The 57,671-nt window shown below is 56.3% G+C and carries 53 protein-coding genes (2 of these 53 only partly in view); 25 read left to right on the top strand and 28 right to left on the bottom strand.

Translation table 11 applies throughout. The features are described 5' to 3' along the window. The 3 genes from gyrA to BXY66_RS06950 form a co-directional block, all read left to right on the top strand. Nucleotides 1-1,083: the end of a DNA gyrase subunit A gene (gene gyrA, locus BXY66_RS06960; RefSeq protein ID WP_132859418.1), read on the top strand. The gene continues 1,659 nt to the left of window position 1, outside the view; only the last 1,083 of its 2,742 coding nucleotides appear in the window; the start codon falls outside the window, past its left edge; its stop codon occupies nt 1,081-1,083. 223 nt (nt 1,084-1,306) lie between these two features. After that, nucleotides 1,307-2,269, top strand: coding sequence for a LysR family transcriptional regulator (locus tag BXY66_RS06955; protein WP_132859417.1), 963 nt, complete (start codon nt 1,307-1,309; stop codon nt 2,267-2,269). Nucleotides 2,270-2,505: 236 nt separating this feature from the next. Next, nucleotides 2,506-2,856: a hypothetical protein gene (locus BXY66_RS06950; protein ID WP_165929116.1), complete on the top strand. Its 351-nt coding sequence runs from the start codon at nt 2,506-2,508 to the stop codon at nt 2,854-2,856. A gap of 61 nt (nt 2,857-2,917) precedes the next feature. Here BXY66_RS06950 and BXY66_RS06945 read toward each other — a convergent pair whose 3' ends face one another. Genes BXY66_RS06945 through BXY66_RS06935 form a run of 4 tightly spaced genes read right to left on the bottom strand, consistent with a single transcriptional unit; the run spans nt 2,918 to nt 6,556 of the window. Then, nucleotides 2,918-4,390: a carboxypeptidase M32 gene (locus BXY66_RS06945; protein WP_132859415.1), complete on the bottom strand. Its 1,473-nt coding sequence runs from the start codon at nt 4,388-4,390 to the stop codon at nt 2,918-2,920. Between the two features lie 16 nt (nt 4,391-4,406). Next, nucleotides 4,407-5,558: a heme A synthase gene (gene ctaA / locus BXY66_RS06940; RefSeq protein WP_132859414.1), complete on the bottom strand. Its 1,152-nt coding sequence runs from the start codon at nt 5,556-5,558 to the stop codon at nt 4,407-4,409. 49 nt (nt 5,559-5,607) lie between these two features. Beyond that, nucleotides 5,608-5,802, bottom strand: a complete 195-nt coding sequence (locus BXY66_RS20420) for a hypothetical protein (RefSeq protein WP_165929115.1) — start codon at nt 5,800-5,802, stop codon at nt 5,608-5,610. 10 nt (nt 5,803-5,812) lie between these two features. Next, nucleotides 5,813-6,556 (bottom strand): RNA methyltransferase, encoded by a 744-nt coding sequence (locus BXY66_RS06935; RefSeq protein ID WP_132859413.1) that lies wholly within the window; start codon nt 6,554-6,556, stop codon nt 5,813-5,815. A 45-nt stretch (nt 6,557-6,601) separates the two neighbouring features. On the opposite strand from BXY66_RS06935, the gene BXY66_RS06930 reads away from it, so the two are divergent. The 5 genes from BXY66_RS06930 to BXY66_RS06910 all read left to right on the top strand — a co-directional run bounded on the left by BXY66_RS06930 (nt 6,602) and on the right by BXY66_RS06910 (nt 10,318). Next, nucleotides 6,602-7,015 (top strand): TfoX/Sxy family protein, encoded by a 414-nt coding sequence (locus tag BXY66_RS06930; RefSeq protein WP_243694316.1) that lies wholly within the window; start codon nt 6,602-6,604, stop codon nt 7,013-7,015. Nucleotides 7,016-7,093: 78 nt separating this feature from the next. After that, on the top strand, nt 7,094-7,717 hold the full coding sequence (locus BXY66_RS06925; RefSeq protein ID WP_132859411.1) for a thiamine phosphate synthase: 624 nt from the start codon (nt 7,094-7,096) through the stop codon (nt 7,715-7,717). Nucleotides 7,718-7,725: 8 nt separating this feature from the next. After that, nucleotides 7,726-8,619: a PfkB family carbohydrate kinase gene (locus BXY66_RS06920; RefSeq protein ID WP_132859410.1), complete on the top strand. Its 894-nt coding sequence runs from the start codon at nt 7,726-7,728 to the stop codon at nt 8,617-8,619. Next, the gene (locus BXY66_RS06915) at nt 8,616-9,536 is read left to right on the top strand and encodes a pseudouridine-5'-phosphate glycosidase (RefSeq protein WP_132859409.1); all 921 of its coding nucleotides are present in this window, start codon (nt 8,616-8,618) and stop codon (nt 9,534-9,536) included. The genes BXY66_RS06920 and BXY66_RS06915 overlap by 4 nt, the downstream gene beginning before the upstream one ends. A 95-nt stretch (nt 9,537-9,631) precedes the next feature. Further along, nucleotides 9,632-10,318: a DUF502 domain-containing protein gene (locus tag BXY66_RS06910; protein WP_132859408.1), complete on the top strand. Its 687-nt coding sequence runs from the start codon at nt 9,632-9,634 to the stop codon at nt 10,316-10,318. A 90-nt stretch (nt 10,319-10,408) separates the two neighbouring features. Here the strand turns inward: BXY66_RS06910 and BXY66_RS06905 are convergent, their stop codons facing one another. Then, entirely contained in the window at nt 10,409-11,434 is a 1,026-nt protein-coding gene (locus BXY66_RS06905; protein ID WP_132859407.1) for a patatin-like phospholipase family protein, read from the bottom strand. A 24-nt stretch (nt 11,435-11,458) separates the two neighbouring features. Next, on the bottom strand, nt 11,459-12,232 hold the full coding sequence (locus BXY66_RS06900) for a 3-hydroxybutyrate dehydrogenase (RefSeq protein ID WP_132859406.1): 774 nt from the start codon (nt 12,230-12,232) through the stop codon (nt 11,459-11,461). 309 nt (nt 12,233-12,541) lie between these two features. On the opposite strand from BXY66_RS06900, the gene BXY66_RS06895 reads away from it, so the two are divergent. Next, nucleotides 12,542-14,356, top strand: coding sequence for an extracellular solute-binding protein (locus BXY66_RS06895; protein WP_425057061.1), 1,815 nt, complete (start codon nt 12,542-12,544; stop codon nt 14,354-14,356). Between the two features lie 28 nt (nt 14,357-14,384). Here BXY66_RS06895 and BXY66_RS06890 read toward each other — a convergent pair whose 3' ends face one another. The 3 genes from BXY66_RS06890 to BXY66_RS06880 are packed head-to-tail and all read right to left on the bottom strand — an operon-like array spanning nt 14,385 to nt 17,774. Then, nucleotides 14,385-15,752 (bottom strand): cytochrome P450, encoded by a 1,368-nt coding sequence (locus tag BXY66_RS06890; RefSeq protein ID WP_132859405.1) that lies wholly within the window; start codon nt 15,750-15,752, stop codon nt 14,385-14,387. Further along, nucleotides 15,749-16,966: an alpha/beta fold hydrolase gene (locus BXY66_RS06885; RefSeq protein WP_132859404.1), complete on the bottom strand. Its 1,218-nt coding sequence runs from the start codon at nt 16,964-16,966 to the stop codon at nt 15,749-15,751. The genes BXY66_RS06890 and BXY66_RS06885 overlap by 4 nt, the downstream gene beginning before the upstream one ends. A 55-nt stretch (nt 16,967-17,021) precedes the next feature. Then, nucleotides 17,022-17,774 carry a cytochrome c biogenesis CcdA family protein gene (locus BXY66_RS06880; protein WP_132859403.1) on the bottom strand — a complete coding sequence of 251 codons (753 nt, stop codon included), beginning with the start codon at nt 17,772-17,774 and terminating at the stop codon, nt 17,022-17,024. A gap of 73 nt (nt 17,775-17,847) precedes the next feature. Here BXY66_RS06880 and BXY66_RS06875 point away from each other — a divergent pair, with 73 nt between their 5' ends. Continuing rightward, the gene (locus BXY66_RS06875) at nt 17,848-18,090 is read left to right on the top strand and encodes a sulfurtransferase TusA family protein (protein WP_243694315.1); all 243 of its coding nucleotides are present in this window, start codon (nt 17,848-17,850) and stop codon (nt 18,088-18,090) included. Nucleotides 18,091-18,137: 47 nt separating this feature from the next. Here BXY66_RS06875 and BXY66_RS06870 read toward each other — a convergent pair whose 3' ends face one another. The 8 genes from BXY66_RS06870 to purC form a co-directional block, all read right to left on the bottom strand. After that, nucleotides 18,138-21,215 (bottom strand): Rne/Rng family ribonuclease, encoded by a 3,078-nt coding sequence (locus tag BXY66_RS06870; RefSeq protein WP_132859402.1) that lies wholly within the window; start codon nt 21,213-21,215, stop codon nt 18,138-18,140. Between the two features lie 410 nt (nt 21,216-21,625). Next, nucleotides 21,626-22,309: an HAD family hydrolase gene (locus BXY66_RS06865; protein WP_132859401.1), complete on the bottom strand. Its 684-nt coding sequence runs from the start codon at nt 22,307-22,309 to the stop codon at nt 21,626-21,628. Nucleotides 22,310-22,470: 161 nt separating this feature from the next. After that, nucleotides 22,471-23,160 carry a hypothetical protein gene (locus BXY66_RS06860; RefSeq protein ID WP_132859400.1) on the bottom strand — a complete coding sequence of 230 codons (690 nt, stop codon included), beginning with the start codon at nt 23,158-23,160 and terminating at the stop codon, nt 22,471-22,473. A gap of 118 nt (nt 23,161-23,278) precedes the next feature. Further along, on the bottom strand, nt 23,279-24,613 hold the full coding sequence (locus BXY66_RS06855) for a sigma-54-dependent transcriptional regulator (RefSeq protein WP_132859399.1): 1,335 nt from the start codon (nt 24,611-24,613) through the stop codon (nt 23,279-23,281). A gap of 6 nt (nt 24,614-24,619) precedes the next feature. Continuing rightward, entirely contained in the window at nt 24,620-26,383 is a 1,764-nt protein-coding gene (locus BXY66_RS06850) for a sensor histidine kinase (RefSeq protein WP_132859398.1), read from the bottom strand. A gap of 36 nt (nt 26,384-26,419) precedes the next feature. Next, nucleotides 26,420-27,088 carry a phosphoribosylformylglycinamidine synthase subunit PurQ gene (purQ, locus tag BXY66_RS06845; protein WP_132859397.1) on the bottom strand — a complete coding sequence of 223 codons (669 nt, stop codon included), beginning with the start codon at nt 27,086-27,088 and terminating at the stop codon, nt 26,420-26,422. Continuing rightward, complete coding sequence (gene purS, locus BXY66_RS06840) at nt 27,088-27,318, bottom strand: phosphoribosylformylglycinamidine synthase subunit PurS (protein ID WP_132859396.1); 231 nt, start codon at nt 27,316-27,318, stop codon at nt 27,088-27,090. The genes purQ and purS overlap by 1 nt, the downstream gene beginning before the upstream one ends. A 90-nt stretch (nt 27,319-27,408) precedes the next feature. Continuing rightward, on the bottom strand, nt 27,409-28,164 hold the full coding sequence (purC, locus tag BXY66_RS06835; RefSeq protein WP_132859395.1) for a phosphoribosylaminoimidazolesuccinocarboxamide synthase: 756 nt from the start codon (nt 28,162-28,164) through the stop codon (nt 27,409-27,411). 154 nt (nt 28,165-28,318) lie between these two features. Here purC and BXY66_RS06830 point away from each other — a divergent pair, with 154 nt between their 5' ends. The 3 genes from BXY66_RS06830 (at nt 28,319) to bmt (ending at nt 31,844) form a co-directional block, all read left to right on the top strand. After that, nucleotides 28,319-28,633: an ATPase inhibitor subunit zeta gene (locus BXY66_RS06830; RefSeq protein WP_132859394.1), complete on the top strand. Its 315-nt coding sequence runs from the start codon at nt 28,319-28,321 to the stop codon at nt 28,631-28,633. A gap of 196 nt (nt 28,634-28,829) precedes the next feature. Beyond that, a complete protein-coding gene (locus BXY66_RS06825) occupies nt 28,830-30,716 on the top strand; it encodes a phosphatidylglycerol lysyltransferase domain-containing protein (protein WP_132859393.1) in 1,887 nt (628 codons plus the stop codon). 108 nt (nt 30,717-30,824) lie between these two features. Next, entirely contained in the window at nt 30,825-31,844 is a 1,020-nt protein-coding gene (gene bmt / locus BXY66_RS06820) for a betaine--homocysteine S-methyltransferase (RefSeq protein ID WP_132859392.1), read from the top strand. Nucleotides 31,845-31,900: 56 nt separating this feature from the next. On the opposite strand, the gene BXY66_RS06815 is transcribed toward bmt, so the two are convergent. Continuing rightward, nucleotides 31,901-32,986, bottom strand: a complete 1,086-nt coding sequence (locus BXY66_RS06815) for a PA0069 family radical SAM protein (RefSeq protein ID WP_132859391.1) — start codon at nt 32,984-32,986, stop codon at nt 31,901-31,903. Between the two features lie 217 nt (nt 32,987-33,203). On the opposite strand from BXY66_RS06815, the gene BXY66_RS06810 reads away from it, so the two are divergent. Both BXY66_RS06810 and BXY66_RS06805 read left to right on the top strand, forming a co-directional pair. Beyond that, entirely contained in the window at nt 33,204-33,905 is a 702-nt protein-coding gene (locus BXY66_RS06810) for a corrinoid protein (RefSeq protein WP_132859390.1), read from the top strand. Between the two features lie 87 nt (nt 33,906-33,992). Next, a complete protein-coding gene (locus BXY66_RS06805) occupies nt 33,993-34,631 on the top strand; it encodes a DUF1638 domain-containing protein (protein WP_132859389.1) in 639 nt (212 codons plus the stop codon). A 53-nt stretch (nt 34,632-34,684) separates the two neighbouring features. Here BXY66_RS06805 and BXY66_RS06800 read toward each other — a convergent pair whose 3' ends face one another. Next, nucleotides 34,685-35,713: a fatty acid desaturase gene (locus BXY66_RS06800; protein WP_132859388.1), complete on the bottom strand. Its 1,029-nt coding sequence runs from the start codon at nt 35,711-35,713 to the stop codon at nt 34,685-34,687. A gap of 185 nt (nt 35,714-35,898) precedes the next feature. On the opposite strand from BXY66_RS06800, the gene BXY66_RS06795 reads away from it, so the two are divergent. After that, entirely contained in the window at nt 35,899-36,177 is a 279-nt protein-coding gene (locus BXY66_RS06795) for a helix-turn-helix domain-containing protein (RefSeq protein ID WP_132859387.1), read from the top strand. An 85-nt stretch (nt 36,178-36,262) separates the two neighbouring features. On the opposite strand, the gene BXY66_RS06790 is transcribed toward BXY66_RS06795, so the two are convergent. Next, entirely contained in the window at nt 36,263-38,032 is a 1,770-nt protein-coding gene (locus BXY66_RS06790) for a sulfotransferase family protein (RefSeq protein WP_132859386.1), read from the bottom strand. Nucleotides 38,033-38,059: 27 nt separating this feature from the next. After that, a complete protein-coding gene (locus tag BXY66_RS06785; RefSeq protein WP_132860372.1) occupies nt 38,060-38,683 on the bottom strand; it encodes a helix-turn-helix domain-containing protein in 624 nt (207 codons plus the stop codon). A gap of 80 nt (nt 38,684-38,763) precedes the next feature. On the opposite strand from BXY66_RS06785, the gene BXY66_RS06780 reads away from it, so the two are divergent. The 3 genes from BXY66_RS06780 (at nt 38,764) to BXY66_RS06770 (ending at nt 42,319) form a co-directional block, all read left to right on the top strand. Further along, complete coding sequence (locus BXY66_RS06780; protein ID WP_132859385.1) at nt 38,764-40,284, top strand: class I adenylate-forming enzyme family protein; 1,521 nt, start codon at nt 38,764-38,766, stop codon at nt 40,282-40,284. Continuing rightward, entirely contained in the window at nt 40,281-40,919 is a 639-nt protein-coding gene (locus BXY66_RS06775; RefSeq protein ID WP_132859384.1) for a DsbA family oxidoreductase, read from the top strand. The genes BXY66_RS06780 and BXY66_RS06775 overlap by 4 nt, the downstream gene beginning before the upstream one ends. Before the next feature lie 188 nt (nt 40,920-41,107). Beyond that, on the top strand, nt 41,108-42,319 hold the full coding sequence (locus BXY66_RS06770; RefSeq protein ID WP_243694314.1) for a multidrug effflux MFS transporter: 1,212 nt from the start codon (nt 41,108-41,110) through the stop codon (nt 42,317-42,319). 45 nt (nt 42,320-42,364) lie between these two features. Here the strand turns inward: BXY66_RS06770 and mfd are convergent, their stop codons facing one another. Beyond that, nucleotides 42,365-45,838 carry a transcription-repair coupling factor gene (gene mfd, locus BXY66_RS06765; RefSeq protein WP_132859383.1) on the bottom strand — a complete coding sequence of 1,158 codons (3,474 nt, stop codon included), beginning with the start codon at nt 45,836-45,838 and terminating at the stop codon, nt 42,365-42,367. Between the two features lie 30 nt (nt 45,839-45,868). Next, complete coding sequence (locus tag BXY66_RS06760) at nt 45,869-46,393, bottom strand: component of SufBCD complex (RefSeq protein WP_132859382.1); 525 nt, start codon at nt 46,391-46,393, stop codon at nt 45,869-45,871. A 117-nt stretch (nt 46,394-46,510) separates the two neighbouring features. Between BXY66_RS06760 and hemB the strand changes: the two genes are divergently transcribed. The 3 genes from hemB to BXY66_RS06745 all read left to right on the top strand — a co-directional run bounded on the left by hemB (nt 46,511) and on the right by BXY66_RS06745 (nt 48,999). Then, nucleotides 46,511-47,512, top strand: coding sequence for a porphobilinogen synthase (hemB, locus tag BXY66_RS06755; RefSeq protein ID WP_132859381.1), 1,002 nt, complete (start codon nt 46,511-46,513; stop codon nt 47,510-47,512). A 115-nt stretch (nt 47,513-47,627) separates the two neighbouring features. Next, a complete protein-coding gene (locus BXY66_RS06750) occupies nt 47,628-48,188 on the top strand; it encodes a lipid-binding SYLF domain-containing protein (protein ID WP_132859380.1) in 561 nt (186 codons plus the stop codon). A 7-nt stretch (nt 48,189-48,195) separates the two neighbouring features. After that, on the top strand, nt 48,196-48,999 hold the full coding sequence (locus BXY66_RS06745; RefSeq protein ID WP_132859379.1) for an alpha/beta hydrolase fold domain-containing protein: 804 nt from the start codon (nt 48,196-48,198) through the stop codon (nt 48,997-48,999). On the opposite strand, the gene BXY66_RS06740 is transcribed toward BXY66_RS06745, so the two are convergent. Then, nucleotides 48,974-49,846, bottom strand: coding sequence for an NAD(P)-dependent oxidoreductase (locus BXY66_RS06740; protein ID WP_132859378.1), 873 nt, complete (start codon nt 49,844-49,846; stop codon nt 48,974-48,976). The two genes, BXY66_RS06745 and BXY66_RS06740, sit on opposite strands and share 26 nt — an antisense overlap. Nucleotides 49,847-49,928: 82 nt before the next feature. Between BXY66_RS06740 and BXY66_RS06735 the strand changes: the two genes are divergently transcribed. Continuing rightward, a complete protein-coding gene (locus BXY66_RS06735) occupies nt 49,929-52,397 on the top strand; it encodes a penicillin acylase family protein (protein WP_132859377.1) in 2,469 nt (822 codons plus the stop codon). 1 nt (nt 52,398) lies between these two features. Here BXY66_RS06735 and hflX read toward each other — a convergent pair whose 3' ends face one another. The 4 genes from hflX to trkA form a co-directional block, all read right to left on the bottom strand. Next, nucleotides 52,399-53,670 carry a GTPase HflX gene (gene hflX / locus BXY66_RS06730; RefSeq protein WP_132859376.1) on the bottom strand — a complete coding sequence of 424 codons (1,272 nt, stop codon included), beginning with the start codon at nt 53,668-53,670 and terminating at the stop codon, nt 52,399-52,401. Further along, nucleotides 53,670-53,909, bottom strand: a complete 240-nt coding sequence (gene hfq, locus BXY66_RS06725) for an RNA chaperone Hfq (protein ID WP_008204623.1) — start codon at nt 53,907-53,909, stop codon at nt 53,670-53,672. Before hfq ends, hflX begins: the two co-directional genes overlap by 1 nt. A 126-nt stretch (nt 53,910-54,035) precedes the next feature. Beyond that, on the bottom strand, nt 54,036-55,556 hold the full coding sequence (locus BXY66_RS06720) for a potassium transporter TrkG (protein ID WP_132859375.1): 1,521 nt from the start codon (nt 55,554-55,556) through the stop codon (nt 54,036-54,038). Between the two features lie 4 nt (nt 55,557-55,560). After that, nucleotides 55,561-56,937, bottom strand: coding sequence for a Trk system potassium transporter TrkA (trkA, locus tag BXY66_RS06715; RefSeq protein WP_132859374.1), 1,377 nt, complete (start codon nt 56,935-56,937; stop codon nt 55,561-55,563). Nucleotides 56,938-57,059: 122 nt separating this feature from the next. Here trkA and BXY66_RS06710 point away from each other — a divergent pair, with 122 nt between their 5' ends. Together BXY66_RS06710 and BXY66_RS06705 are read left to right on the top strand one after the other, a co-directional pair. Further along, complete coding sequence (locus BXY66_RS06710) at nt 57,060-57,527, top strand: hypothetical protein (protein WP_132859373.1); 468 nt, start codon at nt 57,060-57,062, stop codon at nt 57,525-57,527. Nucleotides 57,528-57,541: 14 nt separating this feature from the next. Next, nucleotides 57,542-57,671 carry the beginning of a hypothetical protein gene (locus BXY66_RS06705; RefSeq protein WP_132859372.1) on the top strand. 302 nt of this gene lie beyond the right edge of the window, so only the first 130 of its 432 coding nucleotides appear in the window; it begins with the start codon at nt 57,542-57,544; its stop codon lies off the right edge, out of view.

Raw genomic sequence — 57,671 nt, 5'->3', positions numbered from 1 at the left:
TACATCAAGCGGACACCGCTTGCTGACTTCCGCGCCCAGAAACGGGGTGGCAAGGGCCTGTCCGGTATGCAGACCAAAGAGGAGGATGTGGTCACCACACTCTTCGTGGCCAACACCCATACCCAGCTTCTGTTTTTCACCACAGACGGCATGGCCTACAAGCTCAAGACATGGCGCCTTCCACAAGGCGGCCGGACAGCCAAAGGCAAAGCCATCGTCAACATTCTTCCAATCCCGAACGGCGTATCTGTCGCGGCAATCATGCCGGTCGACCGTCCCGAGGAAGAGTGGAATGATCTACAGATCGTCTTCGCGACATCTGCGGGAACTGTGCGCCGTAACCGACTGTCAGACTTCACAAATGTGAAATCGAACGGCAAGATCGCAATGAAGTTCGAAGATGATCACGCTGAAACGAAGCTGATCAATGCACGCATTTGTACTGACGATGACGACGTGATGCTGGTGACCAACTCCGGTCGTGCCATCCGCTTCCCGACCACCGAAGTTCGCGTGTTCAACTCGCGTGCCTCCGTCGGTGTGCGGGGCATCAAGCTGAACGGCGACGACGAAGTTGTATCGATGTCGATCATCCGCCATTTCAAAGCCGAAAGCGATGAACGCGCAGCCTATCTCAAAATGCGCCGCGCCGTCGCCGGAGTGACCGATGGAGGTGAAGACGACGAAGACGTTCCGGCAGGAGAACTCAGCCAAGAACGCTATGCAGAAATGTCTGCCGCCGAAAACCTGATCCTGACCATCACCTCCGGTGGTGCCGGCAAGATCAGCTCGTCGCATGACTACCCGGTTCGCGGTCGAGGCGGTCTCGGCGTGGCCGCGATGGACAAGGCGATGCGCGGCGGTGCACTTGTGGCGTCTTTCCCGGTGGAAATGGGCGATCAAATCATGCTCGCAACCTCCAAAGGTCAATCGATCCGCGTTCCGGTCGATGGCATTTCCTTCCGCTCTCGCTCTGCCGGCGGTGTGCGCGTCTTCAACACCGGCAAAGGCGAAGAAGTTGTTTCCGTCGCCTGGATCGCCGAACAGAACGACGAAGACGACGGCGAAGCTACAGAAAGCTGACCACAAGAAACAGGGCACGGCTTCCACCAAGTGGCCGTGCTTTCTTTTGTCCAAAGCAGCTGCGCAAGTTACCACGTAACAAAAACAGTACCTTGATCCGGCGTTTGGCGCTTACTATGATATATTCAATTGTTGGATTGTGTGTGTAAAGTGCCAGAGTAGCGGCACGTGGCCTGCAAAGCTCCGATGCATCATTCTAGCTTCCAAGTCTAACGTTAAACGGTTGTTTTTTAACAGTTCTCTGCCTGATTCCTGGCTTATTTCAGACTTTCGCGAGAACATTTTAGTGGACTTTGCGCCAATGGACAGAATGGAAAAATTGAACTGGGATGATCTTCGCGTTCTATCAGCAGTTATAGAAAAACAAAGCCTTAACGGCGCAGCAAAACGCCTTCAAATCGATCCGGCAACAGTTTCAAGACGCATCAACCGGCTCTCAAAGTCTTTGGGTGTATCTGTTTACAGCAAGCGCGCGGATGGATGGCAGCCAAATCCTGAAATCGAAAAATTTCTAGATCTGGTCAACAAGTTTGAACACGATCTCGAAGTTGCGATAACTGAGATGCATTCAATACAGAATGCCCTGCCGCAGAAGATTGCGGTCGCGGCGCCGGCGGCTGTTTTGACCACTGTTCTCTTACCGAATTTCGAAAAGTTGAAAGAGCGCTCCCCCTCCATCAGGCTTTCATTACATCGTGCGGCAAAATTAAGCCATTTGGGCCAAAACGACCTGATTGTTACTGCACTTCAACCCGAACAGGGACGTCTGATGGTTCAGTCCATTGGCAAACTCACACTTGAGGCCTTCGCTCCACCGGACATGAAGCCTGAAAATGAGACTCAGTGGATTGGAGGCGACGGAGTCGAAGACCCTTTCTGTGTGGAGAACTTCGGCAAGGAGATTTTCGGCACAAAGCCCACGCACCGCGTCGATACATTTGCTGATGCCCTCCAACTGATGGTGTTGAACGGTTGCCCCAGCATCCTTCCAAGAGTTGTCGCCAGAAAGTTCAAAGACGACCTCGTACGTCTCGATTCCTCAAGAACAAAAGCTGTACCGCTCTATCTTTGCTATCACGAAAGCCGAAGGGACGACCGTTCCCTTCGCACAGTTATTGACTGGATACGTGAAACTTTCGTCCTCGAAGGCGCCCTCTGCAAAGCCAAATTCCCCGACCCAAAGTAAGGTAAACCTCACGCAACAGGCATTTTTGCAAGATCGCAAATGCACTCCTGAGTATTGTTGCAATCGCCTCAAGGTGGAAAAGTTTACCTAATAAAAAACTACGTAAACAAAATATTGAGGCACCGATGTATTATTCTCCCCAGGCTCAACGCCCGGTCATACGCGCCGTGTTAACGTTGTGCAGAGTCACAATTTCCGTACTCCTGATCGAGCAAGTCATATATTTCTCAAGCGGTATGAACCAGCAGTCCATCATCGGCTCTCTGGACAACATACTGGAATCCAGCTGGATCAAATATCTGGTTTGCGCCCAGGTGGTCTTCGCAGCTTTTATGCTCGCACTAGGAATGAGCAGTCGCCTGATCGTGCTCTGGGTGCTCTTACTCGTTGTGTCTTTGACGTCGTTCCACTTGCAGAACGGAGCCGTCCTTTCGGGCTTCATCGCCGCGCGGTTTATTGTGTTTCTCGCTGCGGCGGCGCCAATCCTCCTGTCAGGCGGAGGAAGTTTCAGCATCCGACCAACCGGTTGGCACATCAACCGCCATCCCCGCGTGGAGCCGTCTGACGGAGTCTCAACCTACTTCTAGCATTGCCGCAACCTGCCGGGCGCGTTCCATGCCTTCATGGACGCGCCCGTTTTTTTTTGTCTCAAAGCTTATAGATACCGCCGAACTTTTCTTCGAGATAATCCAACAGCGGCCCGCCGTTTGGCGCAGCACCGGTGGCATGCGCAATTGTCTCCGCCGGCGTACGCAACCCGCCAAATTGTTGAAGGTTTTCCCGCAGCCAGCCAGTCGCAGCCGTGGTGTTTCCTTCCGCCAATTGCGCATCCAGGTTTGGCACTGCCTTGCGCAGAGCTTGGTTCAGGCACCCTGCGTAAACATTGCCAAGGGAGTATGTCGGGAAATACCCGAACAAACCGACCGACCAATGTACATCCTGCAATACGCCGTTGGACGGCTTGTCGACCGCATAGCCGAAATCTGCGGCAAAACGATCGTTCCACGCCGCCTCAAGATCATCAACTGACAGGTCGCCCATCATCAAAGCGCGTTCCAGATCAAAGCGCAGCATGATGTGCAGATTATACTGCACCTCATCCGCCTCGGTGCGGATATAGCCGTCGTTCACCCGGTTCACCGTGCCATAGAAATCCTCAGCATTTTCAACGCCGAAATCCCCGAAAGTCGCCTTCATCTGCTCAAACAACCAGCCTGTGTAGGCGCGGCTGCGCCCCAACTGGTTTTCGTAGATCCGGCTCTGGCTTTCATGCACACCCATCGACACGCCGCGACCCAATGGTGTCAGCAGATAGTTGCGATCGATGCCCTGTTCATAGGCGGCGTGACCAACTTCATGAATGGTGGAATAAAAACAGTTGAACGGCTCATCAGACGTCCGCGTTGTGATCCGGACATCCAGACCGCTGCCTGAGCAGAACGGGTGCGTTACTTTGTCGATGCGCCCGTGATCGAAATCATACCCGAATGATGCAGCCAGTTTCGCGGTCAATTCCATTTGCTTGGCCGAAGGAAACGCGCCGGTCAACTGAGGCGGCGCCTTTGCGGCAAGCACCGCTTCACGGAGCGCGACAAGACGCGGACGCATCGCGTCAAACATTGCACCAAGTTCCGCGGCGGTCATATCCGGCTCGTAATCGTCAATCATGGCGTCATAGACATTGCCACCTGCCGCCAGCGCCTGACCTTCCAACTGCTTCAGTGAAACCACTTCTTTCAACGTTGGCAAAAACGCCGCCACATCCTCATCGGCCCGTGCCTGCGCCCAAATACCCTGCGCCCGACTCGTCACCTTGGCGATTTCCGCCGCCAGATCTGCTGGCACCTTGGACGTACGCTCAAAGGTTTTGCGAATGTGACGCACATGTGCCTTCTGCACTTCATCGAGCTGCGCTTCGTCAATCTCGGAAAGCCATGCACCCACCTGAGGATCTATCCGGCGCGCATGTAACACGCTTTCCATTGCCGCCATCTCCTCGGCGCGTTGGGGTGCTGCTCCGGCGGGCATGATCGCCTCCTGATCCCAACCCAAGCGACCGGCCACCTGACCGAGCGCCTGCGTCGTGTGCTCAAACGCCATCAACTGCTCAAATGCAGACATCTTGTTTTCCTTCTTTTTAGGCTGTGTCGCGAACCGATGTCGCAATTGGGTAATGGCTCAGGAAGCGCGCTCTCAGGATGAGGGCCCAAACAACAATTGCGACGCCCTGATGCACGATCGCAATATGAACTGGTGCAGCATAGAGCACTGTTGCGATACCCACGGCAATCTGCACTGCAATAGCGGCCACAGCCGCGTTGAACGCAAACCTCGTTGCGCCATGCGCAGACCCCTGCGCTTTGCGCCAGATCACAACCGCAAATATCACGAGCAGATAGCCCCAGATCCGGTGCACGAATTGCACCAAACCGGGGTTTTCAAAGAAATTCCGCCAAGCTGGCTCAAGCATCATGGGATCTGGCGGGATCACCTGCCCGCCCATCAACGGCCAATCCGTGTAACTGCGGCCGGCATCGATGCCGGCTACCAACGCGCCAAGCAGAATTTGCACAAAACTCATATGCAGAAGACCGGTCGACAAACCAAACAGCTTGGCCTCTTTGCCGCGCCTTGCCTGCATCAGGTCGCGCTCCGTTCGACCCAGCATGAGAATGTACCAGGCGATGAAACCGAGGATGATAAACGCCAGACCAAGGTGGGTGGCCAGCCTGTAACTCGCCACTGTCGTAACGCCTTCGCCAGAGGTAACGCCGCTGGCAACCATCCACCAGCCGACTGCGCCCTGCAGGCCACCAAGCGCACCGATCAGAACCAGCCGCCCCGTCCAGCCTGTCGGGATTTGCCGCGTCACAAGGAAGCCAAAGAAACCCAGTGCCCAGACAAGACCAACCACACGGCCGAGTTGACGGTGCCCCCATTCCCACCAATAGATGAACTTGAAGTCCGCCAGCGTCATCCACTGGTTTTCTATTTCCCACTGGTCGATCTGTTTGTATTTGTCGAACTCGGATTGCCAGTCCGCTTCGCTCATCGGAGGGATCGCTCCCGTCACGGGGCGCCATTCTGTGATCGACAATCCGCTGTCGGTCAGGCGTGTCAGCCCTCCGACAACGATCATCGCGACCACCAGCGCAAAAAGCACCATCAACCAAACGCGGATACCGCGCCGCGCGCCTTTTGCGCCACCATCGATCACACCGACCGCCTTTGGCGCCTCCTTCGGCGTTTCGTCCGACACATCTTCGAAAATGCTGCGTTTCTGGCTCATCGCTGCGCTCCTGATTTGGCTGCGAATTTATGGCTGTTACGGTCGGGCTTCAAGCGCGGATGAACGTCGGTTCAAGGTCATTTCGGCGCAGGAACCTATTGCGCTCGGAACACGTCATGGCGATCGATCGCCAGTTCACCAACTTCGGATCGGATATCAATTGAAAGTAGCTTGCCAATTCGGCTCCTTGGCGCGCAAACCCGAACAGTATTTTGCAATACCGGCGCACAAAGTCTTCATGCATTTGACGACGGCTATTCCCGCTCTTTCCAACGCACCATTTGCCGCATGACACCATGCAACATCTGCACATCCGCCCGCGTCAAACGCATGCGGCTCCACATATTGCGCAGATTGATTTTCATGCCCTCGGCTTTCTCTTCCGGATAGAAAAATCCTGCCTCTTCCAGCCGCTCTTCATAATGGCGTTCCAGCGCCTCCATCTCCGCATGGTTGGCCCATTCCGTTTTGGCCATATCCACACGTTCATGCACGATCTCTGCACTTTGTCGGCGCCACTCATAAGCGGTCAGCAACACACACTGCGCAAGGTTCAACGACGCATATTCGGGATTGACTGGTACGTTGATGATCGCATTGGCCCGCGCGATGTCCTCGTTCTCTAGTCCCGCCCGCTCTGGCCCAAAGAGAACCGCGACCTTCTCGCCTTTGGCAATCATCTCGGCGGCCTGCTTCATTGCGGTCTCCGGTGTCACCACCGGCTTCGTCAGTCCCCGCGCCCGCGCCGTTGTGGCAAAGACATAATGGCAATCCTCAAGGGCCGCTTCGGTGCTGTCGCAAAGAAACGCACCGTCCAGAACCCGTCCGGCACCTGATGCCATCGCCACAGCCCGTTCGTTTGGCCATCCGTCGCGCGGGGCAACGACCCGCATCTTGTCCAGACCGAAGTTCAGCATGGCCCGCGCCGCACCACCAATGTTTTCGCCCATCTGGGGCCGCACAAGAACAAAGGCGGGTTGGGGCTGATCGCTCGACATGGGGAACTCCTTGAAAATCCGCCCGCTGATACCCCTCCAAGCACCATGAAACAAGCCACACATGCGTCTTTTGGCTACAATTACGCGCAACGCGGGCATAGACTCTCCGAACCCAAGGGAGGACTGAAAATGGCCTATGATGAAGGGCACGCCATGTTGATGCGCGAAGAACTGCAGGAAATTGAAGGCATCACAGAGAAAAAGATGTTCGGCGGCCTCTGTTTCCTGCTGCATGGAAATATGGTGTGCGGAGTTCACAAAGGCGGCGGGATGGCGCGTGTCGGCAAGGATCGCGAAGCCGAGGCGCTTCAGATCGACGGCGTTGATCCACTGTCCTTCACGGGGCGCAAGATGGGCGGAATGGTCGACATCTCCGAAGACCTTCTGGCGGATGACGACAGGCGCGGGCATGTAATTGCGCTTGCTTTGACCAATGCACGCGGCCTGCCGCCAAAATAGCCATTCACACGTAGCCAATCCGGAATTTCCGCGTTATAGCGGCGCAACATTCACTACAGGTACTACAGGAGAGCCAAAATGGCCGACGCAGAGCTGCCCCAGATCTATCTGATTACGCCCCCGGACATCGAACTCTCCCGTTTCCCGGATCAGCTTGCAGCCGTGCTGGACAGCGCAGATGTAGCGTGCGTGCGCCTCTCTCTTGCCACCAAGGACGAGGACCGCATCTCCCGCGCGGCAGACGCCCTGCGAGAGGTCACCTACGCCCGCGATGTGGCGCTTGTGATCTCCGAGCATGTTCTCATGGCAGAACGTCTCGGTTTGGATGGAGTGCACTTGACGGACGCCTCCCGCTCTGTGCGCAAAGTGCGCAAAGATCTCGGAGATGACGCCATCGTAGGCGCCTTTTGCGGTGCCAGCAGTCATGACGGCATGACTGCCGGTGAAAATGGCGCTGACTACGTCAGCTTCGGTCCCGTGGGCGCGACCCCTTTGGGCGACGGCACATTGGCGGAAAAAGATCTCTTTCAATGGTGGTCCGAGATGATTGAGGTGCCTGTAGTGGCCGAGGGTGCGCTTGACTCGAATATCATCGCGCAACTCTCTCCCTTTACAGACTTTTTCGGAATTGGCGAGGAAATCTGGAAGACCGATGATCCGGTCGCCACACTGGCCGGTTTCCGCGCCGCTTTCACCGCCTGAGGTACTCCATGTCCCAGTCGCCAGACATTCTCTGCATCGGCTCGGTCCTCTGGGACATCATAGGACGCGCGCCAAGCCACATGCGTCAGGGCTCCGATGTTCCGGGGCGCATCACCCGGCTCCCCGGGGGCGTTGCCTGGAACATCGCCATGACGCTTGCGCGATTTGGTTTGCGACCGGCGACACTCACAGCAATCGGTCAGGACGCCGAGGGCGACGAACTCATGACCGCTTGCACCGAGATGGGCGCGATCATGGACTTCGTCTACCGGTCAGCCGATCTCCCCACAGACACCTATATGGCGGTCGAGGGCAAAAACGGCTTGATTGCAGCCATTGCAGACGCCCACAGCTTGGAAGCGGCCGGAGACAAAATTCTTGCACCGCTCGAAGACGGAACACTGGGGTCGGAAACCGCGCCGTATTCCGGCTTGATCGCGCTGGATGGCAACCTGACACAACGCCTTCTGGACCAGATCGCCCGCAGCCCATACTTCGAAGCAGCCGACCTGCGCGTCGCTCCTGCCTCACCGGGCAAAGCCGAACGGCTTATGCCGTTCCTGATGCACTCCCGTGCCGTTCTCTACGTCAATCTCGAGGAAGCCGGATACCTGTGCCAGCGGGAATTTGAAACGTCAAAAGACGCCGCACAGGGTTTGCTAGATCGCGGGGCGGCCCGCGCACTGGTTACCGACGGCGGCAACGATGCATCAGACGGCACCCAAGACGGCATCATCACACAACAACCGCCTTCCGTGCTTGTGACCCGCGTCACCGGAGCCGGCGACACTTTCATGGCCGCGCACATTGTGGCCGAATCCCAGAACGCCAGCCGCGAAGAGGCACTGTCTCGTGCCCTTACAGCTGCCGCCAAATACGTTTCCGGAGAACACGCCACATGATGACTCTCGTCCGCTCCCCCGAAGTGATCGAAGCCCAGAAAAACGGCACGCCGGTTGTCGCTTTGGAAAGCACGATCATCACCCACGGCATGCCGTATCCACAGAATCTGGAGGTCGCCCGTCAGGTCGAAGCAGACATTCGTGCTGCTGGTGCGACGCCGGCGACAATTGCGGTGATCCATGGCACTTTGCATGCTGGCTTGACCGATCAGCAACTCGAAGACCTCGCCCAGGCAAAGGACGTCGCAAAGGTGTCCCGAGCTGACATGCCAGTTATCATGGCAAAGGGCGGTATGGGCGCGACAACCGTGGCTGCCACGATGATTGCCGCACATCTCGCAAACATTGACGTTTTTGCGACCGGAGGCATTGGCGGCGTTCACAAAGGAGCCGAGCTGAGCTTTGACATTTCCGCCGATCTTCTGGAACTTGCCGCGACACCTGTGACGGTCGTTGCCGCGGGCGCCAAAGCGATCCTTGATATTCCAAAAACACTCGAGGTCCTCGAAACCCACGGGGTGCCAGTCATCGCATTCGGTCAGGACAGCTTCCCGGCTTTCTGGTCTGCAACCTCCGACCTCACAGCCCCCCTTCGCATGGACAGCGCCGCCGAGATGGCCCGCTCTGCCCTGATGCGTCAGGCCATGCGCCTTCCTGGTGGTCAACTCATCGCCAACCCGATCCCTGCGGACGCCGAAATTCCGGCCAGCGAGTTGGCACCTGTGATCGCTCAAGCCACACAGGAAGCCGAGGAGCAAGGGGTTACCGGCAAAGGCGTGACACCGTTCCTGCTTCAACGCATTTTCGAATTGACCGACGGAAAATCCCTGACGGCCAATATCGCTCTGGTGCGCAACAACGCGCGACTGGCGGCTGAAATTGCCACGGAAATGAGCAGCTTGCGCGCCAAAGCGTAATCCGCGCGCGTCACATCCGCCCGACCTAAGGTAAAGCCATTGCGTGGCCCTTCCAAAATGCCTAACTAAACGGCAACACCAGCGCAGGACAGGCAATGACGACTCCCTTTGACGAAGAAAAACATAAAGCCGGATTCTTTGGTCGCCTGCGCTCAAGCTTCCTGACCGGCATTGTGGTGATCCTGCCCATTGGCCTGACGATCTGGCTGATCTGGACCCTTGTTGGCTGGGTCGACGGCTTTGTGCTGCCCCTGATCCCCGACAACATCCAGCCCGAGAATTACATAGGCATCAACCTGCGCGGTGTTGGCCTGATCATTTTCCTGATTTTCACAGTTTTTGTCGGCTGGATTGCCAAAGGTCTCATTGGACGGTCCCTGATCAAATGGGGCGAAGGCGTCGTCGCACGGATGCCAGTGGTGCGATCGATCTATTCGGGCGCCAAGCAAATCGCCGAAACCGTCTTTGCACAGACTGAACGCAGCTTCGAAAAGGCCTGCCTGATCGAATATCCGCGCCGCGGCATCTGGGCCATCGGCTTCATCTCGACCAACGCCAAGGGCGAAGTCGCGGAAACGGCTGCGACCACAAGCGCTCTGATGAGTGTCTTTGTGCCCACCACGCCCAACCCGACCTCCGGGTTCCTGCTGTTTTTCCCGAAGGATGACATTATCGAACTCGATATGTCAGTCGAAGACGCCGCCAAGCTGGTGATCTCCGCAGGCCTGGTCTACCCAAACCCCAAAGACCCGACGATGCCGCCTGAAGATAACGACGGATAGACGCTTCTTTCTGGTCAAAAATACCCTGATACTGTCACACCATCACAGTGACAAAGCCGGCGCGCCCGTCGAGCGCTCTTCTGTGTTTTGTCAGCTGTACATCGCAGCAAGATCAACCGTACCGGTCACGTTTAGATCGTCCTTGTGCGCCACGAGAAAATCCTTGGCCGCGTTCTGCCCGGCTTCCTTGAGTTGTCCAAGAACCGACGGCACCGGCCAGGATTTTGTTGCCACAGACAATCGCGTCATAAACGCGTCGTCGGCGATCATATGGACCTTCACCTCGCGCTTTTCTTCCCGCTTGAGTGCTCCCTGAGCGATCAGGCGCTGAACAAAAGCCACAGCCCGCAATTCGCTCAGCAGCGCAGCATTGAAACTGATCTCGTTGATCCGGTTGGTGATCTGTTGCGGTGTCTTCGGGATATCTTCCCGCCGCAGCGGGTTGATGTTCACAATGACAACGTCATCCGGCAGTTTTCGGTCAAAGAGCGGCCAAAGCGACGGATTGCCGGTATAGCCACCGTCCCAATACGCCTCCCGCTCACCGGTTTTCGGGTCGTCAATCTCCACGGCCTGAAAGAGCGTTGGCAAACAGGCTGATGCCAACAAAACGTCAGTGGAAATCTCCGCGCCTGAAAACACCCGCGCCTTGCCCGATCGCACATTCGTCGCACAGATAAACAGCTTCGGACCGTCGTCTGCGCAGACCTGATCGAAACTGAACTGATCCACCAGATCGCGAAGCGGGTGCGCATAAAACGGCCCCATCGCATAAGGCGATGTCATACGCAGCCAATAATCCGCCGCCATGAAGGGCCAGCTGTATTCCAATGTCTGGCTCACCATGTCTGGTGGCACCGCCGCCAGCCAAGCCGATAGACCCGGCACGTCCTGAGCGCCCATCTGCTGCCAAAGCCAATCCAGATTGGATCGTGCGCCGTCGCGACCGCCCTCAAGCAATCCGGCCTTCAACGCAGCTGCATTGAGCGCACCCGCAGATGTTCCGGTCACACCGGCAATCTCGATGTCCTCATCCTGTAACAACACATCAAGAACGCCCCAGGTGAACGCGCCATGCGCACCGCCGCCCTGAAGGGCAAGGTTGATCCGTTTCATCGCCCTGCCCTCCGCAGTTTCACGTCACAGCGCCGTCCAGCCACCGTCAACGCTGATCGTTGTTCCGGTAATCTGGGCCGCCGCATCAGACGCAAGAAAACACACCGTGCCCCCCAACTGTTCGACTGTCGCGAATTCGCGGCTCGGTTGGCGTTCCAGCATGACTTTCTTGATCACCTCTTCACGGCCCATGTTGTATTTTTCCATGGTGTCGGGAATCTGTGCTTCGACCAAAGGAGTCAGAACATAGCCCGGACAGATCGCGTTGCAGGTGATCGGTTCTTCGGCAGTCTCAAGCGCCACTGTCTTGGTCATGCCAACCACCCCGTGTTTCGCCGCGACATATGCGGCTTTGAACGGGCTCGCCGTCAGACCATGCGCGCTGGCAATGTTAATCACACGCCCCCAGCCACGCTCGCGCATATACGGCAGCGCTGCTGCTGTGGTATGAAACGCAGAATTCATGTTGATCGCGATAATTGCGTCCCATTTATCTGTCGGAAACTCGTCGATCGGAGCCACATGCTGGATGCCCGCATTGTTGACCAACACGTCGCAGCCTCCGGCCTCTTCGATTAACGCGCGGCATTCATCTCCTTTGGACATGTCGGCCTTTATGTATCGCGCCAATACGCCGAATTCCGCGGCAATCTCCGCAGCAAGTGCATGATCCTCGTCCCGATCCGTAAAAGAATTCAGAATCACCCTCGCGCCAGCCCGCGCCATTTCCCGAGCTACACCAAGACCGATTCCCGAGTTTGAGCCGGTAATAATCGCGGTTTTTCCAGTCAGGCTCATGCCGATTCCTCTCATCCAGATTTTGCACGCGCATCATACCATGCTGCACCAGCAAAATAAGGGAAATCAGCGCGCGTGCGTAGTCTTACGTAAGGCCGCTAAACCAAGTGCCTTTGGGCAAAAAAAACGCCCGCGCGAAGCGGGCGTAAAGTTATTGAGGCAGGTTTCATACAGGCAAGAAACCTATCGAGCAGTGACTCCTTTATAGGCATTTCACTGCCGCTCTCCAAGCTAAAAGTTTGATATGCTTAAAAACCCCCGCTACTCCTAAGCCTAACAAAACAAAGGCAAGACAGGATTGTTGAGGCAATGAAACCAGTATGTTTCTTCCCAAAAATAGCAGCAAGGGCCGCCGTAGCCTTTGTTTTCTTGGCTGGACAGGGAATCGCTGAGCCGTCTCACGGTATCGCCATGTACGGCGAACCTGCGCTGCCTGCTGATTTTTCCGCCTTGCCTTACGCCAACCCCAACGCCCCCAAGGGTGGCAGGATCGTAACCGGAAACACCGGCGCATTCGATTCGCTTAACCCGTTTGTGCTGAAGGGAAACAGCCCGTGGCAGCTCCGATTCTTCGCTTATGAGTCGATGATGGGTCGCAACCGCGCCGAGCCATTTGCGCTCTATGGTCTTTTGGCGGAAACCATCGAAACCGCCCCGGATCGAAGCTGGGTCGAGTTCACTCTGCGAGAAGAGGCCCGCTTTTCTGATGGGTCACCGGTCACAATTGAGGATGTGATCTGGTCATATGAAACTCTCGGCACCGAAGGCCACCCCCGCTACCACACGTTCTGGAATCAGGTCGCCATTATTGAGGCTACCGGTCCGCGGTCGGTCCGCCTGACTTTCAATACAGACAATCGCGAACTGGCATTGATCGCAGGCCTACGACCGATCCTGAAAAAGGCCCAATACGAAAACAGCGCCTTGACCGATGCAACCCTGGAGAACTTCCCGATCGGTTCGGCGCCCTATGTCGTCGCCGATTTCGAAGCCGGACGGCAGGTCACGCTGAAACGCGACCCCAACTACTGGGGAAAGGATGTTCCGTTCCGGCAGGGCACAAACAACTTCGACGAGATACGGATAGACTTCTACGGTGATGGCGAAGTCCTGTTTGAAAGCTTCAAGGCAGGCGACATTTCCTATGCCCGCGAGTTCAACGCTGAAAAATGGGCCAGCCAGTATTCTTTTCCCGCTGTGCAGTCAGGAGACATTGTCAAATCCGAGATTGAACATCAGAAGCCGTCCGGCATCACCGGTTTCGTTATGAACACGCGCCGCGCGCCGCTTGATGACATCCGGGTGCGCGACGCGCTGATGCACAGCTTCAATTTCGAATATATCAACGACACGATGACAGGCGGTCGCCAACCGCGGATCACGTCGTTTTTCTCAGGCTCGCTATTGTCCATGCAACCGGGTCCGGCCACAGGCAGAGTACAGCAGTTGCTCACGCCCTTTGCCGACGAATTGCCAGAAGAAGCCCTGTCAGGCTACGACTTACCTGCCTCGGACGGCTCTGCCCGCAACCGTCGCAACCTGCGGACCGCCGTAAAACTGCTGAACGAAGCCGGTTGGGACATCGTCGATGGCAAGATGCGGAACGCGTCCGGAGAAACGCTCTCGCTGGACATTCTTCTCCCTCAGAATGACAATCAGAACAAAGCCGTTGTCGACATATGGCGAAAGTCGCTCGAACAACTTGGCATCGATGTATCGGTGACTCTTGTCGACAACGCCCAATATGCCCAACGCACCGGCAATTTCGACTTTGACATCACCAAGGAACGTCGCGCTCTGTCCCTTAGTCCCGGCAACGAACAGCGCCTCTATTGGGGGTCGGGCGCGGTTGCACAGCCCGGGTCACGCAACCTAGCAGGAATCGCGTCGGCCGCAGCAGACGCCATGATCACGGAAATGCTGACAGCCGAGACCCAGGATGATTTCGTGGCCGCAACGCGTGCGTTGGACCGCGTTTTGACAACAGGACGCTACATCATCCCGATCTGGACCTATTCCGTTGGACGCATCGCCCACCGAAAAGAGATGAAATATCCAGACGAGTTGCCGATTTATGGCGATGGCGCGGATTGGATGCCTCAGCTCTGGTGGTGGGAGGACTGACACCGACGCTATACCGACGTGTTACAGACTATACCTGACGCCGCTCAATCCGCAGCCGGATACCATCCTTTGACCGCACAGTTAAATGCGCCACCGGAACGGGTTCAGGTCCCTCAGCGGTCACTCGGAAGTGCTTGAGGATCATAGACAAAATTAGAGGCCCCTCTACCATCGCGAACCCTGCACCTGTGCAAACGCGTGAACCTGCGGAGAATGGTATATAGGCTTCTCGCGCACAGGCTTTTCCATTCTCCGTGCCCCATCTGGTGGGATCGAAGCCATCGGGATTGTCCCAAATCCGCTCGTGTCGATGCAAATGCCATGGGGAAACGACAACCTGTGACCCTGTCGGCACGCTTCTTTCACGAAACTCCTGCGGACAGGCCGCTTCGCGCACCATCATTGGCACAGGCGGGTAAAGCCTCAGGGTCTCCCGAAATACATCACGGCTCACACGCAACTTGCTGACCGACGAAAATTCCCCATCAAAATCAGTTGCTTCTTCGGCGATCTTCTCCTGCCATTCCGGATAGATCGCCATGAGATACAGCGCCCACGCCAGCGCGCTTGCACTGGTTTCATGACCCGCCAAAAAGAAGATCGCGACCTGATCGATCATCTCGTCCGTATCGAATGTTTCGCCGGTCAACGGATCTTGCGTTGTCATGATCTTGGTCGCTAGATCGTCGGGCGCTGTCCCTGCCTCGATCTCCGCCATTCGGCCTTCTGTAAGCTGTCGGATCAACTTGTTTATCGTTTTGGCCGCATTCTTTGTTTCGCGCTTGAAGCCGCGCGGGAACCACTTCGGAATGGGAATGAAAGCGGCAATGTTCACAATGGGTTGGCTGCGCTGATAGGTGCGGAACTCGTCAAAGACCTGACTGGCCACCTCATGTTCGATTGGTATCGAAAACAACGTTCGGAAAATCACATCCGCCGCTGCATGAGACGTCTGCTCCTCAATTTCGACAACCTCGCCAACATGAATTTCAAGGCGCGCCACTGCTGCTTCTGCAGCCTCTAAAATCGCCGGATAGGTGTCTCTCAGTCGACCGCCTTCAAACGCAGGGTCAATGATCCTTCGCTGCCGCTTCCAGACTTCACCGTTGCTCACAAAAACCGAATTGCCCAGCAATGGCCGCAACCCTTCGGTCACGCGTGCCGACTTGGGAAAATCGTCTGGCCGATCTTTCAAAACGGTTTTCACCAATTCAGGTTGGTTGATCATGAACGACCTGAAGAAAGGAGTTTTGAATTCAGCCATCCAAGCCCGATACAACCGCTGCGGCTGTGCACTCAGTATGTCTTTGCGAAACAGGCTAACATACTGGCGTAAAGACACTTTGTCCGGTCTCGCCTGGGGTTTGGGCGGAAGCTTCTGACGGGCATCTGTCATGGTTCAACGCCCACAAACTTGTTCACGGGTTTCTCAATTCGGGATTTGCTGGCTACTCGGCCTTCATAGCGCTCTGCCAACGTGGCGGCCCCTGCAGTTATCCTGAAGTAATCATAATCGCCGGGCCGGTCGAACGCACAAAGATACTGAAAATGTAGTCGGAAAAAGCGCCAGCGCAACTCGGCCCACCGCGCCTCGCTCAACGTCTGGGTAAACGCTGCAGAGACAACCAGTGGCCACTTTTTTCCATTCTCCGGTGAAACGCCACTGACAGCTACGGGATCACACAAAGCGAAGGCGCAGCCATCACCAGGTGCGGTAACATCCACCCAGGTGATTTCACTGCGCTGAGACAGAAACGCCAAGTCGCGCCTCAATCGAAAGGCATTGGGCAAGAACGAAACCATTGGCACCACTTGTCCCAAGGACAGAAACGCCAATACAGGCCCGGTACTCGGCACACGTCCATCCCTGATCAGATCCGCGAGAATGGACACCGCCAGATGCGCTCCGCTGGAATGACCGACCACCAAAACTTCTTCCACATCGTCCTGCATCGCCTGCGCAATTCGGTCGGCAAACTCCGCCATTCGTGCCTCAAGTTCAGGCGGGTCTTCCCCCTTGGATTGCGCTGAATACGCATAGTCATGCATAAGGTAGTAAGCGAAGAACTTGTTGTCCTTCTTCTTGAACCAACTGAGGATCGGAGGAACGACGACCAGCCCCAGCAGTCCGGTCCAGTCCGGCAACCAAACCACCAACAATTTGCCTAGCGCCCACGCGGCCAAAAGGGCCAAGACCAACTGGAGCAGCAGGAACAACACCGGATAAAGCGCTGCAATCACAGGACCTTTCCGCAATTGCATCAATCGCCAAAGGGCACCTGAGCCGATATAAGTGGCGGCTGTGCGAAGGAGTTGAAGATAAGTGCCAACAATGCCCTTTTCCATGCTGTCGCGCACGATGTCAGACCAAACCAAAACCTCAAAGTCCGCCTTCGCCGTTTCGCCGTCCATCTCGCTGACCACGTGCCAACCATATGGCCCGCCACCCGCAGCTTTGGCAGAAAGCTCCAGACTGTATCCCGAAATCTCCGCCTGCGCGGCGCCTTCTTTGCGATACAGTTCACGATACCGACGCGGGTGAATGGGGTCATACCCCGGGATATAAAACACCCGCCGTTTGCGAACAGGTTTGTGGCTGCTCTTGCCCATGGCCTTTGAGTCTCCTTGAGCAGACCCTAGACTTCAAATGGTAAAAAATTAAGCCCTATCCGATGGTTGCCAGAGCCGGAAAGGTTTCGAGCAACCAATAAGAGAAATTGGAAAAGCCGCCTGTGAGCATCAATAGGCCGATCGTCCACAGCAACAGGCCCATCACGCGTTCTACTTGCTCCATGTGCCGTTTCATCCAGCCCATGAAGCCACCCAAGCGGCTCATAAAGGCTGCGACCAGAAGAAAGGGTACGCCAAGCCCGAGTGCATAGACGCCCAATAAGACCGTGCCACGCGTCAAATTACCTTCGCTCGCCGCCATCGACAGCACAGCACCCAGAATCGGACCAATACAAGGCGTCCAACCAAATGCAAAAGCAAGACCGAGTAGGTAAGCCCCGAACGCGCTTCCACCTTGATCACCGGCGTCGATGCGGGCTTCCTGCATCAGGAAAGGGATGCGGATCGCGCCCACAAAGTGCGCGCCAAAAAGCATAACCAGCAATCCGGCAACAGTGTTGAATTTCTCCTGATTCTGAAGAAAAAACGCCCCGAACGCCGACGCCGTGAACCCGAGGAATAGAAACACCGTCGACAGCCCCAGCACAAAGAACACTGCCGTCATTGTGGCTTTGCGAGAGGCAGCGCGCCCTTCCTGCAAATCCGTCATGCTGACGCCGCTCATGTAGGCGAGATAAGGTGGCACAATCGGCAAAACGCACGGGCTGAGAAATGAGATCACACCCGCAAAAAGCGCGACCAGCATGGCAGGGAGAAGACCTGCATCGATGATGTCGATTCCAAACATATCTTTGGCTTAGCCCACATCCCGTGCCGCGTCACGGGGGCGCACGGTCACATCCCTGTGGACAGGTTGAAACATGCCCAGTATTCGAGAGGACATGGATCTTGAAATCGACGCTCTTGGCCTTTTGTGCCCCCTGCCCGTTTTGCGACTGCGCAAACGAATGATGCCTCTGGAAAGCGGCGCAAAAGTCAGGCTGATTGCTGACGATCCAGCAGCCATAGTTGACGTTCCGCACTTCTGCCACGAAGCAGGACATGAAATCCTTGCCTCATCGGAGGCAAACGGCGCGCTCGAGTTCATAATCCAAAAAGGCTGACCAAAATGAAAACGCCAGGCACAAGACCTGGCGTTTCTATCTTTTGATCAGCGAGACCACCAACCGCGCCGCTTTGGCTTCTTCGGCGCTGCTGGTACTGGTTCCGCCACCGGTTCAGGGTCAGCCACCGCTTCCGCCATTGCTGGCTCGGCAGGTTCTTCGACTGGTGGCTCTACGACTTCTGCCGTTTCGACAACGTCTTCACCCTGCACGTCCTTGACCGGGGCCTCTTCCACTACCGAGGCTTCTTGTTCCTCTGCGGGCTCCGAACTCGCCACAGTGGCCTCTTCCGACGCCGGAACCTCTGTTTCCTCAGACTTCTTGGAACGAGAGCGGCTACGGGAACGGCTGCGCGAGCGCGAGGATTTCGGTTTCTCTTCGGTCTCGGCGGCCTCAGTCACCTCTGCCGCTTCCTCAGTTGCCTCGGCATCAACCGAGACTGTGTCTTCGGTCTCTTCGGAAACACCCTCAGAAGACGCATCCCCATTTTCTACTGCGTCGCCATTCTCGGAAGAACTCGAAGACTTCCGGCGACGACGGCGGCGGCGGCGCTTCTTGGGCTTGGTTTCTTCTTCGCTTTCCGCGCTTACTTCAACGGCTTCAGCTTCGACAACGTCATCCGCCGCGTCGATATCATCCATGATCGAGCTGTCCACAGAAACCACCGGAGTGGTGTCGGCGACCACACGGGTGGCGGTTTTGAACTTCTCAATCGAGAAGTCCGGAGAAATCAGATGCGGATCTCCTTCAACGCGCACAGCAAGGCCATAGCGGGCTTCAATTTGCGCCACATGTTCCCGCTTGGCGTTCATGATGTAGTTGGCAATCGAGACCGGTGCCTTCACCAGAACCTCACGGGACCGACGGCGGGTACCTTCTTCCTCGATCTGCCGCAGAATCGACAGCGCAAGGTTGTCTTCGGACCGGATCAGACCGGTGCCATGACAATGCGGACACGGCTGAGTGGTCGCCTCGATCATACCTGGGCGCAACCGCTGACGGCTCATTTCCATCAGGCCAAATCCGGAGATGCGGCCTACCTGAATACGCGCACGATCGGTTTTCAGACGGTCCTTCATCCGCTTCTCGACGGCCGCGTTGTTCTTGCGTTCGTCCATGTCGATGAAGTCGATCACGATGAGGCCGGCAAGGTCACGCAACCGCAATTGACGGGCCACTTCCTCGGCAGCCTCAAGGTTGGTCTTGAGCGCTGTTTCCTCGATCGAACCCTCTTTGGTCGCACGACCCGAGTTTACGTCAATCGCCACAAGAGCTTCGGTCACGCCAATCACAATGTAGCCACCAGACTTCAGCTGCACCGTCGGGTTGAACATGCCACCAAGGTAGCTTTCCACCTGATAGCGGGCAAACAGTGGCAGAGCATCCTGATACTGTTTCACATTCTTGGCATGGGACGGCATGATCATCTTCATGAAGTCCTTGGCAATGCGGTAGCCGCGGTCGCCTTCAACCAGCACTTCGTCGATCTCGCGAGAATACAAGTCGCGGATCGATCGTTTGATCAGGTCGCCCTCTTCATAGATTTTTGCAGGCGCAATCGACTTCAGCGTCAATTCACGGATCTGCTCCCACATGCGTTGCAGGTATTCGTAGTCTCGCTTGATCTCTGATTTGGTCCGCTTTGCGCCAGCAGTCCGTACAATCAGCCCCGCACCGGTCGGTACATCAATCTCGTTGGCAATTTCCTTGAGCTTTTTGCGGTCCGCCGCGTTGGTGATCTTACGTGAGATGCCCCCACCGCGCGCGGTGTTTGGCATCAGAACGCAATACCGTCCTGCAAGCGAAAGATAAGTTGTCAGCGCCGCACCTTTGTTGCCGCGTTCTTCCTTGACCACCTGCACCAGCATGATCTGGCGTACCTTGATCACTTCCTGGATCTTGTAGCGACGCGGACGCGGTTTGCGTGCCGGACGAATGTCCTCGCTGTCGTCATCATCGGCAACAGACTCGATGGTCTCGTCTTTTTCGGCAGCATTGGAGCGCTTGGAGCGGCTGCGGGACCGGCGGCTGCGACTACGGCTCGACTTTTTGGAGCCATCATCGTCTTCGTCAGACTCTTCTTCGGTGTCAGACTCTTCGTCAGCGTCTTCATCGCTGCCTTCCGACGTTTCTTCTACTTCTGCCTCGGCCACATCGGTCGCGCTGTCTTCAACGTTCTCGGCAGCGCCCTCTTCCGGCGTATCGACTGCATCCGAAGACGTTTCTTCAACAAGATCTGCTTCCGAGGCAGTGGCCTCATCAGGAGCCGCCTCGACGTCTTCGCTGCTTTCTACTTCGGCAGGCTCAGCGTCGTCTGACTCTGTTGGAATGTCAGCTTCGGTTTCGCTTTCCTCTCCGGTCTCCGGATCCTTGCTGATCTTGGCGTCTTCGCCTTCGGTGTTGGCGGCAATGGTCTTTGGGTCTTCGTTTTCGCCTTTGCCCTCGTCTTCACCTTCTGGGGTGTCTTCGTCGGCGGCAACGACCTCGGCTTCGGCAACCTGTTCGTCAGCTGCTTCTTCAGACGCCTCGTCGCCTTCAGTTGCCTCGGACGGGTTTTCCTCAACGGCTTCTGGCGTGTCGATCACCTCGACTTCGGCAACAACTTCGGTGTCACCGTTGTCTTCCCCAAGATCGATGGTTTCCATGCCGGAAATTTCGGCTGGAGCCTCTTCGGCTTCGGTGAGCGTTTCCTCTGCTTCGGTCGCTTCGGTCACGCCGTCAACAGCGGTTTCTGTTACAGCTGCCTCGTCAGTTTTCTTGCGAGACCGCGACCGGCTGCGCGAGCGCGATTTTTTAGGCTTTTCTTCTTCCTCGTCGCGCGCCTTCATTGCTTCGGCATAGGCACGCTCTTCCTCAAGCAGCGCTTCACGGTCTGCTACAGGAATCTGATAGTAGTCCGGATGGATCTCCGAGAACGCGAGGAAGCCATGACGGTTTCCGCCATAGTCAACAAAAGCCGCCTGAAGCGACGGCTCGACCCGTGTTACTTTTGCAAGATAGATGTTGCCGGCAAGCTGGCGTTTGTTTTCGGATTCAAAGTCAAATTCTTCAACCTTGTTTCCGTCGACCACCACAACGCGGGTCTCTTCCGCGTGGGTGGCATCGATGAGCATTTTCTTTGGCATGTTATCCGTTCGCACCGCCGCAATCGCCCGCGTCCCGGAGGACCGAGGTTAAGGGATTGTCGGGGATGTCTTGTCTGAGCGAGGGGATGCGCGCGGCCGAGGGGGCCGCTGGCGGCCTCTGCTCGGTCTATCACTGTGTTCGCGCGCTTCATCGCGTTTCTTCTCCGACACCGCGGACGTTTTCGCCACGCTGGTGCCTGTTACAAGCCCGCCGCACAGCGGTTCGGGCGTCTCTCTGATCCGGTATTCCGGACCCAATCGGTCTGAAACTTGCATCGGGCATTCGCGCCTATCGACTGGCAGGTTTCAGCGAAACTCATACGGCGCGCGTAATTTGCGCAATCCGTCCGTCCTACATAAGACGACACCTGTGGAAAACACAATGGGGAATCTATCGACAACTGCCCCAATCAGGTTAACGCCTTGGACAGAACTCCCAGATGGCACCCGGCCTCGCGCAAGTCTTTGACCACATACTGATCTAGGTTTGGCAACGCCACACCGGCAGGACGCAAATCCGGCACTTGATAGGTAAGGCACCCTGCCCTGCGTGCCGCCGTCGTGCCAACGTCGCTGTCTTCAAACGCAGCGCACTCACTCGCTTCCAAACCAAGCACAGCAGCTCCTCGCAGGTAGGGTTCTGGATCGGGCTTGTTGGCAATAACCTCGTCTCCGGCAACGACACCGCGGAAAAACTCGTCCAACCCTGCCTTGCTCAGCTTTTTCTGTGCAACACGGGACACCGTAGAGGTCACCACACACATGGGAATACCAGCCCCCTGCAATCCGATCAAAAGTGGCCTCACATGCGGCTTCACTGGCACACCCTCTTCCACCCGAGCGCGATATAGATTGCGCCATTCGGCTTCAAAGATGGTGACTTCAACATGATTGGGAAGAAACGAACTCAGGTGTTTGGACGTTTCTTTGTTCGAGGTTCCAACCAAAGTGACAAAAAACGCCTCTGTGTCTTCTTTCGAAATACCGATGGGTTCCGTTGACTGTACGAGCGTCTCCATGAAAAGCCGTTCACTGTCCAAAAGCAGACCGTCCATGTCGAACAAAGCGCCCTTGATTGGGAAATTCAGTGCCATCGTTCCTCCTGAGAATGCACCAAAGAGGTGAATGCAAATCCTCTACTCCGCAAGGGCATTTCCCAGCTTCATTCTCACGATTTCTAACGAACGGAAACGTCGAACGTTCTTCTCGGCTGGCTCCGACGCTTTTGAATGCGCCACCCGTTACTTGGAAAGCCTCAGAACTCTCTTCGATACCCAACGCTGAACGTGTCGTTCTGGCCAAAGCTGTTGTCCGAATAGAACGCCATGACATTCACGGTGTCCCGCTGCGACAGGTTGAATGTGAATCCGCCACCGATCCCATAGCCTTCGTAATCGCCGCTTCCGCGCGACACCATCGTCATTCCCTTAAAGGTCACCGCCTCTGATACAGGTTTCAACGCCATCGCGCCCAAATATCCACCACGGCTTGATACGGTCAGCCCTTCCAGTTCACCAAGGTCTAGTTCCGTATTCGTGGCGCTTCCTTCCGTGTAGTTGAAACCGAATGCTGCAAACACCTGCCAGCCCATCTGGTTCTCCTTTGCGCGATAGATCGGGGCAAAGCTGCCTAGAGAATACTGCGTCTGTGTTATGCCCGAGTTCAAATTTCGACGGGAAGCAGCCACGTTGACGATCCCGAAAGAGAACAAATAGGACCCCCCAAATGACCACTCTCCGGTGTCCGAAATCCGGACGTTCAACTTGGACACAGGACCAACAGCGAGCGAACCGGACACCGTTACTTTGTCCGAGTAACTCAGACCGAATACCGTGATGATTTTGGTCGGATCATCCGCCAGTTTTTCGCGTTCTTCGGCTGCAGCGCCACTGACGAAGCATCCCGCAACCAAAACAAAAACTAAGCCCGCGAGAATTGTCCTCATCAATGCACCTCAAAACTGAATGCCTGCAAACATGGCCTTGTTTTTGGGGGGATTCAATGAAAACGCCGCATTCCCTTAAAGGAAATGCGGCGCAGCGTTGGCTAGTTCGGTGCCGACGTCAGAGATAGTCGGCACGCGCGAGGCCGTATTTCGCCATTTTTTCATTCAAGGTCCGACGCGGCAGGCGCAATTCGTCCATAACGGCCGCAATAGATCCACGGTGACGGCGCATCGTGTTGTCGATCAACATACGTTCAAACGCTTCAACATATTCCTTGAGCGGCTTGCCTTCCGTCGTCATCACCGGCTGCATTTCCTCGTGATCACTCATGAGAAGCGAGGCAATCGATCCACCGTCACGACGCGATTGCAGAACCGCGCGCTCCGCCAGATTGATCAACTGACGTACGTTGCCAGGCCAAGGGGCTTGCAACAACTGTGCGGCCTCCTGAGCGCTGACTTTGGGCGCATCACAACCATATTCATCGGAAAACTGCTCGGACAGGCGAGTGAACAGCGACAGAATATCTTCACCACGTTGGCGCAACGGCGGAACAGTGACGCGAAGCGCAGCGAGACGGTAAAAAAGGTCGGGACGCAGAGCATCTTCACACGTGCGATCCTGCTCTTGCATGTTAGAAATCGCGATGATGCGAGTTTCCGCCGGCGTGCCCTGCTCATTGATGACATTCAAAAGTTTGGCCTGCGTGGTCTCGCTCAGACTTTCGATATCTTCCAGAACCAGCGTACCACCACGCGCTTCCTCGATCGCAGGGAGCTGACTGTCTTCGGGGTTCATCGGACCGAAAAGGCGTTTGGCGAGCGCGTCTTCTTCGAAGGCGCCACAGCTGACCAGCACAAATTTGCGTCCGGCGCGGCTTCCAACGGCGTGCATCGCATGCGCAACCAAAGTCTTGCCTGTGCCGGTTTCACCGTCGATCAGAACGTGACCGTCTGCCTGCCCAAGATCAAGGATATCCTCTTTCAGGCGCTCCATGACAGGGCTGGATCCGATCAGCTTGTTCATGATCTGAGTACCGTCGGACAATTCCCGCCGCAAAGCGCGCGCATCCATCGTCATGCGGCGTGCGTTCGTGGCTTTTTTGGCCAGTTGGGTCATCTGATCCGGATTGAACGGTTTTTCCAGAAAATCAAAGGCGCCTACCCGCATGGCCTCAACGGCCATTGGAACGTCGCCATGCCCTGTGATCATGATCACAGGAAGAGCACTGTCGCTTCCCATCAGCTTCTTAAGAAACTGCATGCCGTCCATGCCCGGCATCTTGATGTCGCTAATAACGATCCCCGGATAATCCGGACCCAGTTTCTTCAGCGCGTCTTCCGCGCTCGCAAATGTCTCGGTGTCATATCCCGACAGTGCCAGCCACTGGCTGATCGACTGGCGCATATCCTGTTCATCGTCGACGATGGCGATCTTCATGCCCTGTGCCACGAGTAATTACTCCGCTGCTTCAATGTCTTCATTCAAGATCGGCAGCTGTACCTCAAATACAGCCCCCGCGGTCTGACCATTTCTGGCCGTTAACCTTCCGCCCAAGTCACTTATGATCCCTGACGAAATTGCCAAGCCCAAACCGACTCCGTCACCAGGCGCCTTGGTCGTGTAAAATGGCTCAAAGAGGTTGTCCAAATCCTTGATACCCGGCCCGTTATCGCGAACCGTGAGCGTCGCAGTTTCCCCTGCGGCAAGCAGTATCTCGATCTCGGGATCGGACACGCTTTCGGTGGCGTCCAAAGCGTTTCTCAACAGGTTGATCATCACTTGTTCGATGCGCACCTGATCGCCCATCACACGCACCGGTCGATCCGGTACAATTTTACTAATTTTGACTCTTCTTTGCCGCAATTGCGGCTCCATCATCGACAGGGCCGAAGATACGGAATCCCCCATATTTACAGGGCGAAACTCGTCTCCTCCCTTCCTCGCATAGGACTTTAGCTGCTTGGTAATCGACCCCATACGCGAAATCAGATCATCAATCCTCTGAAACGATGAAAGAGCCTCTTCAGGACGGTTTCTGGACACCAGCAAACGCGCGCCCGCAAGGTAGGTTCTCATGGCTGCCAAGGGCTGGTTCAGCTCGTGGCTCACAGCCGCAGACATCTCACCCAAAGCCGCCAGTTTCGAGCTCTGCGCAAGGCTTTGTTCGGCCACTTCAAGGCTCATTTGCATGCGCTCGCGCTCGGCTATTTCCCGCTGAAGGCGATTGTTCAATGCGCGGAGTTCCACCGACTCTCGCTGCACGAGGGCCATCCGGACCGCACTTTTCCGGCTCGAAAGGTAGAAAACCAGCGCGATCAGGATGGCGAATCCCATCACTTCAAGCGCCAGAACAGCGTTCACTTTCTCCCGGACGCTCGAATAAGTGGTGTAGGATGTCATGGTCCACCCGCGGAACGGGATGCGGGAACTCATCCGCATCACCGCTTCACCAGCGAAATAGGCGTCGGCTGGCGCCTGCGTCCAATCATTCGTAACCTGAAGCGCGCGTTCGATCGCGCCAATCGCGGGCTGCCGCTCGAGAGCCTCCGCTTCTGTGAGACCGCGCCAGCGCGGTTCAGTTGACAGGATGACAGTCCCCTCACTGTCCGTGACAAACACCGCGTCGGAAATACCCGCCCAAGTGTTTTCAAACTTGCGTAGATCGACCTCAACCGCGATCACACCGATTGTGCCGCCCAGACTTTCGATTTTCCGCGAGTAAACGAACCTGTGAACATTCGCCTGATCCACGGCCAGGGTGAACAAAGTCACGTTCGAACGTTGGGCATTCACGAAAAACTCGGATTGGCGAAAGTTTTCACCCAGTCGTGTGCGATCGGTCGCAGCCACAACCCGCCCTGTCTCATCCATCAAAACCAGCGACGCGGCACCGATCTCCTCGACGAAAGAAATCAACCGCGCAGATGATTGCGAAAAGTCGCCCGAGTTCAAGGCGCCGATCAACGCAGGATCTTTTGCAAGGAGCTGGGGAACAATCGCGTTCCGCCGAAGCTCGCTGACAAGGTTACCCGAATACAGGGCCAACCTCAGCTCGGCACGATTTCTGGTGTTTTCCGTGAAACGATCCGTGAGAAAGCTGTTGGTGACATACATCGTCACCCCCGCAATCACGAGGATCAGCGCAAGAGCTGCCCGCGTCAGCCAAGAGGCCATCGCAGGGCGCGCATCGATAGTATTCGGAGACGGGTCTACAGCCATGGGGCCAGCCTACGCCTGCAGAGCCGTTCGCTCAAGTCACGCAGTGGCGAACTGGTCCATCAACGCGCGGAACATTGCCACCCCATCGGTGCCGCCATGGCCATCATCCGCCGCCCGCTCAGGGTGCGGCATCATTCCAAGGACGCGACGGTTCTTGCTCACAACACCTGCGATGTCTGCAACCGACCCGTTCGGGTTATCGGTATAGGTGAACGCAATCCGGTCTTCGTCTTTCAACTGGGCCAACTTTTCGTCGGTCACAAAGTAGTTTCCGTCATGGTGCGCAATCGGCACGTTGATCACATCGCCCGCATTGTAACCGGTGGTGAACGCCGTGGAAGATGTTTCAACCTTCAGACCGACCGTACGGCAAATATACTTGAGGCCGGCATTACGGCGCAAAGCACCCGGCAGCAGACCTGTTTCCGTCAGAATTTGAAAGCCGTTGCAAACACCCAGAGCGTAACCGCCACGCTCGGCGTGTGCGATCAGCGATTGGCAGATCGGCGAGTTGGCGGCAATCGCGCCACAGCGCAGGTAGTCGCCAAAGCTGAAGCCGCCCGGAACGCCCACGATATCCACGCCTTGCGGCAACTCGGTGTCCTTATGCCAGACCATGCTGACGTCGGCGCCCGCCTGCTCAAAAGCAACCGCCAAATCGCGGTCACAGTTGGAACCGGGAAAAACAATGACCGCTGCTTTCATCAACCCATCTCCACCCGATAGCTCTCGATCACGGTGTTCGCGAGAAGCTTCTCGCACATTTCCGTAACGGTTGCCTCAGTGGTGCCGTCTGCCAGATCCAGCTCGATCACCTTGCCCTGACGCACGCCGTCCACTCCCTCAAAACCGAGGCTGCCAAGAGCGTGGCGAACAGCCTCGCCCTGCGGGTCCAGAACACCGTTTTTCAGCATGACATAAACGCGGGCTTTCATATGATCTCTCTCCGGTTGGCTGCCACGACCCCCGTGGCTTAGTCCAAATTAAAAAATCCGGCGCCCGTCGTGGGCGCCGGAATATCCTGCTCAGTTCACCAGCGTCGGCTTGGGGCCGGTGCCCTTTGGCAACACACCCAAACGCCGCGCCACTTCCGCATAGGCATCTGTCAGATTGCCCAAATCGCGGCGGAAAACATCTTTGTCGAGCTTCTGTCCGCTTTCGATATCCCAAAGGCGGCAGCTGTCCGGGCTGATTTCATCCGCAACCACCAGCCGCTGGAAATCACCCTCGTAGATCCGGCCGATCTCGATTTTGAAATCGATCAACTTGATACCAACGCCGTACATTACGCCGCTCAGATAATCGTTCACGCGCAAAGCCAGACCCAGAATGTCATCCATGTCCTGTTGGCTCGCCCATCCAAAGGCAGCGATGTGTTCTTCCGACACCAGAGGATCGCCAAGGCTGTCGTCCTTGTAGCAGTACTCAACGATAGGGCGCGGCAATTGCGTACCTTCCTCGATCCCGAGACGCTTGCTCATAGATCCGGCCGCGTAGTTGCGCACGATCACCTCAAGCGGAATGATCTCGCAGCTGCGTACCAATTGCTCGCGCATGTTCAAACGCTTCAGGAAATGTGTTGGCACACCGATCTGGTTCAAACCAACCATGAAGTACTCACTCAGCCGGTTGTTAAGAACACCCTTGCCGTCGATCACACTTTGCTTTTCGGCGTTGAACGCTGTGGCATCATCCTTGAAGTACTGCACAATCGTTCCAGGCTCCGGGCCCTCGAACAGGATCTTTGCTTTGCCTTCATAGATTTTCTTGCCGCGGGCCATGCCACTATCCTTTCACGCCGAGATGAGTCCCGGATTTAGGCGCCCTCTTAAGGCATGGTGAACATTGTCGCAAGCAGCACCCAAAAGCTTGCGCGAATACATTGCAAAACCCATATATGAGTAAGAGGAGTTTTTATTGGAGGGACCAGTCAATATGAGCACTTTTGAAGAACGCGAAGCCGCCTTCGAAGCCAAATTTGCCGCCGATGAACAGAAAATGTTCGTTGCCAGAATGCGCCGTAATCGCTTCATGGCGGTATGGGCTTCGGCCAAGAAGGGCGAAACCGTCGAGCAAGCGCGAGCCTTTGGTCGCGAACTCATCAAGAAAGACCTGCAAGAGGTCGGAGATGACGACGTGATTGAAGCGGTTATGAGCTACCTTGGCGATCTGACTTCCGAAGATGTCGTTCGTCGCAAGCTCGACGAGATGATGGCTGAAGCCAAATACCAGATGGTGCAAGAAGACTAGAAAAGTCCTCAATACCACAGTGCCAAAGCGCAGGTTCCGACCTGCGCTTTTTGTTTTTTCGCCACACTGAACTGCCCTGTAACAGGTATGTGACAAAACTCTTTTCTTTTTCCCCAAAGAAAATTAATCCCGCCGAAACCATCGGGGGATTAACCACGACGCGGGTGCAAGGGGCACCTGCTGTCAAAGAGCTGCCATGACATCCAAACCGTTGAAAATGCTACGCGCAATTGCGCGTCATGTCTTTCCTGTGCTGATCGGCGCCGGCTGCATGTGGTTGCTGATCGACCGCATCGACAGCTTTGATCTTGCCGAACTTTGGCAAGCCGTGATGTCCGTTGCGCCAGGCAACTGGCTTGTTGCGATTGCTGCAAGCGCCCTGAGCTTTCTGGCGGTGTCCCGTTATGACGTGATCGCCCATCGGCACTTCCAACTTCGGCGCCCTCAGTCCGACGCGATGATCGCTGGAGCCACCGCCATAGGAATTGGACAAACAACTGGCGCCGGCGCCATTGTCGGCGCTTTCGTCCGGTGGCGTATTCAACCCCACATGTCTCTCAAGGACGCCGCGCGCATCACGGCCTTTGTGACGGTGACATTCCTCGCTGCACTGGCCGTCACAATTGCGCTTGCAGCAATCGCACTGCCCACACCGCACGTCCCGGCATTCTTGCCACCCGTCATTCTGGTTTCCGCTGGCTTCATTGCTGTTTTGGCGTTCTTCTTTCCAGTACTCAGCCGCAATGGCCGTGCTCTGAGCCTTCCGACTCTCTCTGCGATGGGCACTTTGCTCGCGCTCTGCATTCTGGATACGGGTTTCGCGGCCTTCGCATTCTGGGTCCTGCTTCTTCCGGACATCTCGCTGACGTTCGCAACCCTTGTGCCTGTCTTTCTGATTGCCCTTGGTGCCGCGATTTTCTCCGGCACACCCGGAGGCGTCGGCCCCTTTGAACTCACCTTGATTGCGCTGCTTCCGCATCATCCCGAACCCGCGCTGCTTGGCACAGTGCTTGCATTCCGCGCAGTCTATTACGCGCTGCCCGCAACATTGGCCGGCACCTATTTCCTGCGGCGCATCTGGCGCCCCGCGCCAAGCAAGCCGGCGCGCTCCGGAAACGACTTTGTACCCTATGAGGCGGTCTCGCTGGAGACATCACGCGCCGAACTTGGCGTCATCCGCCAAAACGGAGGCGCGATCCTGACTTGCACGTCCGGTTCTTGCGGCACGGTCCGTATCGGACAAACGCTTCTGGCATTGTTCGATCCTGTGGAAGGCGACCCCGGAGCGATGCAAAAACCGCTCCGCAAAGCGGCCCGGGAACAGAACCGTATTGCCTGCAAGTACAAAATCAGCGCCCGCCAGGCCGTACTCGCCCGAAACGCAGGCTGGGCTGTTGCACATATCTCTGACGAGGCGATCGTCTGGACCGCCGACAATAGCACCGACGGTCCGGCTTACCGCCAATTGCGCCGCAAACTGCGACAGGCCCAAAAGGCTAACGTCACGGTCAATACACCCAAAGGTGCGCTCCCGCTCGCCGAAATGGCTTTGGTATCGGCAAAATGGGAAGACCGGCACGGAGTGCCTCGCGGCGTGACTATGGGCCGATTTGAAGAAGGCTACATCCACAGACAGCGCGTTCTGCTTGCCTATGAAAACGAGCGACTGCTCGGTTTTGTCAGCTTTCATGCCACGTCCAAAGAATGGTGCCTTGATTTGATGCGCGTCCTGCCTGACGCACCTGACGGCACTATGCACTTGCTCGTGCAAACCGCTATCGAAGCTGCCGCAAAGGCAGGTGTCGCTCGGGTTTCCCTTGCCGCTGCACCAGCACTACCTCACGGCGAGTCTCGCCTGGAGCGTTTCCTTCGACAGCAGTTTTACAAACATGGCGGCGGCCCTGGTTTACGCCAGTTCAAAGCCTGTTTTGCGCCTGACTGGCAGCCCCTGTTCATCGCGGCGCCATCTGTGCCGCAGCTGACACTCGCCACAATGGATGTGATCCGATCCGTCAATCTGCGCAGCGCGCCTGCAACTCCAATCGCCGGAAGTGAAGCTGGCGACCTTTCGCTCGCCTCATAATCGTCATGCAGATTATGCATTTGTTTCGCGCCCGCGCGCGTGGCAAATGAGGCGCAACAACACACAGGGGCCAGCGCGCCCCTTTTTGACTTTCTGACGGAGACCCCGATGACAAACGCCCTTTCCAAACTTCTGGAAACCCGCGACTGGCTGATGGCGGATGGCGCCACGGGCACCAACCTTTTCAACATGGGGCTGAGCTCTGGCGACGCACCCGAGCTTTGGAACGAAGAGCATCCAGACCGCATCAAGAAGCTCTACAGCTTGGCGGTCGACAACGGCTCCGATATCTTTCTGACCAACTCGTTTGGCGGCAACGCCTCGCGTCTCAAGCTGCACGATGCCGGCCATCGCGCCCGCGAACTTTCTCGGATGGCTGCTGAACTAGGCCGCGAAGTCGCGGATGCGGCCGGTCGCCCTGTGATCGTTGCCGGCTCCGTTGGACCGACCGGCGACATCATGGAACCCGTTGGTGCGCTCAGCCATGCAGACGCCGTTGAAATCTTCCACGAACAGGCTGAAGGCCTCAAAGAAGGCGGCGCGGACGTTCTTTGGTTGGAAACGATTTCGGCCCCCGAAGAATACAAGGCCGCGGCCGAAGCTTTTGCTCTGGCTGACATGCCTTGGGTTGGCACCATGTCCTTTGACACGGCCGGTCGCACGATGATGGGTGTGACCTCGTCTGACATGGTGAAGATGGTTGACGATATCCCGAATGCACCGATCGGTTTCGGTGCCAATTGCGGCACTGGTTCTTCCGATCTACTGCGCACCGTTTTGGGCTTCGCCGCACAGGGCACGGAAAAAGCGATCGTGGCAAAGGGCAACGCCGGCATTCCGAAATATCACGACGGCCACATCCACTACGATGGCACGCCGGAATTGATGGCAGACTACGCCGTCATGGCACGTGACTGCGGCGCAACCATTATCGGCGGTTGCTGCGGCACCATGCCAGAACACCTGAACGCGATGCGCCGCGCACTGGAAACCCGCCCGCGCGGCGAGCGTCCCACACTGGAACAGATCGTTGAACGCCTTGGCGGATTTTCATCTGCCACAGACGGCACCGGCGACGATGCAGCAGCTCCCAAACGCGAGCGCCGCGGTCGTCGGCGGGCAAGCTAAGCCACCTCAAAGGCCGCCCAACCGGGCGGCCTTTTTCTTTCAATTGACCGCCGACGTTAGAAAAGCGCCAATTGGTCCCCTTTTGCCAAGGGCACCTCAAACAAGTCTGTTCTCAGTTTCGGCAAGCTCTCCGCCATGCCAAACCGCTTGCGCGCCACCTCGAACCGCTGCGCGATGATCTCGGCGTAAAACCCTTCACCCCGCATCCTCTTACCCCATTGCGCGTCATAATCCTGACCGCCATGCATCTCCTGCACCCGCGCCATAACCCGCGCTGCACGATCCGGGTAATGCTCTTCAAGCCATTCGCGAAACAGCGGCGACACTTCACGCGGCAGGCGCAACATGATCCAACTCGCCGCTGTAGCACCCGAGTCGCGTGACGCCTCCAGAATGTGCTCAATCTCGTGATCCGTGATCGATGGAACCACCGGTGCCATCATAACCCGCACTGGAATGCCCGCCGACGCCAGCCGTTCCATGGTCTTGAGCCGACGAACTGGCCGAGGAACACGTGGTTCCATTCGCCGAGAGGTTTCGTCGTCCAGCGTGGTCACCGACAGACCAACATGCACAAGGCCATCCGCTGCCATTTCTCCCAGAATGTCGATGTCGCGCTCAATCAATGTGCCCTTTGTGACAATGGCGACCGGATGCCGAAAGTCCCTAAGCACCTCCAGTACTTTGCGCATAATGCGGTATTGGCGCTCAACAGGCTGATATGGGTCGGTATTGGTTCCCATCGCCATAACTGCGGGCGCATAGCCGCGCTTGCGCAATTCCCTGTCCAGCACCTGCGCCGCCAAGGGTCGTGCCACAATCCGTGTTTCAAAATCCAATCCGGGTGAATACCCCAGATAGGCATGTGTTGGCCGCGCAAAGCAATAAATGCACCCATGCTCGCACCCGCGGTAAGGATTGATCGAACGGTCGAACGGAAGATCCGGCGATGTGTTGCGCGTGATTACACTTCGCGGTCGTTCTTCTTCCACAAAGGTCCGGAATGCCGCCCTTTCTTCGTCTATCTCCCAACCATCCTGAATCTCTTCTCGTGACGGCTCGTAGCGGCTTGTGGTGTTGCTAACGGCGCCGCGCCCCCGCCGCCGACCCGCATCAATTTTCAAGGAAACATCACCTGACATGTGTCCAGACTAGAACAAACAGGGAACACATGCAACGACCCCATGATTTGCATGAAAATTTTTCAGCCTGTTAGACGATTTCTAAACTACAGGTCGCACCCGACACGGGCTATGTCGCTATTCAGACAGTCCAACTCTCGGAAATTAACGAAAGCTGGAACCATAACGACCACCAAAGCGCGCACGAAATATGCCCGCTCCTTTCAGGGATTACGCCATGTCTGAAGAAGAAGACGACATCATCCTGTCCGAACTCGACGACGAAGAACTTGTTCAACAGATGTTTGACGACCTCTACGACGGTCTCAAGGAAGAGATCGAAGAAGGCGTAAACATCCTGTTGGAACGCGACTGGGCCCCTTACCGCGTTCTGACCGAAGCCCTCGTGGGCGGCATGACCATCGTTGGCAACGACTTCCGCGATGGGATTCTGTTTGTGCCTGAGGTTCTTCTGGCGGCGAACGCTATGAAGGGCGGCATGGCCATCCTCAAGCCGCTGCTGGCTGAAACCGGCGCGCCTCGCATGGGTTCGATGGTCATCGGCACCGTCAAAGGCGACATCCACGACATCGGCAAAAACCTCGTTTCGATGATGATGGAAGGCGCCGGTTTCGAAGTTGTAGATCTGGGCATCAACAACCCGGTTGAAAATTACCTTGAAGCGTTGGAAGAGCACAAACCCGACATCCTCGGAATGTCCGCGCTGCTCACGACCACCATGCCGTACATGAAAGTTGTTATCGACACGATGGTCGAACAAGGTCTTCGGGACGACTACATCGTTCTGGTCGGCGGCGCGCCGCTGAACGAAGAATTCGGCAAGGCCATTGGCGCCGACGCCTACTGCCGCGACGCAGCTGTGGCCGTAGAAACCGCCAAAGAATTTGTGGCCCGCAAACACAACCAGATGAGCGCCTAACCAGCGCTCTCTGCATAAATCACTCCCCCCGGCACTCCGGGCCTGGCCTGCCCTCCCCGGCGGGCCATTTTTCTTTAAGGTGGTCCCATGCAACTGCCCGACGACAAGACACTGACCGAACAGGGTATGAAACACGACCAAAATACAAATCGCGTGCTGCTTTTGGCATGCGGTGCACTTGCGCGTGAAATCCTTGATCTGATTGAACTCAACAATTGGTCCCATATGGACCTCACATGCCTGCCCGCAATTTTTCACATACATCCCGAAAAAATAGCCCCTGCAGTGCGCGAAGCCGTCACAAAACACCGTAGCAAATACGAAGAGATATTCGTCGTTTACGCTGATTGCGGCACGGGCGGCGTGCTGGAGCAGACCTGTCAGGATCTCGGTGTCGAGATGATCGCAGGCCCGCATTGCTACAGCTTCTTTGAAGGAAACGCGCGGTTCGCGGAAATCGCCGAAGACGAGTTTACCGCCTTCTACCTCACAGACTTCCTTGTGCGCCAATTCGATGCCTTCGTGTGGAAACCCATGGGGCTGGATCGCCACCCGGAACTGCGTGACATGTATTTCGGAAACTACACAAAGCTTGTTTATCAAGCACAAACCGAAGACGCTGCGCTCTCCGCAAAAGCAAAAGAATGCGCCGAACGCCTGGGTTTGGCATTCGAACGCCGGTTCACGGGCTACGGAGATTTGGCAACAGCGCTGGACGCCGTTTGAGTGTTTTACGAAGTGTGTCTTGGAACAGACACTCGCAATGCCCTCAGTGCGTTTTAACTGCGTGCCATCTTGCGGGCTTCCTTGAAGCTCACCAACCGGCGAGTTCCCGCATCCCACAAGTCGAGTTTGGCGCACTGCAAGCTTTCAAGAAGCGTCATGCGCCCCATATCCTTCAGCTCCTCATGGTCCCGCAGAACTTCCGGCAACCGGTAAAACGGGATGCGAGCGTAAAGGTGGTGGACATGATGGATACCGATATTGGCAGAGAACCAGCGCAGAATTGGCGGCAAATCGTAATGCGACGACCCGTGCAACGCTGCTTCGTGCAGCGACCAGTCTTCAGAGGCCTCCCAATGGGTCTCCTCAAACTGATGCTGGATATAAAACAGCCACATGCCAATCGACGCCGCGATCAGGATCGTTGGAAGGAACACGAGGAAAAGGGCCTGCCAGCCACCAAAATACGCAATAGCTGTCAGCAAAATCGCGATACCGACGTTTGTGCCCATGGCTGAAACCCAAAAGCGGCTTCCCTGATCCATGAAGCCCACCGGTAGGCGGTTCTGAAGGATAAAGATATACGTCGGCCCAAGTCCAAAGAGCACCAAAGGATGCCGGTATAGGCGATAAAGCCAGCGGCCAAACGCGGATCGCTGGTGATATTCCTCAGTTGTCAGGGTCATGATATCGCCTATCCCGCGATGACCAAGATCTCCGGCATGGCTGTGGTGGATCGAGTGAGAATGACGCCAAACGTCATAAGGCGTCAAAGTCACAATACCAATCCCGCGGCCAATCCAGTCACTGACGTCTCGGTTAGCAAAGAAAGACCCGTGCCCGCAGTCATGCTGGATGCAGAACAGGCGCAGAAGGAACATGCCATTGAGCGCCGAAATGACGAAGGCACCAAGGTAGCTGTAGTGCGCGACCCAGCAGGCCAAAACCCAAAGCGCAACAAAAGGCACGAAGCTCACGGCCAGTTCATAGCTGCTGCGCAACGAATTTGGCTCACGGTATTTTGCCAACGTCCGCACCCAATTTCGCGCGTTCTGAGCGCGATCGACCTCGATAGAATCTTTCATGTCCCGCCAATTCGGTAAATTTCCCCGCTGTCATGCCTAAAGCGTCTGGTCAAAGGTGCAAGCCCTGATCCCCGACTTAAGGCAATTCAGGCCAAGTTCGGCGCATGTGTCGCGGTCAAAGCCAGTCTTGGCAAATCCTTTAGCCCGCCGTAAGACGCACTCAAAGAATGATACAGGATAACAAAATGACCGCGCTTTCCATCGACGCATCACGCCTGAAAACTCTCCGCAAGGCGCGCAAAATCGGACGTCCGAAGCTGGCCAAACTCTCAGGCCTTACCGAGCGCCAACTTGCAAAACTGGAAAGCTCAAGCGGTTTCACCCCTCTGCCGGAACCGACGGTCGCCAAGCTCTCGGCAGCTTTGCAAATCCCGACACCTGCCTTGACCGGAGAACTGCCCCTGATCGACGACGATCTGCAACCTGCTCAGAAAAGCACCTGCACCAGCGGATGTTGCGGATAAACGTCTGCCCTTTGGGACCTGGGCCAGGATCGTCATTCAAAGACTCGTCGCGCCCAGATCACTCTCCACCCGGACAGTTTGAAAACTACTGAGCTTCGAGTTTGTTCTGAAGCACTGCCAAGTGTTCCTCAAAATCACGCCAAGCTTCAGAACTTCCCTGATAGATTTCCTTGCGAACCTGCATCATGCTCGCCGTCTTTACGGCCCGTTTGTTTTTGTGAAACGACAATGTCTGTTCTTCGAACCGAAGCCCGCAGGCATCGAGCAGAGCTTTCGTCTCTTCTTCCGGATTACCCGTGAAAGCCTCGTAGTTTATCATTTTCACTCGACCGGGCAGGACGTCCTCCCAATGACGCATCATATCGCGATAAAGGTGATAATAGTCTGCCAGATCGCCAAGGTCGTACGCAAAAGCAAGGTCAGCCCCTGCAAACGACCGTTTGTACATTGACCAGCACACCGCCATCGGGTCTCTGCATATGTGCAATATCTTTGCTTCTGGAAAGGCCGCTGCGATCAAGCCAACGTTCTTGAAGTTCAGCAGGTTCTTGTCGACCACGACCTGTGCCGAACCGGCAAGCTTGCGTAATTCGTTCAAATAGGTTTGACGCAATCCTTTTATGGTTTCCTTGTCCAAAGATTGGTTGGAAACCTCAAATTGCTGCAACACATGATCTGACATCGAGGTCAAAACACTGAGCTCCCCGATCCCCTGCACTTGAGAATGGCTGTCCAGAACTTGCTCAATCAACGTGCTGCCGCAGCGTGGCAAACCAATCACAAACACCGGACACAAGCTGCTGTCCATGACCTCTGGAAGATGAAGTCTGGCGCAGGTTTTGGGGTCGTAGATCTGTTTCAAGCGAGCAAACTTCGCCTTTTCAGCCTCCAGATCAAAATGCACATGCCGCCCTGCCAGCGAATTCGCCCGCGCGTAGTTCTCAAAGGCCGCACGAATATTCCCCAGATCTTCCTCTGCTTTTCCCAAGGCAAATCGTGCATAGATTTCGTCTCGTTCCGAAAAAGCCTGTTTGGCGATGCCATCTCTGAGTGTTTGAAGCTCCGGCTCCTCTCCCACGATCCGCCGAAGGGCCATAAAGTGCATGTAAGCTACGCCATAAGATGGCTGCAACGAGATCGCCTTCGAGAAACAGGAAAGAGCGTCATCACGGCTGCCGAGGTTACCGACAGCTGTCCCCTTTCCGCTCCAAAGCGTCGCCTCTTCCGGCATAACCCTCAGGGCGCTTTCATACACTTCAATTGCTTCAGAAACCCTGTCCGCCTGATTCAGCATACGACCCAGATTGCTCCGCAGCATAACTTCTGCCGGCGCAACTTCGATTGCACGCTCGAACACTTTGGCGGCGTCGTCGAACCGACCTGTGTGCTGCAACGACAGCGCCAGATCGTTCAGTATCTCTGCGGTTTCCCTACCTGCCTTGACCGCGCCTTCAAGCAATTGCGCCGCCAATTCAAAACGACCATCTTCAAAAGCGCGTCTTCCCTGAGCGACCAATGTGTCCGGGTCAGAAGTCGCTGCTCTGGATCCGATCGTCGCATCCGCTGTCTGGTGCGCACGCGACGCCGGCACTGCCAATGGATTTGCAAGCCCTGACAAGTTCATTGCGGAAGACTGGCCTACGCGCCCTTCCCGATTGAAAGAAAGCTCGCTTTCGCTTGGGCCGGTTAAGACGTTTTGATCCAGCCGCCTGACGCCACGCTTCGCGCTTGGGTTCCCCGGAAATCGCACCAAAACAGCCTGATACAGTGCAAGCGCGGCTTCCCGATCACCACGTTTCTCTGCAGAGCTTGCTTTCTTCAAGGCTTCCGCAGCCTTTAGTGGTTTCTCCGCCATGTCCTGCCTTCGCTTGTCACCGAGGAATCACGCCAGCGACGTCACCCAAAGTATTGTCGCGTCCTCATCACTTACCGACACCACATTGTGTCCCATGGTCCCGTCATAGTACGCGCTGTCACCGCGACGCATTTCCACCGGTTCATAAAACTCGGTGTAAAGCGTAATGACGCCCGTGAGCACATAAAGAAACTCTTCGCCGTCGTGCCGCACCCAGCCATCGAATTCATCCATCGACCGCGCCCGTACACGCGCGCGGTATGGAAGCATCGCCTTTTTGCGCAGCCCCTCTGCCAGCAGCTCATGCTCATAGGTCGTCGTGACCTGATGCGTGCCCTCGCCCGACTTCACGACAGACATGCGGCCGTTAACCTGTTCGCGTTGAGGCGCGGTGAATAACTGCGGTACAGAAATCTCCAACCCCACGGCCAACTTTTTCACAGCATCATAGGTCGGGGACATCTGTCCGTTCTCGATCTTTGAAAGCGTGGAGCGCGCCAAACCGGCCTGCGTAGCCGCCTGCTCCAGCGTCCAGTTGCGCGCCTTGCGAAGCTCTCGAACGCGCTCACCAAGGTCGAGCGGTTCCACATGGTCCTGCGCGCCACCCTCACGGGCAATACGGATCAACGATTTTGGGTCTTTTCCAGTCATGAAGCGCATTTAGCGCGACCTTGCCGATGCGTGCAACCGTTGGCCTTGCAACCCGCGCGGTAGGGGCTTAGGCACATCACATGCTGTCCGTTTTCGACCAAGGCCCATTCCGCCCCTGTCCCGCGCCTTTCAACATGGCCGCGCATGTGCTCGCCCATGCGGACGACCTGCCTGACAAAACCGCTCTATCGGTTTTAGGCGCTTCGGTCGAAAACTGGTCTTACGCCGATCTGAAATCTGCCGTTCTGGGAACCGCATCAGGTTTGCTAAAGGAAGGACTTCGCTCTGGGGATCATGTTCTCATGCGGTTGGGAAATACAGTCGAATTCCCAATCGCTTACCTTGCCTGCATCGCCGTTGGTTTGATCCCTGTGCCAACTTCTTCGCAGCTCACCGAAGAGGACGTCGCCAAAATGGTGGCAGAATTGGCGCCTGCTGCAATCCTGCTCGACCCGGGCGTGCCCTGCCCTCAAGAACCGGGTTGCAGGGTATTTGGAACAGATGTTTTGCACGCCATGCGTGATCTGCCGGCAGCAGACTACGAGATGGGAGATCCGGACCGGCTTGCCTATATCATCTACACGTCCGGAACCTCAGGAAAACCGCGGGCCGTTATGCACGCCCACCGCGCAATCTGGGCGCGCCAAATGATGCACGAGGGCTGGTACGGGTTGCGAGCGTCTGATCGGCTGCTTCATGCTGGCGCATTCAATTGGACTTACACCCTTGGAACAGGCCTGATGGACCCCTGGTCAATCGGCGCCACAGCATTGATCCCTGAAAACGGCACGCCTGCCGCGGAACTACCCAAACTGCTTGCGCGACACAAAGCGACTATCTTCGCCGCGGCCCCCGGCGTCTATCGCAAGATGCTCTCTGATGCTCCGGACATTCACCTCCCGGACTTGCGCCACGGTCTGACCGCAGGAGAAAAATTGTCCGAAGCCATTCGCAACGACTGGGCCACCGCAACCGACACTGCGTTGTTTGAGGCCTACGGCATGTCTGAATGCTCAACCTTCATTTCTTCCAGCCCCTCGGCGCCGGCGCACGCTGGCACCCTTGGACGTCCGCAATCCGGACGCAAGATCGCCCTTTTGGATCCTGAAGGAAACGCCGTGCCCCTTGGCAAAGAGGGCACAATCGCAGTCCACAAGACGGACCCCGGATTGATGCTGGGCTATTTCAAAGCCCCGGAAGACACGGCCGAAAAATATTCTGGCGACTGGTTTCTAACCGGCGACCGCGGCACCATGGACGAAGAAAGTTACATTACCTATGCGGGGCGCGCCGACGACATGATGAATGCAGGCGGCTTTCGTGTTTCCCCCATCGAGGTCGAAACCGCTATCGCCCGTTTTCCCGGCGTAACCGGCGTCGCGGCCACAGACGTTGAAGTCAAAACCGACGTCCGCCTTATCGCTGCGTTTTACACATCCGATCACGATCTCGACGAAGCAGCACTCAAAGCCTTTGCCGAAGACAATCTCGCACGTTACAAGCAACCTCGACTGTTCAAACGGCTGGATGCCCTGCCGACCAATCCAAACGGCAAACTCAGCCGCCGCGCCCTGCGCGACCAATTCAAGGCCGACAAATGATCAAACTCGATATCCTGTCCGACCCCATCTGCCCTTGGTGCCTGATTGGGAAAACCCGCCTTGAAAAGGCAATGGAAGCTGAAGGCGACCATCCCTTTTTGATTGAATGGCACCCCTTTCAACTCAATCCAGATATGCCCAAAGAAGGCATGGACCGGCGCGAGTATCTGGAAACCAAATTTGGCGGCAAAGAAAACGCAGTGCGTGTCTATTCGGAAATTGCACGTCATGCTGAGGAAGAAGGTCTCGATATCGACTTTGGCGCGATCCAACGCACGCCGAACACGGTTGACGCGCATCGTTTGATCCATTGGTCAGGTATCGAAGGCAAACAGAACGCCATCGTAAATGCGCTGTTCAAAGCATACTTCAAGGAAGGCCGGGACATCGGTAACGCCGAAGTCCTCGCTGACCTCGCAGACAGTGCCGGTATGGATGCCGCCGTTGTCGCCAAACTTCTCGCCTCTGATGCTGACATCGAGAATATCCAGCAACGCGATGAACACTCCCGGCAAATGGGCGTAAACTCGGTGCCAACCTTCATCGTGGCCAACCAGCACGCTGTCCCCGGTGCCCAACCCGTGGAACTCTGGCGTCAGGTCATGGGTGAACTAAAGGCACAACAGGACAGTTGACCGCCGCTGAACGGTCATTCATTTTCCCACTTGTGACCTGCCCGCCCCCACGCTAAGCTTCGACTATCCCGCGACCGATTTTGACCGCCGGAGACTATTTAGCACGTTCATTCAAGCCAAAGGCCCGCCGCCTCGGACGCCCCGCGTCGAGCGTCCCGTCTGCGCCCGGATGATCCAGGGAGCCGAGCATGACCAAAGATAACCTGCCAATGTCGCAGGTCGAATTCATCGCGCTTTGCGCCATGATGTTCGCCACGATCGCGTTCTCCATTGACGCGATGTTGCCGGCTTTGCCGTCCATTGCAGCTGAGCTCAGTCCCGGCAACCTCAACCAGGCCACTTTGATCATCACGTCCTTCGTCATGGGAATGGGTATCGGAACCCTTTTTACCGGTCCCCTGTCGGATCGGTTCGGGCGCAAGGTTGTGCTGATTTCCGGCGCGATGATCTATTCACTCTGCGCCTTCATTGGATGGTACTCTGAAACTCTCGAGTGGGTGCTCGGCGCCCGCCTTGTAATGGGCATCGGGGCGGCCGGACCACGCATTGTGACACTTGCCATCGTACGCGACCTGTTCGAGGGCCGTGAAATGGCACGTATCATGTCATTTTCAATGATGATCTTTACACTGGTCCCGGCCGTAGCGCCGCTGATCGGCCAATTCATCATCGACTTCAGCAGTTGGCGTGGAATTTTTGTGGCCTTCATGGTGTTCTCCATGATTTCCGTGCTCTGGATTGGCATCCGCCTGCCGGAACCTCTCGCAGTGGAAAACCGTCGACCTTTCAAGTTCAGAAAGCTGTGGGACGGCATGCGAGAGATGTGGGGCATTCCCGCCGTTCGCACCTCAATGATGGTGCAATCCTTGATTTTTGCGGGGTTGTTCGGCCTCATCAGTTCGGTGCAACCGATCTATGACCAGACTTACGGGCGCGCCGAAGAATTCCCCTATTGGTTTGCAGGCATCGCCTTGATCTCGGGCTCGGCAAGTTTTCTGAACGCGCGTCTCGTGATGCGGCTGGGTATGCGCTACCTTGTGACAACGGCACTCTGTGCGCAGGTCTTCATCGGCATTGCTATGGTGGCCTGCACGATGATCAGCGACACTGACACTCAGTTCTACGCCTTCGCGTTCTGGCAGTTGTCGGGTTTCTTCTTTGTCGGCATGACCATTGGCAACCTGAACGCGCTTGCGATGGAACCCCTCGGACACATGGCTGGAACTGCGGCGTCCGTGATGGGCGCGGTCTCCACTATCGCCGGCGGTATAATTGCCACGCCCATCGCACTGATGTTTGATGGAACCGCCCTGCCCTTGGCTCTCTCGATGACCCTGCTGTTCACGATTGCCTTCGGCCTGATGCTTCAGATGCGCAGACAGGAACAGGCCCTCGCATGAAGCTAACTGGCAAGGCACCGACGCAATACTGACGTTTTGCCGACGTTATGCAGATGTGCCTTTCGCCGCCTTTTTGCGCTTCTTTTCAGCCACAACTTTGGCCGCGAGATCCCGCGCAATCGCAAATGCGCCCTTGATCTTGTCGCTGTCTTTTTTCCAATCGCGGCGCACAACAATCTTGTTGTCTTTGACCTTCGCCAAACCTTTCTGGTCCTGAATAAATTCCACCAAACCTGAAGGTGACGCAAACTTGTCGTTGTGGAACTGGATCGTCGCGCCCTTCGGCCCGCCGTCCAACTTGGCAATGCCCGCCTTCTTGCACATCTCCTTGATACGCACGATCAACAACAACGTGTTGACTTCCTTAGGCAATTTACCAAAGCGGTCGATCAATTCGGCGGCGAAACCCTCAAGCTCGACCTTGCCCTGCAATCCACTCAGACGGCGATACAGACCGAGACGAACATCCAGGTCCGGAACATATTTCTCAGGTATCAGCACAGGCACGCCCAGGTTTATCTGGGGCGCCCATTGATCGTCGCCATCATTCAGGCCTTCAAGTTCGCCCGCCTTGATCTTGGCTATCGCCTCCTCAAGCATCGATTGATAGAGCTCATAGCCAACATCGCGCATCTGACCGGACTGTTCTTCGCCTAACAGATTGCCTGCGCCGCGAATATCAAGGTCTTGAGAAGCCAAGGTAAATCCGGCTCCCAGCGTATCCAGGGAGCCCAGCACCCGAAGCCGCTTTTCTGCGGGCGCTGTCAGCTTCACCCGCGGCTTCGTCGTCAAATAGGCATACGCACGCGTTTTGGACCGCCCGACACGCCCACGGATTTGATAAAGCTGCGCCAAACCGAACATATCTGCACGGTGAACCACCATTGTGTTCGCCGTAGGAATGTCCAACCCGCTTTCCACAATCGTCGTCGCCAACAGGACATCATACTTCCCGTCGTAGAACGCGTTCATACGGTCATCGAGTTCACCCGCGGCCATCTGGCCATGCGCTGTGACAAAGCTGACCTCTGGAACCTGTTCGCGCAAAAACTCTTCAATATCAGGCAGATCACTTACTCTCGGAACAACATAGAACGACTGCCCGCCTCTGTAGTGCTCTCTTAACAAAGCCTCTCTTATCGTGACCGCATCGAATTCGCTGACGTAGGTCCGGATCGACAAACGATCGACGGGCGGTGTGCCGATAATCGACAAGTCGCGCACACCGGACAGGCTCAGTTGCAGAGTTCTGGGGATCGGTGTTGCCGTCAGGGTCAAAACATGCACGTCGCTGCGCATCTGCTTTAGGCGTTCTTTGTGCGACACGCCAAAATGCTGTTCCTCGTCAATGATCAGGAGACCCAGATTCTTGAACCGGATGCCCTTCGCAAGCAGCGCATGTGTGCCCACAACGATGTCGACCGTCCCACGGCTCAGACCATCGCGGGTCTTGTCGGCTTCCTTTGCCCCGACAAAACGGGACAAAGACCTAACTTCCAGAGGAAATCCTCTAAATCGCTCGGCGAAACTTTTGGCATGTTGACGCGCCAACAAGGTCGTAGGGGCTATGACAGCCACTTGCTGGCCCGACATCGCGGCGACAAAAGCCGCCCGCATGGCCACTTCGGTTTTTCCAAATCCGACATCCCCGCACACCAACCGGTCCATAGGCCGACCAGCCGCAAGATCACCAATGACATCCTCAATGGCTCGAAGCTGATCATCCGTTTCCTGATATGGGAACCGTGCCGAAAACTCTTCCCAAGCGTGGTGCTGTGCCTCAAGCACAGGCGCCGACCTCAGTTCCCTCTCGGCTGCCACGCGGATCAAGCGGTCCGCCATCTCGCGGATGCGCTCTTTCAGCTTCGCCTTCTTCGCCTGCCAGGCACCACCACCCAACCGGTCGAGCAAGCCTTCATCATGGCCGTACTTCGAAAGCAGCTCTATGTTTTCGACAGGCAAATAAAGCTTTGATTTTTCTGCATATTCAAGAAGAATGCACTCGTGCGCCGCTCCCGCGGCCGTCACCACCTCAAGCCCACTGAAGCGACCGATCCCGTGGTCGACATGCACCACCAGATCACCGGGACTCAGTGATTGCGTTTCCGTCAAGAAGTTCTCCGCACGCCGCCGTTTCTTTGGTGCGCGGATCAGGCGATCCCCTAATACATCCTGTTCTGAGATAACCGTCAGCTTGTCGGTTTCAAAACCATGTTCCAAGGACCAGACCGCCAGAAACAACCCGGCTTTTCCGATGCGACTGGCATCCGAAACATGAACCGTCTCCGCCAACCCCTCATCTTCGATCAGACCGCTCAATCGTTCACGCGCACCGTCCGAATAGCTGGCAACAACAACCGGCCCAACGGCGAGTCTTGCGCGAACATGATCCGCCAACACACCAAAAAGACTGACATTTTCCAACTGACGCTCTGGCGAAAAGTTCCGCCCGATACGCCCTCCAGCATCGATGGCTCCGGGTCCGGATGCCTGAGGCAAAGGCTTAAAATTGAGCAACCGCCGCCCTTTGACCGCCGCGTCCCAAGCGCCCTCATCAAGATACAATAATTCTGGAGGGACGGGCTTGTAGACCGTATCGATCCGGCTCTTCTGGCTCATCGCATGTTTGCGCGTTTCGAACTGATCTTTGACCGAATCCCATCGCGATAGACGCACAGCATCGGTTTGGTCATCCAGCGAAATGACCGCATGAGGCAAATAGTCAAACAGAGTTTCCAGACGCTCGTGGAAGAAAGGGAGCCAGTGCTCGACACCCTGATGTTTGCGACCCGCACTCACCGCTTCGTAGAGCGGATCGTCTGTCCCCGCAGCCCCAAACTCGATCCTGTAGTTCTGACGGAACCGGGTGATTGCGGCTTCGTCCAGAACAATCTCGCTCACAGGTGCCAGCTCGATCCGGTCCAGTTTCTCTGTCGTGCGTTGCGTCGCCGGATCAAACCTCCGCGCCCCATCGAGAACATCCCCGAACAGATCAAGTCGCACGGGGCCACTGTCGCCCGGCGGAAAGATATCGATGATACCGCCTCGAATGGCATAGTCGCCCGGCTCCATTACTGTGGGGGATTGCACAAAACCCATACGAACAAGGAACTTGCGCAGCGCATCTTCGTCGATGCGCCCATCAACTTCGGCCTTAAACGCGGCTTCCTTCAGCAACTCCCGTGCCGGCACGCGCTGAGTAGCTGCATTCAGTGTTGTCAACAGAACAAACCGCGACGGCATATCGTGAACCAGCGCGGCCAATGTCGCCATTCGGGTTGCCGAAATGTCCGCGTTCGGCGAAACGCGGTCATATGGCAAGCAGTCCCAACCGGGAAAGGTGATCACTGGCATATCCGGCTGAAAAAACGCCAGTGCCGCCTTCATTGCAGCCAGTCGCTTATCATCGCGCGAAATGTGAAGAACCGGCCCGCCTGATTTGGCGACCTCGTCCAAAATCAGCTTGGCGTCATACCCTTCGGGCGCACCGCCCACCAGAATGTGTTGCGCATCACGCATTGTCCGTAAGTCCAGTCATGGTTCGCCGGATCAGCCCAGCGGAGAAACGAGAAAGTTCTGATACATGCCCCATAGCGAAGACACAAAGATGGAGAACATGCCCAAGAGTTGCACCCAAAATCTGTGGCGCCCCAATCGCCTGCGCAAGGGTTCCCCAACGCAGGACTCCGCCCGGATTTTGCGCGCGGTCACAACGCTCATTGCACCGACCAGCGACATTGGCCCCATCAACAAAAACACAGCCTGAGCAAATTCCACACCATAGAAAAACCCGAGACCGATGAGCAAGGTGTGCACGAAAAACCCTAGCAATATCAGCCATGTACCAGACACATCTGCAATGTAGAGAATCCGGTTGATGTTGATACGAACCAGATCGGTCAGGTCATCTTCGGCCTGTCCACCAACCCTACGCGCACGTAAAACCGTGTCCCAAGGAACCCCCAGCACCCAATGGCTTGCGCTGGACCATGCCACAGCCAAGGCAATCCAATACCAAAGATTGGAAAAGCTGCGCATATCAATAAGTTCGAAAACGGTCTGGCTCAGGTCCAAGGTTCGTCTGCCTGTAAAGATTTCTAACCGACATACCCTGCCAATGCGCCAATTCCTAGCCCTTGAGGTATGCGAATTTCCGTGGCACCTCTGAAGAACCGTTACGTCGAGGACAACATGAAACAAACTCCAGCGCCCTTCCCGTCCGCCCGCCTGCGCCGCACCCGCCAAACGGCTGCTTTTCGTGGTCTGGTCAGAGAAAACACCCTGACAGCAGACGATTTGATCTGGCCGGTGTTTGTGCGTGACGGCGAAGGCATTGAGGAACCTGTTCCCTCCATGCCTGGGGTGGTGCGCCGGTCGGTTGACAAAATCGTGGAAGCGGCCCGCGAGGCCGCAGATTTGGGCATACCGGTGATCTGCCTGTTTCCTTACACCGATCCATCGTTGAAAACCGAAGACTGCGCCGAAGCTTGGAACCCTGACAACCTGTCCAACCGTGCGACCCGTGCCATCAAGGAGGCCGTCCCCGAGATTGCTATCATGACCGACGTCGCTTTGGACCCGTACAATATCAACGGCCACGACGGATTCGTTGTGGACGGCCAGATCCTGAACGACGAGACAGTTGAAGCCCTTGTGAAACAGGCACTTTCACAAGCTGAAGCAGGCGCCGATATCATTGGCCCGTCCGACATGATGGATGGTCGAATTGGCGCCATCCGCACAGCTCTCGAAGCAGCCGGTCACACCAACGTGACCATCATGAGTTACGCAGCCAAATATGCGTCGGCCTTTTACGGACCATTCCGCGACGCAGTCGGCGCATCCGGCGCGCTCAAGGGCGACAAGACAACATACCAGATGGATCCGGCCAACAGCGACGAGGCTCTGCGCTGCGTATCCCGCGACATCGCTGAAGGCGCAGACATGGTTATGGTCAAACCAGGGATGCCCTATCTGGACATCTGTCGCCGAGTCAAAGAGTCCTTCCAAGTGCCAACTTTCGCCTATCAGGTCAGCGGCGAGTACGCGATGATTATGGCCGCGGCCCAAAACGGCTGGATCGATGGCGACAAGGCGATGGTTGAGAGCCTGATGGCTTTCAAGCGAGCTGGATGTGACGGCATCCTGACCTATTTTGCACCCTCAGTCGCGCGAAAACTCGCTACGAGATGAAGCTACCTCAGGCCGCACAGGTGACAGAGCGGCCACAAAGACGTATAGTGACGGCAACCCGGAAAAACCGGCGGTACGAGCATAAAAACAAGACACATCAATACGGGCAAATAACATGAAAAACATGACCAGACGCGGCTTTGCGTTGAGCGGCATCGCTGCAGCGGGTATGACCGCTGCTTGTGGCAACGGAGTAGGTTCAAGCGGTGGTCGAGAAATCGATGCCCGCGTCGACTCAACACTGAATTATCTCTACACCAACTACCCAAACACCACCGATTTACGGGACAAGGCAGCCGGTGTTCTTGTGATGCCTGTGGTCACTGAAGCCGGATTTGGCTTTGGAGGCGGCTACGGCCGTGGGGCTCTGCGCATCAACAATGCGACGGTCGACTATTATTCTGCCGCCAAAGGCAGCGTCGGGTTTCAGATCGGCGCTCAACAACACGCTCACGTGCTGTTCTTCATGACAGACGCCGCACTTTCCGACTTCCGCAGCGCGAGCGGCTGGGCTGCAGGCGCAGGTGTACAGTACGTAGTTGCAAATGAGGGCGGCAACATCAGCGCCGACACGACAAACCTTCTGGATCCTGTGATCGCAGTGATCTTCGCCCAAGCCGGACTAAAGGTTGGCGCGACGCTGGAAGGCATAAAATACACTCGTATCATTCCCTGATCCGCGCATGCGGACAATTGCGGATATTATCTACGACGAGCGCCATGGTACCCCATTGGCGCTCGACCTTTTCTTGCCAAACGGCCCGGCAAGCGCTGTGGTTTTGCATGCCCACGGAGGTGGGTTTTTCAAAGGCGGGCGCAAAAGCGAGCGCACAACACGGTTTGCCCGCCAACTGACCGGCGAAGGTTTGGCCATGGCTGCGGTGTCTTACCGGCTCGGGACGCCAATGCACGTTTTGGAGGCCAGTACCCGCAGAGCCGTAAAGCAAAACAGGCGCAAGTCGCAGACAGCCGGACTTTCCACAGCAAACCGATTGATGGGCGCGGCCTTCGAAGCCGCGCGCCAAGACATTTCTCAGGCAATGATCTTCCTGAACAATTGCCGTGCAACGCACGAAATCACATCGCATAAGCTGGCTATTCTTGGAATTTCCGCGGGTGGAATAGCGGGGCTGGCGTTGGCACATCCTGCCGCCAACCTTCCGACCTGCACACGTCCAAACGCTGTTATTGCGCTCGGTTCAGCACTCTTGCATCCTTGGGCGCTAGATCCTGAAGGGCCTCCTTGCCTGATGATTCACAGCCACTACGATCGCGTGATAAACCCAACCAACGCCAAACTCGCCAAAGAAGCGGCGGAAAGAGCACATGCGCCTGTTCGGGTACTGACCTGTGCGCGCAAAGGACATAACGCCCCTGCCCAGGCACTGTTGGACGATGGCGCCCCTGATGGGACGCCATATTGGGCAATCATGATGGAAATGTTCCGGGAAGCAGGTCTTCTCAGCCCATCGCGCGCAGGCGCTTGATAAGGCTCGAAGTATCCCAACGTCCGCCACCAAGTTTCTGAACATCTTTGTAAAACTGGTCGACCAGCGCGGTAATCGGCAGCGACGCACCGACCTCGTCTGCGGTATCCAGACAAATGCCGAGATCTTTGCGCATCCAGTCCACCGCAAAGCCGTGATCGAATTCGTCATCAATCATGGTCTCGTAGCGGTTCTGCATCTGCCAACTTCCTGCAGCGCCGCCGGCGATTACATCAACCACAGCCCGTCCATCAAGACCAGCTTTCTCCGCGAAGTGAAGTCCTTCACTCAATCCTTGAACCAGACCGGCAATACAGATCTGGTTGACCATTTTTGTAAGCTGACCGGCGCCGCTCGCGCCAAGCCGCTTGATTGAACGGCCATAGGCCGTCATCACCGGCTCCGCTGCCTCATAACTCGCCTCGTCTCCACCACACATAATCGAAAGAACACCATTTTCAGCGCCTGCCTGACCACCGGACACAGGACCATCGACAAAGGCAATGCCTTGCTCCCGTCCCGCGTCATAAAGTTCGGCGGTCACTTTTGCGGAGACCGTAGTGTGGTCAACAAAAATTGCCCCCTTCTTCATCCCATCGAAAGCACCATTCTCGCCGACGCAGACCTGACGCAAATCGTCGTCATTGCCGACACAGCACATCACGAAATCGGCTTCGGCTGCGGCCTCCTTCGGGGTTTTGGCGAACCTACCGCCATGTTCATCGGCCCAGGCCTCGGCCTTTGCGGTTGTGCGGTTGAAAACACATACGTCATGACCTGCTTTCACCAGGTGTCCGGCCATTGGATACCCCATGACGCCAAGCCCTAGAAATGCAACTTTTGCCATCTACTTTCCCCTCAATCTCATTCGGCGTAATACTTGTCCCGTCTGATCGGGCAAATAGCAAGAAGATAACCGGAACCACCCTATGTCGCTCTTGATTCAATGGCTTATGCGTATCGCGAGCGCACTTGTGATTCTGAGCGTTTTGGCCGTTCTGTTTGTCTATTATCTCGCTTCCCGCTCCCTCCCGAATTACGACAAGACGCTTCAGACCACCGCCGTCGTCGCACCTTTGGAGATCGTACGAGACAACGCAAACGTGCCGCATATTTTTGGCGACAATGATCAGGATGTGTTTTTTGCGCTGGGGTATGCGCACGCACAAGACCGGCTGTGGCAAATGATCATGCTGCGCCGAACAGTTCAGGGGCGGCTCTCAGAAGTCCTCGGCACCCAAACTCTGGAAACAGACACTTTAATGCGGCGCCTTGATCTGGCCAGTCATGCCCGAGCCTCTGTCTCGTCTCAGGATGACGCAACACTGATCGCGCTTCGCGCTTATGCGAACGGCGTGAATACCCGGATCGATGAAATCAACCTAAACGCCTTGGGGCGCGGTGCGCCGGAACTCTTTCTGTTTCCACAAGCCATCGCACCTTGGGTTCCCGCTGACTCCATCGGCATTCAAAAGCTGATGGCTCTGCAAATGACAGGACATCTGGAACATGAAGTCCTGCGCGCCCGCGTTTCTCTGGCATTGGACGATCCCAAGCGGCTGGATGACATTCTGCCGGTTGCACCGGGGACCGGCGTAGCGGCCTTGCCCGAATACGCATCACTTATGCCTGGCCTCGCGCCTGAAACGGCATACACCCCATCCCGCCATGCGGCACTTTCACCTTTCCCGAAATACGGGATGGCCGGCGCCTCAAACGCTTGGGCAGCGGCCACAACGCGAAGCGCCTCCGGTGGCACGCTTCTTGCCAGCGATCCTCACCTCGGTCTGTCTGCGCCTGCGATTTGGTATCTGGCCCGACTAGAACTCGAAGCCGGCGGCGTCATTGGCGGCACCATACCCGGACTCCCAGCGGTCATAACGGGACGTAGCGACAATCTGGGCTGGGGACTTACTGCGGCCCATGCCGACGATCAGGATCTGTTCATCGAGGAGCTCAACCCCGAAAACGCACAGGAATACCGCACTCCACAAGGCTTCAAGCCCTTCAGAACCCGCAAGTCCATCATCAACATAAAGGACGCTTCGCCTGTAACCGTCACCCTGCGCTGGACGGAAAACGGTCCAGTCCTTCCAGGCAGTCTCTACAACATAGCGTCCGTCACACCACCGGGCCACGTTGCGGCATTGGGATGGACTGCGCTCAGCGACAAAGACACCTCGGTATCGGCAATCATGGGACTAATGCGAGCCCGCGACATCGGCCAGGCTGTTATGGCTTCAAAGGCGCATGTCGCTCCAGCAATGAACCTCACTCTGGCTGATAACGAAAACATTGCCCTCAAGGTAATTGGGCATATGCCTCGTCGCTCTGAAAACCATCAATCCAAAGGCCGAATGCCAAGCCTGGGTTGGCGCGAGGAAAACCGCTGGCAAGGAAGTTTTCCATTTACCACGAATCCGGGATTTGTCGCGCCTGTCGGAGGCATCGTCGGAAACACCAACAACAAGGTCATTGACCGCCCTTTCCCACTTCACATGTCTTACGTATGGGGCGATAGCCAGCGCATCGAACGCTGGAAACGCCTGATGCAGGCCCGACAGGTTCACACCCGTGACAGCTTTGTAGAAGCCCAACTCGACACAGTTTCCTATACGGCTCGAGCTCTTTTACCGTTGGTCGGGGCCGATCTCTGGTTTACCGGAGAAGCTGCGCCAGACGGCACACGCGAACGCCAACGGCAACGTGCACTCTCGCTTTTGTCCGAGTGGAACGGCGAGATGAACGAGCATCTTCCGGAACCCTTGTTGTTCGCAGCTTGGATGCGTGCACTGCAAGACCGATTGATCCGCGACCAGATCGGACCTCTTGCCGACACGTTTACGCACGTTGATCCTGTGTTCATCGAGCGCGTTTTCCGCGACGTCGATGGCGCCAGCGCATGGTGCGACGTGCGCCAAAGCGCTCCGGTCGAAACTTGTGCAGACATGGCGAGATTGGCGCTTGATGATGCGCTCGTGTCAATCGAGGAGCGGTATGGCACGCAAATAGAAAGCCTGCGCTGGGGAGACGCACACCAAGCCGTCCACAACCATCAGGTTCTCGGCAGTGTCCCGGTCTTGCGATTTTTCGTGAATATCCGGCAATCAACATCCGGCGGCGACAACACCCTGCAAAGAGGATTGACGCGCGGAACAGGAGACCGACCGTTCGAAAACGTACACGCGGCAGGGTATCGTGGCGTGTACGATTTCGCGGACCCGGATAGCTCGGTTTTCATCATATCAACCGGCCAGTCCGGCCATTTCCTGTCTCGTTTTTACGACGATTTGGCCCAACTCTGGCGACGCGGTGAGTATATCCCGATGTCGCTTGATGCGGATTTGGCGCGCGCGGCAGCCGTCGGGATCACCCGTATTCAGCCGCCGGCGCAGTAGTTCAAAGGCTGGCGAATTTCCGAGCCTGCTTTTGCGTCCAGTAAACACTCAGCGCAAACCCTTCTTCGGTTTGCTCTTCCTGTTCGACCACACCTTCCTTGAACAACCATGCGCGTTCCTTACCTTGAGCAAAGCTCAACGACAGGGTTTCCCGACTTTTCTCCGATTCAAGAGCGGTCGCGATCGCCTTGAACAAGGCCTGAAGGCCCTCTCCTGTCACAGCCGAAACTGCCAAGATGTCTTCCTCCCGGTCGGCCCGCGCCAGCACGGCCGCTCGATGATCTTCATCCAGCAGATCGATCTTGTTCCAAACCTCGAGTTGGCGTGTGTTGTCGTCCACTCCAAGACTTTCGAGAATAGATCTCACGTCCTCGGCCTGATGTTCTGTCTCTTCGTGTGCGATGTCGCGGACGTGAAGGATCAAATCCGCAGCCAGAACTTCTTCGAGAGTCGCTCGAAAAGCGGCGACCAACTGGGTTGGAAGATCGGAAATGAAACCCACCGTGTCTGACAGGATCACCTCTGGGCCGTCTGGAAGCTCCACCGAACGCATTGTCGGGTCCAGCGTCGCGAAGAGCATATCTTTCGCCATCACCTCAGCACCCGTCACATGGTTGAAAAGCGTAGATTTTCCAGCGTTCGTGTAGCCAACCAATGCGACAATCGGGAACGGTACTTTGGCGCGCGCTTTGCGATGCAGCTCCCGGGTTTTGACCACCTTGGCCAACTGCCGACGCAAACGCACCAGTTGATCATCAATCGCCCGACGGTCAGCCTCGATTTGCGTTTCGCCAGGGCCACCGACAAATCCCAATCCGCCTCGCTGACGCTCAAGGTGGGTCCAAGCCCGGACGAGCCGCGTGCGCTGATAACTCAACGCCGCCATCTCTACCTGCAAAACGCCTTCACGCGTGCGGGCCCGGTCCGAGAAAATCTCGAGGATCAAACCCGTGCGGTCGAGGATTTTGACTTTCCATTCCTTTTCGAGGTTGCGTTGCTGGACGGGGCTGACCGGCCCATCAATCAGCACGAGTTCAATCTCGTTGGCTTTCAATAAGCCGCGCAGCTCCTCGATCTTGCCGGTACCGAACAAGGTCCCCGGTTGGGCTTTGGCAAGACGCACAACGTTGGATCCGACCACTTCCAGGTCGGGCAATGCCGCGGCAAGTGCAACGGCCTCCTCCAAAGCGGAAGAGGCCTCACGCCGGTCGCCGGCGCCAGTGATATCGGGATGCAGGACCCATGCTCGGGTGACCTGCGTTTCATGCTCCATCAAGAGGCGTCTTCACCTTCATAAAGCGAGATCGGCTGAGCAGGCATGATCGTCGAGATCGCGTGCTTGTAGACCAACTGGCTCTGCCCATCTCGGCGTAGCAACACACAAAAATTGTCAAACCAGGTAATAACACCCTGAAGCTTAACACCGTTGATCAGAAAGATTGTGACCGGAACCTTGGTTTTCCGGACATGATTTAAAAATGCGTCTTGGAGATTTTGACGATCCGAAGCCATTGTACTTGCCTTTGTTCTTGTGTGTGCATCGGGTGCGGTAAGTCGTGCGTGGCGAGTATGGAGCGGCATTTTCAGACTTTCCACCCCAAAATGTTAATTTCATGCAAGCACTTGGCACCAAGCGCATCATTTCTGCCACAGATCCGGCGACAACAAAGCAATAATCGCGAGTGTTTCCAGACGCCCCAGAACCATCGCTACACAAAGAACCATCTTGTGCGCTGCATTTAGTTCAAAAAGATCAATTGGGGTATCGGCAGCAACCTGTGTCAGCGGTCCGGTTGTGGTCAATGCCGAAATTGCAAGCACCAGCGCGTCTTCAAAGCTGCTCCCAAGTGCGGCCAGTGTCATCGTAATAGCCGCCAAAGACATGGCAAACAGCATGAAGAACACCCATGCAATGACCGCGCCCCGACGCCGAATGCGGCGACGGCCGACCTTGCGGTTACCAATAACCACGGAGGGATGCACCAGCCTTTCCATCTCGCCAAGGCCTTGAAGGTAAAGTGCATATACTCTCAAAAGCTTCACACCGCCGGCCGTTGTCGCGACGCCGCCTCCGACAAGCGCAAGCGACATCAGGATGAACCCCGGCGTCCCCAAGCCCGACCATTCCTGCGCCACAGACCACTGCGCGCTTTCAAACCCGGTGGTCGTCAGGAAACTCAAGACTGTAAACAAACCGCCCCAAGCCGCCTTCGCGGCGCTGACAACGTCGTTCATGGAACCATCGTTAAGGGCGGTTCCCCAATGTCGCAAAAACAGGAACGAAGGAACAATCACGACAATCAGGAACCCGAGCCGTAGTTCAGGATCGTGCCAAAGGTTGGCGCGGCGCACATTTCCTGTGTCCGCCGAGAACGTCGCACGGGACAGTGCAAACAACAGAAACAGGAAAATGACCACTTCACCGCCGATCCCCGCTAACCCTTCGGACACGCCAAATGCCGTTGTGATACCGCTTGTCGACATCGTCGCCATTGCGTTCATCACCGCCGAAAGGGGCCGCTCGCCAAGGACCACAAGCATCAGACCAAGCGCAAACGTCAACCCAATGTAGATCGGCAGCAGTATCTGGAGACTGCGTACCCAGCGCTTCATCGGATCGGCGCGTTGCATCTGCCCTCTGCCAGTCGTTGCCTGACCCGGTTCCCCGAGCGCGGTAACTTCGTATCCACCAAGAGCAAGGGGTGCAAAAATGGCCGAGGCCGCAACCCACATCAGGAGCCCGCCGAGCCACCCGACAAGCCCGCGCCAAAGATGGATCGCATCCGGCACAGCGGCCGGGTATTTGATCACGCTGGCGCCGGTCGTGGTCAGGCTACTGACCATCTCGAAATAAGCTTCGACAAAGGTGATGGATCCCATTGCCTCATAGTAAGGGATCGCAAGGATCGCCGGCAAAATCGTGAAGCCGAAAAATAGCGCGCGCAGATTGTCGACGGTGCGCGTAAACCGTTGCGTTCCAGCCAAGGCGAGCGCAATCAGTGCACAAACAAACAGCACCAAAGTTCCGCTGTAGAAAAACATGCGGGCAATGAAATGAAACCGCTGAACAGATGCCACAATCGCCGGTGCGTACATCGCAACTCCGGACACCGCGACCAGATAGAGAAACAGAGGCAGTTTCAGATCGCGCGAAGTCATGGCGTCAGAAGAAGTCGATCGAGACTTGAAGCAAACGTTCTACCTCGGGCACGTCAGCCGCCAGACTGAACAGCGCAATCACGTCACCTTCTTCAATCCGAATGCCGCCGCGCGGCTTGTGGACCTCTTGCCCCTTGAGAATGGCACCAATCAACACTCCCTCTGGAAAGTCGATGTCGCGAAGAAGCTGCCCCGCAATCGGCGATGTAGACAAGACTTCAGCTTCGATGATTTCAGCCTCGGCATCTCCCACGGAATACACTGCTTTTACACGCCCATGGCGGATGTGACGAAGGATCGAGCTAACGGTCGTGGCCCGCGGATTGATGAACGCATCAATGTCCAACGGCTGCATCAGAGGAGCCAATGTCGGATCGTTGATAAGCGCAATCGCCAACGGACAACCCGCACTTTTTGCGCGCACGGAAGCCAGCATGTTGGTCTTGTCATCGTCTGTAACGGCAAGAACCGCGTCCGCGCGTTCGACACCGGCCTCCGACAAAAGCGCACTGTCCAACCCGTCGCCGTTGAGCACAATTGTTCGCTCCAGAGCTTCTGCCGCCTTCTCCGCCGTAGCGCGATCTCGTTCGATCACCTTGGTTCTGACACGTCGCGCCTGAGTTTCCAGACGCTGCGCAACCATCAAGCCGACGTTGCCGCCGCCGATGATGATTGCCCGTTCCTGATGGCGCTGAGTTTTACCGAAAACTTCCATTGTCCGAGCCACATCCTCGGCGAACGTAAAGACATAGATCTCGTCCCCGACAAAAAGTTGGTCACCAGGTTCCGGCGCAAAAAGACTGCCGCGCCGGCGTACACCAACCACAACGGCACGCAACGTTGAAAACAGATCGGTCAACTGGCGCAAAGGCGTGTTCACGACCGGACAGTCTTCATCCAGATGAATGCCCAGCATCTGCACTTTGCCACCAAAGAACATCTCGGTGTCGAACGCCCGAGGCGCACTGAAGCGTTTGAGCGCTGCTTCGGCGACTTCAAGTTCCGGCGAAATCACCACGTCGATGGGCATATGCTCACGGCGGTAAAGGTCCGAGTAAACAACGTTCAAATAGGAGCGGCTGCGGAGGCGGGCGATTTTTCTGGGAACCGAAAAAACGGAATGGGCCACCTGACATGTGACCATGTTGACTTCATCGGAATAGGTCGCCGCGATCACCATGTCCGCATCTCGGGCCCCCGCCCGATCCAGAATTTCGGGATAGCTCGCAAACCCCGCGATGCCCTGAACGTCAAGCGTATCGGTTGCACGACGCACAAGATCCGGATTGCTGTCCACGACCGTCACATCGTTGTTCTCACCTGACAGATGGCGCGCAATTTGCCACCCGACCTGACCGGCCCCGCAGATAATGACCTTCATGTGCTTTCCCCGTCGGATTCCGGCCCAAGAAATGACAGAAGCCTCTCTCCGCGTCAAACACTACCATTGACCTTTGAATGCCAATCGGGCTTTCTTTTGAAGTGTTATCAGGGGGTTCCAGTATGCTTCGATTGTCGGCAACGCTCGCGATTCTGGGAATCGTTGTATCTGCCTGCGGGCCTACCTCCCTTGTAAGCTATACAAAACCCAATGTTTCGAGTGACACCGCCAACCGCAATTTCGTTGAATGCCGCCAAGAAGCCAACGCGCTATTTCCGGCTGCGGTCTTCACTCAATCCGTGCCGGGCTACGGCGGATACGGGGCTTTCTATGGCGGTTATCCCGGTTGGGGCGGCAGCTACATACAAGCCCGAGACGCCAATGAACCGCTTCGTGCACAACACCTGAGTGATTGCATGACGCTCAAAGGCTACAGACAAGTCATTCACCCAATTTGTACCAGAGAACAATTGGCAGGACGCCAATATCAAGCTGTCTCCCGCCCGCCTTCCGGCGCAAGCCCGAACATATGTGCGGCGCGCACCCAGGGTGGCGGCTCCACATTGATCGACCTTAGCAAACCGATTTGAAGGGACGCGCGGATATGAAAAAAACACTCCTGATCTGCACAGTCGCTGCATTGATCGCCGGTTGCACGGACTTTCGTCAAATGTACAAACCCGGTGTGACCCGCACTGAACTCAACATCGATCAAGGTGCGTGCAATTCGGAAG

The organism is Shimia isoporae (genome assembly GCF_004346865.1).
GTDB classification, from domain to species: Bacteria; Pseudomonadota; Alphaproteobacteria; order Rhodobacterales; family Rhodobacteraceae; genus Shimia; species Shimia isoporae.
Note: the sequence above shows the minus strand (reverse complement) of the source record. Positions and strands in the feature narration are given on the sequence as shown.

Coding starts and splice junctions, on each gene's coding strand:
- BXY66_RS06950 (WP_165929116.1), top strand. CDS start 2,506: ATGAACCAGCAGTCCATCATCGGCTCTCTGGACAACATACTGGAATCC.
- BXY66_RS06945 (WP_132859415.1), bottom strand. CDS start 4,390: ATGTCTGCATTTGAGCAGTTGATGGCGTTTGAGCACACGACGCAGGCG.
- ctaA (WP_132859414.1), bottom strand. CDS start 5,558: ATGAGCCAGAAACGCAGCATTTTCGAAGATGTGTCGGACGAAACGCCG.
- BXY66_RS20420 (WP_165929115.1), bottom strand. CDS start 5,802: ATGCATGAAGACTTTGTGCGCCGGTATTGCAAAATACTGTTCGGGTTT.
- BXY66_RS06935 (WP_132859413.1), bottom strand. CDS start 6,556: ATGTCGAGCGATCAGCCCCAACCCGCCTTTGTTCTTGTGCGGCCCCAG.
- BXY66_RS06930 (WP_243694316.1), top strand. CDS start 6,602: ATGAAACAAGCCACACATGCGTCTTTTGGCTACAATTACGCGCAACGC.
- BXY66_RS06925 (WP_132859411.1), top strand. CDS start 7,094: ATGGCCGACGCAGAGCTGCCCCAGATCTATCTGATTACGCCCCCGGAC.
- BXY66_RS06920 (WP_132859410.1), top strand. CDS start 7,726: ATGTCCCAGTCGCCAGACATTCTCTGCATCGGCTCGGTCCTCTGGGAC.
- BXY66_RS06915 (WP_132859409.1), top strand. CDS start 8,616: ATGATGACTCTCGTCCGCTCCCCCGAAGTGATCGAAGCCCAGAAAAAC.
- BXY66_RS06910 (WP_132859408.1), top strand. CDS start 9,632: ATGACGACTCCCTTTGACGAAGAAAAACATAAAGCCGGATTCTTTGGT.
- BXY66_RS06905 (WP_132859407.1), bottom strand. CDS start 11,434: ATGAAACGGATCAACCTTGCCCTTCAGGGCGGCGGTGCGCATGGCGCG.
- BXY66_RS06900 (WP_132859406.1), bottom strand. CDS start 12,232: ATGAGCCTGACTGGAAAAACCGCGATTATTACCGGCTCAAACTCGGGA.
- BXY66_RS06895 (WP_425057061.1), top strand. CDS start 12,542: ATGAAACCAGTATGTTTCTTCCCAAAAATAGCAGCAAGGGCCGCCGTA.
- BXY66_RS06890 (WP_132859405.1), bottom strand. CDS start 15,752: ATGACAGATGCCCGTCAGAAGCTTCCGCCCAAACCCCAGGCGAGACCG.
- BXY66_RS06885 (WP_132859404.1), bottom strand. CDS start 16,966: ATGGGCAAGAGCAGCCACAAACCTGTTCGCAAACGGCGGGTGTTTTAT.
- BXY66_RS06880 (WP_132859403.1), bottom strand. CDS start 17,774: ATGTTTGGAATCGACATCATCGATGCAGGTCTTCTCCCTGCCATGCTG.
- BXY66_RS06875 (WP_243694315.1), top strand. CDS start 17,848: ATGCCCAGTATTCGAGAGGACATGGATCTTGAAATCGACGCTCTTGGC.
- BXY66_RS06870 (WP_132859402.1), bottom strand. CDS start 21,215: ATGCCAAAGAAAATGCTCATCGATGCCACCCACGCGGAAGAGACCCGC.
- BXY66_RS06865 (WP_132859401.1), bottom strand. CDS start 22,309: ATGGCACTGAATTTCCCAATCAAGGGCGCTTTGTTCGACATGGACGGT.
- BXY66_RS06860 (WP_132859400.1), bottom strand. CDS start 23,160: ATGAGGACAATTCTCGCGGGCTTAGTTTTTGTTTTGGTTGCGGGATGC.
- BXY66_RS06850 (WP_132859398.1), bottom strand. CDS start 26,383: ATGGCTGTAGACCCGTCTCCGAATACTATCGATGCGCGCCCTGCGATG.
- purQ (WP_132859397.1), bottom strand. CDS start 27,088: ATGAAAGCAGCGGTCATTGTTTTTCCCGGTTCCAACTGTGACCGCGAT.
- purS (WP_132859396.1), bottom strand. CDS start 27,318: ATGAAAGCCCGCGTTTATGTCATGCTGAAAAACGGTGTTCTGGACCCG.
- purC (WP_132859395.1), bottom strand. CDS start 28,164: ATGGCCCGCGGCAAGAAAATCTATGAAGGCAAAGCAAAGATCCTGTTC.
- BXY66_RS06830 (WP_132859394.1), top strand. CDS start 28,319: ATGAGCACTTTTGAAGAACGCGAAGCCGCCTTCGAAGCCAAATTTGCC.
- BXY66_RS06825 (WP_132859393.1), top strand. CDS start 28,830: ATGACATCCAAACCGTTGAAAATGCTACGCGCAATTGCGCGTCATGTC.
- bmt (WP_132859392.1), top strand. CDS start 30,825: ATGACAAACGCCCTTTCCAAACTTCTGGAAACCCGCGACTGGCTGATG.
- BXY66_RS06815 (WP_132859391.1), bottom strand. CDS start 32,986: ATGTCAGGTGATGTTTCCTTGAAAATTGATGCGGGTCGGCGGCGGGGG.
- BXY66_RS06810 (WP_132859390.1), top strand. CDS start 33,204: ATGTCTGAAGAAGAAGACGACATCATCCTGTCCGAACTCGACGACGAA.
- BXY66_RS06805 (WP_132859389.1), top strand. CDS start 33,993: ATGCAACTGCCCGACGACAAGACACTGACCGAACAGGGTATGAAACAC.
- BXY66_RS06800 (WP_132859388.1), bottom strand. CDS start 35,713: ATGAAAGATTCTATCGAGGTCGATCGCGCTCAGAACGCGCGAAATTGG.
- BXY66_RS06795 (WP_132859387.1), top strand. CDS start 35,899: ATGACCGCGCTTTCCATCGACGCATCACGCCTGAAAACTCTCCGCAAG.
- BXY66_RS06790 (WP_132859386.1), bottom strand. CDS start 38,032: ATGGCGGAGAAACCACTAAAGGCTGCGGAAGCCTTGAAGAAAGCAAGC.
- BXY66_RS06785 (WP_132860372.1), bottom strand. CDS start 38,683: ATGACTGGAAAAGACCCAAAATCGTTGATCCGTATTGCCCGTGAGGGT.
- BXY66_RS06780 (WP_132859385.1), top strand. CDS start 38,764: ATGCTGTCCGTTTTCGACCAAGGCCCATTCCGCCCCTGTCCCGCGCCT.
- BXY66_RS06775 (WP_132859384.1), top strand. CDS start 40,281: ATGATCAAACTCGATATCCTGTCCGACCCCATCTGCCCTTGGTGCCTG.
- BXY66_RS06770 (WP_243694314.1), top strand. CDS start 41,108: ATGACCAAAGATAACCTGCCAATGTCGCAGGTCGAATTCATCGCGCTT.
- mfd (WP_132859383.1), bottom strand. CDS start 45,838: ATGCGTGATGCGCAACACATTCTGGTGGGCGGTGCGCCCGAAGGGTAT.
- hemB (WP_132859381.1), top strand. CDS start 46,511: ATGAAACAAACTCCAGCGCCCTTCCCGTCCGCCCGCCTGCGCCGCACC.
- BXY66_RS06750 (WP_132859380.1), top strand. CDS start 47,628: ATGAAAAACATGACCAGACGCGGCTTTGCGTTGAGCGGCATCGCTGCA.
- BXY66_RS06745 (WP_132859379.1), top strand. CDS start 48,196: ATGCGGACAATTGCGGATATTATCTACGACGAGCGCCATGGTACCCCA.
- BXY66_RS06740 (WP_132859378.1), bottom strand. CDS start 49,846: ATGGCAAAAGTTGCATTTCTAGGGCTTGGCGTCATGGGGTATCCAATG.
- BXY66_RS06735 (WP_132859377.1), top strand. CDS start 49,929: ATGTCGCTCTTGATTCAATGGCTTATGCGTATCGCGAGCGCACTTGTG.
- hflX (WP_132859376.1), bottom strand. CDS start 53,670: ATGGAGCATGAAACGCAGGTCACCCGAGCATGGGTCCTGCATCCCGAT.
- hfq (WP_008204623.1), bottom strand. CDS start 53,909: ATGGCTTCGGATCGTCAAAATCTCCAAGACGCATTTTTAAATCATGTC.
- BXY66_RS06720 (WP_132859375.1), bottom strand. CDS start 55,556: ATGACTTCGCGCGATCTGAAACTGCCTCTGTTTCTCTATCTGGTCGCG.
- trkA (WP_132859374.1), bottom strand. CDS start 56,937: ATGAAGGTCATTATCTGCGGGGCCGGTCAGGTCGGGTGGCAAATTGCG.
- BXY66_RS06710 (WP_132859373.1), top strand. CDS start 57,060: ATGCTTCGATTGTCGGCAACGCTCGCGATTCTGGGAATCGTTGTATCT.